This is a genomic window from Chloroflexus sp. (assembly GCF_034432675.1).
In the GTDB taxonomy this organism is placed as follows: domain Bacteria; phylum Chloroflexota; class Chloroflexia; order Chloroflexales; family Chloroflexaceae; genus Chloroflexus.
The window spans coordinates 1-57671 of the sequence record NZ_DAOUBI010000206.1 but is presented as its reverse complement, the minus strand read 5'-3'; the positions used below and the strand labels follow the sequence as shown (position 1 = coordinate 57671).

Sequence of the window (57671 nt, the reverse complement as noted above, 5' to 3'; positions counted from 1 at the left end):
GATGTGCATGCGCCTCACTTCCGTGCGCTCTTCCGCGAATTGAGTGCCGCCGGCTGGGAGATCGGTCTGCACGCCAGCTACCTGGCCTACACCGACCGCCGTATCTTCGCTGCCGAACGCGAACGGCTGGCGGTCGCCAGTGACCAACCAATTGAAGGGAATCGCCATCACTACTGGCACCTCCATCCGCAACAGCCCGAACAAACGCTGCTCATCCACGAGCAGGTTGGGTTTCACTACGATGCATCCCTGACCCACAACCGATATCTGGGCTGGCGTCGGAGTAGCACCTGGCCCTTCTTCCCCTGGCACCGCAGACTGCGCCGGGCAATTCGCACCTTGCAACTGCCAACCGGCTGGATGGACGATCACCTGTTTGGGCAGAAGCAGTTTAACCCCGGTGAACGTGATACCCTGCTTGGCGATCTGCGTGAGACCGTCTCTCGCCAGGGTGGTTTACTACTGGTCGATGTGCATGATTATGTCTATGACGACACGCTCTTTCCGGGATGGGCAGCGACCTACCGTTCCCTGTGGGAAGACCTGGCAGCATGTGGCCGGGTCTGGTTCGCAACCCCGGCAGCCATCGCCAGATACTGGTCGGCGCGGGCCAGCCACATCGCGGAAACCAGCCATGGCCTCGGCGAAGATGAACAGATGTGAAGAAATCCGGTAATACCTGGGCAGCGAACATGAATCTCTTCCGTACCGCCATCTTTATCCTGCTCTTCATCGTGCCACCAGCCTGCAAACCGGCTATCTTACGCATCTGTTGCGGTGCTCAGATTGGCCGAGGCGTCTCAATTGGCTGGTTCAGTACCGTAATGGGGCGCCACATCAGCATCGGCGATCACAGCGCAATCCGTGCCTTGACCATCATCAACTGCGGCGGTGACCTCAGCATTGGTCGTTACAGCATCATCAGCAGCTTCATCCTGGTGTACGGTGCTGCCGGTTTGCGGATCGGTCATCACAGCTACATCGGCCCGCAATCGCTCATCAACACCGAGGAAGAGGTGCGGATCGGCGACTGGAGTGCACTCGGTGCCCGTTGCATGGTATACACCCACGGTTCATTTCTGCCCTACACCGAGGGCTATTGGGTACGCTTCGCACCGGTGGTGATCGGCAATCGGGTCTGGTGTGCTGCCGGCGTCTTTCTCCACCCCGGCACAACTATCGGCGATAACAGTTTTGTGAACTCGCGCTCGGTGGTTAGTGGTGACATTCCGGCGAATGCAATCGTCGAAGGTCATCCGGCCCAGGTAGTCAACACGATGAACCGTATGCAGCGCACGATCACCCCGCGACGGCTTGATGCAATCGCCGGCCAGATGCTACATCATTTTCTGGCGATTGCCACGAATTACGGCGAACTAAGGTTACTGAGCGATACGCCCCACCCACTGGTTCAGGTTGGGCGGCACACCTATCGGATAGTGCTGGTACCGGCCCACGGCGAAACACCGGCCGTTGCCCCTGACCGACCGACAGTCTGGCTTATCTGTCGGCCCGACTGGCAACCAGCACCGACGCAGCTCTGGCTCAACCTGATCACCTATCGGCGCAGCCCTGCGCACGCAGTCATTCTTGACACGCTGTGCACATTTTTACAGCGCTACTACGGTATTCAACTCGAATATGAAGAGAGGTAACTTATGGCGCGCGTCCTCACCGTCCTCGGCACCCGACCAGAGATTATTAAACTCTCACCGGTGATCCCACTGCTCGAAGAACGCTTTGATCATATCCTGGTGCATTCTGGTCAGCACTATTCGTATGAGGTTGACGCTATCTTTTTTGAGGAACTGAGTCTGCCATCGCCCCGCTACACCCTCGGCGTCGGTTCGGCGCAACACGGCGAGCAGACGGCACGCATTCTGGCCCGGCTTGAGCCAATCTTGCTGCAAGAGCGCCCCGATCTCGTGCTGGTGCAGGGTGACACCAACACCACAATGGCCGGTGCGCTCTGCGCTGCCAAACTCGGCTTTCCGGTAGTGCATCTGGAAGCGGGTGGGCGGTCGTTCAACCGCGCTATGCCCGAAGAACTCAACCGCATTATTGTCGATCATATTGCCGAAATACTGCTTGCCGCCGATGAGATTGCTGCAGCCAACCTGCGCGCAGAGGGGCTACCAGATGAACGGATTCACGTGATCGGTTCTACCGCCATCGACGCTGCCTTGCGCCATCGCGAGCGTGCCGCCACCAGTACCATCCTGCAACAACTGGAACTGACACCGGGGAGCTATCTGGCGTTGACGCTACACCGCGCCGAGAACACGGAACCGACGACCCTACCAGGCATTGTGCGGGCGCTGAACGAACTGGCCGAGAGCTACCGCATCGTCTTCCCGGTACATCCACGCACTGCGGCTGCGCTTGAGCGCCAGGGATTACAACTTTCGCCACACATCCTGGCGATCCGCCCGCTCGGCTACCTCGACACCCTCTGCCTGGTGCAGTCGGCCCAGGCTCTGCTCACCGACTCTGGTGGCCTGCAAGAAGAGGCCGCCGTGTTGGGCACGCCCATTTTGCTGGTACGTAATGAAACCGAATGGCGCTACCTGGTCGATGCCGGTGTTGCGGTATTGATCGGGAACTCTTACGAAGACATTCTCGCCGGTACCGCAACGTGGATCAATCCAACCGGTTTAAGCCGTCTCCGCGCCGCTCGCTCTCCTATCGTCAGTGGTGCCGCCGCACATGCGGTAGCAATTATGGAAGCCGCTGTCAACACATAATTATTATTTTGTCACATATACATCTGTCAATAGTTAGTCAATATTCAGACCTGGTAACTATCCTACAAGTGTCCAGCAGCAGCGTTCAGGGAGCATATGACGAATCGATTGCGACTCTATCTGAGCCGACAGGCAAGCTCATTACCACGATACTTGACCGAACAGGTACTGCAAAGCCTATGTGGATGGGTACCTGGTCTGATTGGGATCGGTTTGCGTGCGCTGGCCTATCGGGCATTGATGCAAATAGAGGGCATTGTCGCCATCGAAGACGGTGTACGTATCCGCTTTGCCGACAATGTGCGATTGGGGCGTGGCGTCTACCTCGATCACGGTGTCTACCTGCATGCCTGTCCGGGTGGCATTAGCATCGGCGCCGAAAGTATGGTGATGAAGAACGCAATCCTTCACGTTTACAATTTTCGCAATCTCCCCCACAGCCATATCACTATCGGGCAACGCTCACTCATTGGCGAGAGCTGCATCTTGCGCGGACAAGGCGGTATCACGATTGGCGACGATGTCTATCTAGGCACGCTAGTGCAAGTGTTAGCCGTCAATCACGTCTTTCACGACACAACCCGCCCGATCAGTGCGCAAGGTATCACGGCGCAGGGCATCACCATCGGTGATGGTTCCTGGATTGGCAGTGGCGCGATTATTCTCGACGGCGTGCGGATCGGGCGCAACGTCGTCGTGGGTGCCGGTGCTGTGGTGACGAAAGATATTCCCGATTACTGCGTCGCTGTCGGAAATCCAGCTCGTGTTGTACGCGATCTCCGTGCCGATCCGTTACCACACGAACGCCTGACTGTAGCGGTCTACTGACACGAACGCAACACTTTATCTGGCACGTCAGCAACCATGGGGAGGGGAACGAATGACGACACTTTCAGTTGTGATTCCGGCGTACAACGAAGAGGATGGCATTGCGGCCATCGTTGAGCGCGTGCTGGCGATTCGACCGGCGCTCAAAGAGGTGGGCGTAGATGATCTGGAGTGCATCGTTGTTGATGATGGCTCGAAAGATCGTACCGCGGCTATCGTACAGGGATTTGGTGATCAGGTTCGCCTGATCCGGCAGCAGAATCGTGGCTATGGCGGCGCGTTGAAGACCGGTTTTATTCAGGCTCGTGGCGAACTGATCGGCTTCCTTGATGCCGACAGCACCTATCCGCCGGAATACTTTCCGGCGATGTGCCGAGAGGTGCTGGCCGGCGCCGATATTGTGATCGGGAGTCGTATGGCCGGTGCCCATAGCGAGATGCCGCTGGTACGCCGGATCGGTAACACCATCTTCGCCACGATGCTCTCCCTAGTCGCCGGTGTACGCATTAGCGATAGCGCAAGTGGCCAGCGCGTCTTGCGACGTTCGATTCTGCCGGTCATTTACCCATTACCGAACACCCTCGATTTTACGCCGGCAATGAGCACCCGTGCCCTTCACGAAGGGCTGCGCATGGTAGAGATTCCCATTCCCTACAAAGAGCGCTCTGGGCGCAGCAAGCTCCACGTGATCCGCGATGGCCTCCGCTTCACTAAATCGATTGTCTGGACGGCCTTGACCTATAATCCGGTACGTATCTTTGGCGGATTAGGCCTCCTCTTGCTCCTCCTGGCCGGTCTGCTCATTCTGGGGCAGAGCATTGGCATCGCGCTCGGCCTGCTGATTGGCTGGTCGTTCCCACAACTCTTCGGTGCGTTGGTGCTGGCCGTCGCCGGTGTAACTCTCTACACCACCGGCACTTCGTTCAGTTATCTGGTTGCACTGTTCCACAAACGCGCCATCCGCCAGGGTCTGTTTGGTCGTCGCGGAAACGGACGACGGATTGAACGCCATTACTGGTGGCTAGGATTGCTGGCGATGATCGGGGGTGTCATGACCTATGTCGCGGCTGTTGCCTTCGATCTGACCAATCCCGCACTGCCTCATTCGTGGTTTGCTCCGGTCGTGAGTGCAATGCTTGTCCTGATAGGGGTACAGTTGGTCAGTGCGTGGGGTCTGGCGCGGGTGCTCGCCGAGCTAAGTCGCCGCGAGAGCGATCAGGAAGCCGACCTGAACTGGACATACGTTCCACTCACCACACCTGTTGAGACTGCACCACAAACCGCATGAAGTGAGGACACTGGTGGAAGTATTTTACCAGTGGAGCGAACAGCATCTCGGACAAAGCCACTACATTATCGGCTACATAATCGTTTTAATCGGTCACAACTGGCCGATCATCGTGAGCCTGGGAGCCGCTCTGGTGATGAGTATTCGGCTCTACCGGCAACTAAACCGGGCTAATGCCGTCTGGCTGTTTAGCGCATTGCTCTTCGGGTTAGGGTACGAATACGAAAAGCACGTTGCTGGCGAATTACATCACGCGATTGACATGTTGTTTGGCCTAGAGCTGACCGGCTGGAATCGACCGCTGCACATGCTGGTCGGGCCTGTTTTCAATACTGTTTTCGTTGTACTGACGCTGACCATGGTACTGCATGGTCTGCAATTATCATTCGGATCAACAGTTATCAAGCTATTCCGCCGCCTCGATCCTGCCCGCATCGAGTATCACAGAGGCGGCATTACAGCATCATGTGATGCATCATTAGAAGGGGAAGATCATGAGCGAGCAGGAAACGACTCCGGTTCAGCGTAAGCAAGCCCCCGGTGATAAACCAACCGGCATCAAGCTGGTTGCGCCCGCCCGCCCCAACGAGCGGGCCGGCGAAATTCGCTTTGTGGAAATGCCACGCGAGAAGACACCTCGCCTCGATGTGCTGGTACTCAATCCGCCATCGCCCGACGGTGATCTCTTCTTACGCGACATTGCTCGCGTTGGACGGCGAACGCGCGACGGGATTATCTGGCCGCAAACCGCATTGGCCCAAATTGCCGCCGTGGTCAAAGAGGCCGGTTATAGCGTTGAAGTGATCGATGCAATTGGCCTGATGATGGACTGGAAGTCGTTCGAGAAGTATATGTGGGAAAAGAAGCCGCGCTACATGATCATCCACGCCACGGCGCCAACCCTGACGAACGACATGCGCACGACCTTCATTGGCAAGGCGGTGGGCACAATCACTATGGCCATCGGCACACACGTTACGCCGATGACCCGCGAAACGCTCGAATCCTACCCAACGCTCGATATTGTGGTGCGCGGTGAACCGGAACTTACTATTGTTGATGTCATTCGCACGATTGACCGGGTAGTCGAAGAAGAACGTGCGGCTGATACGGTCCCCGTCGGCAACCCCGACCTGACACCGCCCTGGCGCAAGCTACCGTTTCCCGATGCGTCATATCTGACAACCCGTGGCCGCTTCTTAGGCGTGCATCCCAAAATTATCGCTAAAGCTCTGCGCGAAACCCTCGGTGTCGGCTACCGCGACGAGCACGGCGAAGTCCGCATCAACACTGACCGCCCGTTCATTGAAGACCTCGACACGCTACCCATTCCCCTCCACGATCAGTTGCCCTGGCAACGCTACAAAGTGCCAATCGTGGGTGGACCCTACACCTTCGTCCTGACCAGTCGCGGCTGCCCGGCTGGCTGCCGCTACTGTATCAAGCACGTCACCTACCAGTCGAGTGTTCGCCATCGTAGCCCCCACCACGTTCTGCAAGAGATGGTGATGCTGAAAGAAATGGGCATGCATCACATCCACTTCGAGGCCGACCTGTTTACGGTCAAGAAGGAATTTGTCTACGATCTCTGCCACACGATCATCAAAGAGGGCTTAAAACTGCGGTGGAGCTGCAACAGTCGCGTCGATTTTGTGGACGAAGATGAACTGCGCCTGATGCGTAAGGCCGGCTGCTTCATGATCGCCTGGGGGCTGGAGAGCGGGAGCGAAGAGGTATTGAAGCGCGCCCGCAAGGGTACCACCGTCAAACGGATCGAAGAGACCATTGCCGCCAGCCATCGCGCCGGGATCATGAACTGGGGCTATTTCATCATCGGTCTACCGGGCGAAACGGTCGAAACCATCCAACAGACCATTGCACTCTCGAAACGGCTACCCCTCGATATTGCCCTGTTCCATATTGCCACCCCCTACCCTGGCACACCCTTCTACTACGAAGCCGTCGCCAATGGCTGGATTCGCATGAACCAGTGGGAAGACTACGACATGTATTCGCACACGGTGCTCAACTACCCACACCTCAGCTCGGCTGATCTGGAGTACTGGGCCAAACGTGCAGCTCGCGAGTGGTCTCTACGGCCACGACCGATCATGACCTTCCTCAAGGGTGCGGCTAACCCTGAAACCTGGGGTCAGCTCTGGCAAATCGGCGTGAACCATCTCAAGTGGATCGGCGGCAGCTTACGGAATGAAGGACTGCGCCGGCTGAGCGGTAGCAGTATGTAGACATCACGATCCGTACTGTATGCCTGACCTGACAGTGGCCGGCGGGAATGCCCGCCGCGCCACCGGGTCGTTGTTGGCATCGAGGGAACCATGCACAAACAGCTCACGACCGATCTTCTACGACCAACATCAGACCTGGTGCGTTTCGGTGAACGAGCAGCAACACTGCTCCTCGTCGTCATCATCGGGCTGCTCGCCCTGGTGAATCTGCCCTATGCACCACGCACCTGGTTCGACGAGGGATCACATCTGCACGTCCCGGAAACGCTTATCCGCTACGGTGTCTACGCCGACATCAGCAGCGAGGGCTTCCGCTATTTCGGCCCAACTATCGGTGTCGGGCCGACGGTGATGCTGCCGGTAGCGCTTGTCTTTCACCTGGTTGGGGTCGATCTGCTGGCAGCACGCCTCGTCATCGTAGCCTATCTCTTCGCCACCCTCTGGCTCTTCTACCTGCTGGCACGACACCTGCACGGACGCTATCTGGCCCTGTTGACAGTCCTGCTGCTCATCGCGTCACGCACCCGTGGCTTTGAAGGGATGATCGAATATGGCCGCCAGGTATTGGGTGAGGTGCCTGGATTGGCCTGGCTTGGGATGGGATTGTTGTTTTATGTCAAATCAACACTACAGCCGTCACACCGCCGGCGCAGTGCCATCCTCGCCGGGATTGGCTTTGGGATGGCGTTGATTACCAAGAATCAGTTTGCCCTAATTGTTGCGCCCTCCCTCCTCATCCTGGCCCTTCTCGATTGGCGCTTCATGCGTGTAGGCGACTGGTGGTTGCGACTTGCCCCACCACTCATTGCCGGGAGTATGTTTGCCGGCTGGCTGCTGATCATGCTGGCATTTCTCGGCCCGGCTGATTTCAGTGCCAATCTGGCGAAAACCCGCCAGGCAGCCGGTGGCGCGATCTTCGTCTTCGACGGCGAAGCCAGTCTGCGCACTATCCGTTATCTGGTACAGGTGTACGGTGGCTTGCTCATTCCGGCCCTGCTGTACAGCCTCTGGCGTTGCCGTCAGCGCAGTGCCATGGCCTTTGCCGAACTGGCCCTCACCGTGCCGTTAATACTCTGGATCGGCTGGTATCTGGTATCGCTCGGCTGGCCGCGCTACGCCTTCCCTGCCGTTGCCCTCGGCGCACCGGCAGTTGCCCGAATGATCGGTGACCTGCTTGCCTGGCTCTGGCAGCGTCGTCAACCGGTTCTGGCCGGTGCAGTTGGTGCCGGCCTGGCTCTAATCACCGGCTTCTCACTTAGCATGACGGTCGGCGTGGTGCTTCGCCCTGATGACTCTGCACAACGCATGGCTGCATTTCTCAATCAGGCTATCCCAACCGACGCCATCATCGAGACGTGGGAACCAGAGCTGGCTATTTTCACCGATCACACCTATCACTACGTTCCGACCGAACTCCTTGATGGCGCTGTTCGCCACGCCTGGCTCGGCGGATCACCGGTTGCTTACGATGGTTTGGACGCCAACCCGCCATACGTGCTCACCGGCCCATTCAGTGCGTATACCGGCATCTACGACCACGAACGTTTACAACACGATTACGTACCGGTTTACAGTGCCGGCCCGTACACGATATGGCAGCGGCATGCACCCTAAGCAGAAAAGGTAGCCTTATGCGGCGCTTCTGGCTCATCGTGTTCCTGCTCTTCTGTAGTTATGCCTACATCCTGCCACGCTGGTCGGATTGGAACCAGAACTCGCGGTTGAATCTGGTGCTGGCCCTGGTTGATGACGGCACGCCACGTATCGACCGCTATGTCGAGAACACCGGCGACTATGCCATCTTTGAGGGTCATGCGTATACCGACAAGCCACCGGGATTATCATTTTTAGGTGTACCAGTCTACGCGGCGCTCCGACCGCTCCTCAACACCCCACTCGTCCAGGCTCAATTCGAGCGGCTGAGTGGTCGTTTCGCCGCGACCCTAAATCCAGATGGCAGCGGCTTACGACCGGACAAGATTCGGTTTGCGCTGGTGCAGTATCTCCTGACGCTGGTTGTCGTTGCCTTGCCGGCAGCCCTGTTCGGTGGCCTCTTCTTCCTCATTCTGCAACGAATCGGCGTGCCCCCAGTCCCGGCCAGTATCGGCACCCTAGCTTATGGTCTGGCGACCAGCGCCGCGCCCTACGCCGGCAACTTCTACTCCCACCAACTGGTTGCCGTGTTGCTCTTCACCGCCTTTGCCCTGACCTGGGCACCACCATTAACCTGGCCGCCTGCCATCAGCGCTGCTATTGTCGGTCTGGCATTAGGCTGGGTGGTGATCAGTGAATACCCGGCAGCACCGGCTGCGGCCATTATCGGCCTGTACACGCTGTATCGGCGTGGATGGAGATGGTTGCCGACATTGCTGGTAGGTGGAGCAGTCCCGCTGACATTGCTGGTGATCTACGATCTAGCGGCCTTTGGCACTCCCCTGCCAATTGGCTATGCCCATTCGGCACTCTGGCAAGAGCAGCACCACACCGGTTTTATGAGCCTGGTCGGCCCGCAGTGGGATGCCATTTGGGGACTAACGTTCGGTGATTTTCGTGGTCTTTTCTTCCGGACACCATGGTTACTGCTGGCTATCCCCGCTTACTGGATTGGCTGGCGCCAACGACAGCACCGGGCTGAATGGTGGGTCGTGTTGCTGGTGCCCCTGAGTTTCCTGCTCTTCTACGGTTCCTCGATTATGTGGTGGGGAGGCTTTGCCGCCGGGCCACGATACCTCGTGCCGATGATCCCGTTCCTGGCATTGCCGGCCATCCTGCTCTGCGCTGCTGTGTGGTCTCACCCGATCTGGCGCACCACTATCCTCGCATTAATCACCATCTCGTTCGGTCTGGTCTGGACGGAAGCCACGGCAACCCAGCTCTTTCCCAGCGATGCTATTCGCGCCACCTGGACAGAGTATGTCATTCCGGCCTGGGCACGCGGTGACATTGCCCGCAACCTTGGCATGGTCTTGCAACTGGACGGGCCGATCAGCCTGCTACCACTGCTCATTGTCATCATCGCCGGTCTGGTACTCCTCTTACGCCCGTTAGAACCGGCTGAACGTTCGCCGGCGATCACCAAACCGGATATGCGTTCGGTTATGCCCATCGCGCCGCCCCCACAGAGGTGATTCCATGCGCATTTTGATGCTCACACTCATTGCTCCCTATCCGCCTGATAGCGGGCCAAAGATCAAAACCTATAACGTGCTGCAATACCTCTGTGAGAAGCACGAGGTCACGCTGGTATCGCTGGTACGCACCCCCCAGGAAAAGGCGCACGCCGAGTCGTTACGACGTATCTGTCGCGAGGTCTACACCGTTCCTTTTCAGCGCTCCCGCTGGAAAGATGCCCGTTTCCTGCTCAAAAGTGCGCTGACCGGAACGTCCTTCATTCTGAGTCGCGATGCCTCTCCAGAACTACAGCGCCTGCTCTCCGATCTGACCGCACGGGAGCACTTTGATATTATCCACGCCGATCAACTCAATATGGCACCCTTTGCCGTCGATCTGCCGGCTGGGGCACGGATCATCGACCAGCACAATGCCGTCTGGACAATCGTAGCCCGCATGGCGGCTCGCTCGCACCTGATGCAGCGGATCGGTTTGCAGATCGAAACCCGCCGCTTACGACGCATTGAAGCGCAATTGTGCGCCCGTTTCGACGGTATGCTGGCGGTGAGCGAACCAGATTACACATTTCTTAAGCTGGCTGCCAGCGAAGCCGGCGTGACTCTCCCACCAACCGCGATCATTCCCATCGCCATCGACACGCAGCGCGAAGCGATTGTCCATCGCCAGCCTCACCCTGACACGATCCTGAGCATGGCCACCATGTTCTGGCCGCCGAACGTTGACGGCGTCCTCTGGTTTGCCCACGAGGTATGGCCGCGCGTCAAACAAGCGGTTCCTCACGCCAGAGTAGCCCTGGTCGGCGCCCGCCCACCGGCCACCGTTCGCCGCCTAACGGTCGACCCGGCCATTGAGGTGCCGGGATACGTTGCCAATCCGCGTCCGTACCTCGAACGCACAGCGGCCCTCATCGTACCGGTGCATGCCGGAGGTGGGATGCGGGTCAAAATCCTCGAAGCCCTGGCCCGTGGCCTGCCCATTGTCTCGACCACGATTGGCTATGAAGGGATCGACGTCACACCCGGTGAACACCTGCTGGTTGGCGATGATCCGGCTTCATTTGCCGAAGCCTTGATCCGACTGCTAAACGATCCCGCATTGGGCAGGCGACTGGCTGTGCAGGGGCGACGGCTGGCCGAAGAGCGCTACGACTGGCGCGTCGTTTGTCCGGCGATTGATCGCCTGTATGAGACAGCTTTACAAAAGGTTCACCCACTTGCAGAAGGGAAACGCGGATGAACATTCTGTTTGTAGCGCCATACACGCCCTCGCCGATCCGGGTGCGACCGTATCAGTTTATCCGTCATCTGGCCCGACGCGGTCATACCATCACCCTGGTTTGTGTCGCCGACAATGAGGCGGCCTTGGCCGAACTGCGCACCATCTGCCGACGGGTGGTTGCCGTACCAACACAAACCAGTGCTCATGTGTTGGCCTATATCCGTGCCCTTCCTACTCGGTTACCGCTCCAGGCTGCCCACTGCCTGACTCCTGCGATGATTACGGCAGTAATGCGAGAGATCCAAAGCGGCGATCATGACGTGATCCATATCGAGCATTTACGTGCTGCGGAAATTGGGTTAGCAGCGCTACACCAGAGTGGTAGCGGACTGCCAATCGTTCTCGACGCGGTCGATAGCATCAGTCTCCTGTTTGAGCGCACGTTTCGGCGGAGCAGTAGCCTGAGCGGGCGCTTGCGTGCGCTGATCGATCTGGCCCGCACTCGCCACTACGAAGCTGCCTACCCCCATCGCTTTGCTGCCGTTGTGGTCACGTCTCCCGAAGACCGCTGGGCATTAATGACCCTCAATCAAACCCTGAGCCACCCCAGCCACAATCCGCTGGTTGTTGCTCCCAACGGCGTTGACCTGGAATACTTTCAACCACACACCGGCCCGCGACACCCTGCCAGCCTGGTCTTCACCGGCAAAATGAGCTACCACGCCAACGAGGCCGCGGCTCGCTACCTGGTCGAGGCAATTATGCCACGGGTATGGGCAGTGCGCCCTGACGTAACCATCACCCTGGCCGGTGCCGAACCAAGTGCCCATATTCGGGCATACGCCCACGATCCACGTATTACCGTTACCGGTGCAGTACCTGATCTGCGCCCCTACCTGACCCAAGCCACCATCGCGGTCGCCCCGATTCGCTACGGTGTTGGCGTGCAAAACAAAGTGCTGGAAGCGATGGCAACTGCGACCCCGGTGATCACAGCCCGTCAGGCAACCGTTGCCCTGAGTGTGCAGCCCGGTCACGATCTGATCGTAGCCGATGACGCCGCTGAGTTTGCGCAGGCAATCTTGAACTTACTGGCCAATCCTGAACGCCGGGTCAGGCTTGGGCAGGCCGGGCGTATGTATGTTGAACGCTACCATCACTGGCAACAGAGTGTAACTTGCCTGGAATCGGTCTACCGTGCGGTTACGACACCGGTGTATACGCATTGATGAATAAATCCTCATTTACTAACCGCAAATATTTAGAGGAACGTTAGATCGAGGTTAGATAATTTATCCAGTATTTCAGCCAGCTTCTGAGCAATCATGCTATCAATCCTCAACCTGATCGCTCTTTTTGCAGGAGTAGACCGTGGCGTACTACGATTTTTCAATTGTGATTCCCTGTTATAACGAAGCTGAAGGTTTGTCGGCAATGCATGACCGGCTTACCCAGGCCCTGGATATGCTACGCGAACGCGGACGAACCCAGCTCGTGCTGGTTAATGATGGCAGTCGCGACGGAACGGGTGATCTCCTCGAACAGACATTTGGTGCCTGGACTGATACCGTCATCGTCCACCATCCGACAAACCGTGGCCTGGGGGCAGCGTTGCGTACCGGCTTTGCCAACGCCACCGGTGAGATCATCATCACCTGTGATAGTGATGGCACCTATCCATTCAGCGAAATACCGGCCTTGCTCGACCGGCTCACCCCCGACGTTGATCTGGTGACCGCTTCACCCTATCACGCTGGCGGTGGGATTGAAAACGTACCGGCCTACCGGGTCTTCATTAGCAAATCGGCTTCACTCTGCTACCGCATACTGGTCGATACACGGATTCACACCTATACCGCGCTCTTTCGTGCCTGCCGGCGTCACGTGATCGAAAACATTACCACCCACGCCGATGGCTTTCTGATGGTGACGGAGTGGCTGGTTGAAGCACTGCTGAGTGGTTACCGCATCGCCGAGTATCCAACCACGCTGCGCGTGCGTCAGTATGGGCAATCAAAGGCGCGGGTCTGGCAAATCACGAAAACCCACATTCGCTACATGAGCAGCATTCTCCAGCGCCGCTTCTTCGCCCGGCCGCAGACCAAAGCAATCTCGCGCAGTCGATAGCCCGACTGCCAGTCTATGGGGGGATCAATGCAACAGATTGACGAACAAGTTATCAGGCAGACACCGCCGGCTGTCTCCACCGAGATCGAGCAGCCAATGCCACGAAAGGGTTCACTGGCGATGAGCACCATTATGCTGATTTTGATTGCTACGACGCTGGGCGTGATTGGTCAGATGATGTTGAAGCAAGGGATGGGTGCCATGGGGCCACTCGCGCTGACCCTGGAGACGGCACCGGGGATTGTCTGGCGCATTGTTACTTCACCGATGGTGATTGGCGGTCTGCTAGTGTACGGTTTCGGCACTTTTTTCTGGCTGGTCACTCTGTCACGGATTGATCTTAGTGTAGCCTATCCCTTCGTTAGCCTGAACCATATCATCATCTTCCTGCTGGCATGGCTGGTCTTGCACGAACAGGTCAATCCGCTGCGTGCAGCCGGTGTGATGGTGATTTGTGCCGGCATGTTGATGGTTGCCCGCTCGTAAACACATTGAAACTATTGGGAGGGGGGGTCATGAACAATCTGACATCGTATGTTGTCCAGACATACCAAATGCTTGGGCAACTGCCACTTTGGGAACTACAACGAGTAGCTGATGCCATCTGGGAAGCCTACCAGCGCGATGCAACCATCTTTGTCTGTGGCAATGGGGGTAGTGCGGCAACCGCCTCGCACTTCGCCTGCGATCTCTCGAAATGGACGATCAATCCCCAGGCTCGCCGGGTGCGCGCTATTGCGCTCACCGACAACGTTCCCCTGATTACTGCCTGGTCAAACGATCAAGAGTATGCCGATGTGTTTGTCGAACAGTTGCAGGCGCTCTACCGCGATGGCGACATCATCATTGCGATTTCCGGCAGTGGCAACTCAGCCAATGTAGTACGGGCCATCGAATGGGGCAATCGCGTCGGTGCCGTCACCATCGGCATTACCGGACGTGATGGTGGCCGCCTGTATCGGATTGCCAAAATTGGCCTGCACGTCAAAAACAACTTTATGCCTTTGATTGAAGACATCCATAGCATTGTCTGCCACGCCCTGGCGGTCAATCTGGGTCGCCAAATCGAAGCCTCGCTCCAACCGGTGATGTTGCAGGCAAAGGCGGTAGGAGGTCAGCAATGATCCCGATCTCCCGACCACTGATCGGCCCCGAAGAGGAAGAGGCTGTGCTGGCTGTGTTACGTTCGGGCATGATTGCGCAGGGGCCAGAGGTTGAACGCTTTGAAGCGGAATTTGCCGCTCTGTGCGGAACACACCACGCCGTGGCCGTAATGAATGGCACCATCGCGCTCTACCTTGCCTTGCTGGCCCATAACATCGGCCCTGGGGACGAGGTAATTACCACGCCCTTCAGCTTCATCGCCACGGCCAATAGCATCTTAATGACTGGGGCGACGCCGGTGTTTGTTGATATCGATCCACGAACGTACAACCTGAATCCCGATCTGATCCCCGCCGCCATTACCTCACGAACACGGGCGATTATGCCGGTTCATCTCTACGGTCAACCGGCAGATATGGCACCGATTATCGAGATTGCCCGCCGGTATAACCTGGCAATCATCGAAGATGCTGCTCAGGCAGTAGGGGCGACCTACCGCGACCAACCGGTGGGCAGTTTCGGCGTCGGCTGCTTTTCACTCTACGCCACCAAAAACGTGACCAGTGGTGAGGGCGGGATGATCACCACCAACGATCCGGCTATCGCTGACCGTTTACGCCTGTTGCGTAACCACGGCAGCCGGGTGCGCTATTATCACGAAATCCTCGGCTACAACTTCCGGATGACCGATCTGCAAGCTGCGATTGGTCGGACCCAACTGGCCAAGTGTGAGTGTTTCACGACGCAGCGGATCGCAAATGCCGCATTTCTGAGCGAATACATTCGCCATCCGGCAGTCATCACGCCATATATACGCTCGGATGTACGTCATGTCTTTCATCAGTACACGATCCGCGTGATCGGGAACCGCGATGCGGCTATCAAACAGTTGAACGCCGCCGGTGTCGGTACGGCCATCTTCTACCCACTGCCAATCCCGCAACAACCGCTTTATCGCAAGCTGGGTATCGAGGCCGAAACGCCGGTTGCTGACCGGATTGCCCGTGAGATCATCGCCTTACCGGTACATCCGGCGCTCAGCCTTGAGGAGTTGCAGCAGATCGCTGCTGCGGTCAATGCCCTAACCGTACACGAGCCGGTATTAGTCGCCTGACAACGTGGAGGGTCAACGTAACAGGGGGTGACAATGATAGATATTATCGGCGGAGGCATTCTCGGCCTCAGCCTGGCTTACGAATTGCTTAAACGGCACATCCCGGTACGAGTGTGGGAGCGATCAGCCTCACTCGGTGGCCTGATGGGACGCACACGCTTTCCCGAACTCGATGGAATGGAGTGTGATCGCTATTACCATGCTATCCTCAGCAGCGATCACACACTCATGAGCCTGTTTGACGAACTGGGGCTGCGTAGCCGCCTGCGCTACACCACCACAAAGATGGGCTTCTACCACGATGGCCGCATCTACCCTATGTCAACCCCACTCGAATTTCTCCGCTTTCCGCCACTGCGCCTGATTGATCGCCTCCGCCTCGCCTACACCATTCTCGCCTGTCGTCGGATCAAAGACTGGCGGAGCCTCGAACAGATACCGGTGGCCGAGTGGCTCACTCGCCTCAGCGGCGAGCGCACTGTACGCCACGTCTGGGCGCCACTCCTGCGCGCCAAATTCGATGGCGATTTCAGTCACGTCCCTGCCACCTACATCTGGTCGCGCCTGGTACGCACCACCGACACCCGTACCAAAGGCGGTAGCCGTGAGGTCATGTGCTACCTGCCCAACGGCTACCAGGAGCTGATCGATGCCCTGGCCGCAGCAATCCGGCAACGTGGTAGTCAGATTGAGGTGAATGCCACCATCGAAACGTTGCAGGTTACTGACGGACGGGTGAGTGGTCTGGTGGTCAACGGTCACGAACTCCCCGCGGACAATGTGGTGATTACCGCCCAAACCCCGATTGCGCGACGGCTGTTGCCTCCCGCAGCAACCTCGGTAGCAGCCCGCTGGGGGCAGCTCGATGGGTTTCTGGGTATTGTGTGTATGCTGGTGGTGATGCGTCGACGGCTGACGCCTTACTACACGCTGAACATCACCGATGAACGCATTCCGTTTACTGGCGTGATCGAAACCACGAACCTGATCGATCCGCAGTATGTTGGCGGATACCACCTGGTCTATTTACCCAAATACGTCTCGGCAGATAGCCCCTTTGCCCGGATGCCCGATGACGAATTGCGCAAGGTCTTTCTCAGCTACTTGCGGCAGATGTTTCCCGACCTCAAGCAAGAGGATATTGCCGCCATTCGCATTGGACGTGAACGGTACGTCGAGCCAATCCATCCTGTTGGCGCAACCGACCTGATTCCACCCGTCACCACCGACATTGACGGTCTCTTTTTAGCCAACACCGGTCAGATTTATCCACAGCTTACAAATGGCGAATCGGTCTGTGCCTTTGCCCGCTCAGTGGCAACTCAGATTCAGCCACTTGTAACCCGTCCATCGTCAGCAGCATTATCACTTATCTGAGGTTCCTATGAGCATATCCAGCGTTGAATTGACGACGACAGCCTATGGCCGGTCTGATCACCGGGCAATCGATTATCAGAAAATAGCTATCATCGGTGCCCTGATCCTCGGTGATGCGCTGGTTGTCACGGCCAGCTTTGTGCTCGCGTACATCGTGCGCTTCTTTACCAACCTGCCGGTCTTTGTCGAAGGTGCGATGCAGCCAGAGTTTTACAGCATCTTGATCGCGATGCTGGTGCCGTGCTGGATTGGCATCTTCGCTATGCACGGTCTCTACCAGCGCACAGCATTGTTCAATGGCACCCACGAGTACAATCAAGTCTTCAACGCCACCAGCAAAGGGATGCTCTTCGTCGTCATCCTAACCTTTCTGATCCCCGACATTGTCATTGCCCGTGGCTGGCTGGTGATGAGCTGGATTCTTACCGTGACACTGACAATTGCGTGGCGCTTCAGCTTCCGCCGGGTTGTCTACCACTTACGGGCAAAAGGCCATCTAACCGAACGCATACTGATCATCGGCGCCACTGATGAGGGAAGGGCAATTGCCGAACAGTTATCCGCCGAGCACCGGGCCGGCGCCAATATTGTCGGTTTTATCGACGACCGTCTACCGGTTGGCAGTGAGGTCGGCACAGACCGCGTGCTGGGAACTACCGGCGATTTCATCCGGTTAGTGAATGAGCTTGACATCGAGACGATTATTATCGCTGATACCAATCTCATTCGCGAACGACTGATCGTGCTCGACGGCGCAATGGATTTGTTGAATCGTCTCGAAGTCCGCCTGGCACCCGGTTTATTCGATCTGTTGACAATCGGTGTACAGGTGCTTGAGCAGGGCGCAGTTCCCTTGCTAAGCCTCAATAAAACCCGTATTACCGGCATCCACGCTATCAGTAAATTGCTGATTGACCGCATTGGCGCCTTGATCGGCCTTATCCTGCTCGCACCACTCTTCCTGATCGTCGCAATCGCGATTCGGCTCGATAGTCCGGGCAACATCTTTCACCGTCGTCGCGTGATGGGTGTCGGCTATCGCCAGTTCGATGCGTTTAAGTTCCGCACAATGTACGAAGATGGTGACCGGCGCCTGACCCCTGCTCAACGTGAAGAACTGGCACAGAAGGGTAAGCTCAAGGACGATCCCCGCATTACCCGCGTCGGTAAATTTCTGCGCCGCACCAGCATCGACGAGTTACCTCAATTGATTAATGTTCTGCTCGGCCAGATGAGTCTGGTTGGGCCACGCATGATCACCGCTGCCGAGATGCACCATTTTGGGCGCTGGCAACACAACCTGCTGATGGTACGTCCTGGCCTCACCGGCTTGTGGCAGATTAGCGGACGTAGCAACCTGGGTTACGCTGATCGGGTGCGTCTTGACATGCATTACATCCGCAATTACTCGATCTGGCTCGACCTGCTGATCATCTATCGTACAATTCCGGCCCTGTTGAAGGGCGAAGGCGCATACTGAGATTACCTCGTTCATCAGGGGGGAGGGCACCATGAAACAACACACACTGCGCGCTGCTGTTATCGGTGTCGGAAGCATGGGACGCAACCACGCCCGCGTCTACGCCACCATGCCAGATGTCGAGCTGGTTGCCGTCTGTGATACCAACTATGCAGCCGCCAGCAGCCTGGCAAACATCTACCGCTGCCGGATCTATACTGATTATCATGCCATGCTCGCCAACGAGGAGCTTGATTTGGTTTCGGTCGTTGTACCGACAAAACACCACTTTGCCGTTGCCAACGCTGCGATTGCCCGTGGTGTGCACGTTCTGGTCGAAAAACCAATTGCCGCAACGGTTGAGCAGGGCTGGTTGTTGATCGAAGCTGCCCGTCGCCACGGTGTCATTCTTACGGTCGGACACATCGAACGCTTCAACCCGGCCATCATTGCCCTGAAAGAACAACTCGACAACCACGAATTGGGCAACCTGTTTCAGATCACATCACGGCGCGTGGGACCATTTCCGGGCCGCATCGCCGATGTCGGCGTGGTCATCGATCTGGCCACCCACGAGATTGACATTCTCAATTATCTGATCGGCTCGCCGATTATGCGTATGCACGTCGAACTCCATCGTCACATTCACCAGAGCCACGAAGACATGCTCTCGGCGTTACTCCGGTTTGAAAATGGCATGATCGGTATTCTCGACATCAACTGGCTGACGCCAACCAAGATCCGCGAGCTGAGCATTATCGGTGAGCGTGGGATGTTCGTCGCGAACTACCTGACCCAAGACCTGACCTTTTACGAAAACGACTCGTGTCAGGGCAAAGCCTGGCCGGAACTGGCACTACTTGGTGTGAGCGAGGGGCGCAGCATCCGGATGAAAGTGCCACGACGAGAACCTCTCTACGAAGAACTACGCAGCTTTTGCGAAGCCGTACGCTACGAGACTGCACCACCGGTCAGCGGTGAAGCAGGTATTGCTGCCATCGAAATTGCCAATCAGATCGTCAATGCCGGGTTGCGCGAACAACCCGCAGCCCACCTGATCGAACGGGCACTGGCGATTGGCGGTTAGGAGAGGTGATACCGGCTCTAGCTCGAAGCAATATTGTATCAAATCTGGTTTTATATGGCCCACTATCTACCGTCACCCTCAATCTGCGCTCTTGAGCGTGAACGCTCCGTCGTGGTGGACAAACCAATGGCATCCTCTGGGAACGCGAGCCTCCGGCTCGCTCCCTACCCGTAACAGCACACAGAACCCGCATCCCGCAGGATACCACACCCCTGAACCGTCACGCGACAGCGGGAGCCATCTGGCATCCCTAGCAACCGTCCCCGCTGGGGACGGGTGAGGGTGGGGGCGGGTCGCAACGCACTGCTGCCACGGCGCCACCATCGGTGAAATACGATGCCCTGGACACCCCAACGACGATAGCTATCCTCGACAATCATGCACAGTATCGATGAAGATTTGAACTCACACCGCTGCACAGCCTCCATCGCAACCCACGCTACCGCTGCACCGCAGATACCACTTCCCCCAACAAACTCTGCGCTCACGAACGTTTCACCCGATAACCGACAGCCTCGCGATCCCAGGCGTTTCCCACACCCTCGGCTTTGAGCTTATACTTCTCGACCCGCTCGGTCGCCGTCTTCGGCAAACTTTGGCGAAACTCAATATAGCGTGGTACGGCAAAGTAAGCTAACCGCTCTTCACACCAGCGTATTAGATCAACCGGATCGAGGGTCTCACCGGGACGCAACACCACAACTACCTTCACCTCTTCCTCACCGAGTTCGCTAGGCACACCGACCGCTGCGCTCTCTAACACGGCAGGATGAGCATTGACCGCCCGTTCAACCTCCCACGATGAGATGTTCTCGCCACGGCGCCGAATCGATTGCTTAAGCCGATCAATGAAAATCGCATAGCCGGCTTCATCAAGCTGCCCCAGATCGCCGGTGTGAAACCACCCACCACGCATTGCTGTCGCCGTCTGTTCTGGCTGGCGATAGTAACCCATCATCATCAGATGGTCACGCTGCGGACGAATCACTATCTCGCCGGGCACGCCCGCCGGCAGTGGCTGATCGTTGGCGTCAACAATCGCCAGCTCGAACCCCGGCATCGCCTTGCCAAAGGTACCAACCCGCACCGCATCGCGTGGATTAGCCACACAAAAACCGGTGGTCTCGGTCAGACCATACCCTTCAATAATCGTCAACCCAAACCGCTCTTCAAAGGCGCGCCACAAATCAGGCGGCGTCGCCGCACAGGCTGCAATACGCACGCGATGCGCCCGATCATCGGCGGAAGGCGCCTGCTTCATCAGTATCGGGATCATCGCTGCCAGCAAATTGCAGATAGTGGACCCAAGATCGGCGAGCTGGCGCCAGTAGCGCGAGGCACTAAACTGCTCGAGCAAGGCAATCGTCGTGCCGCGATAGATGGCCGGTAATACCGTATGCGCCTGCGCATTGATATGGAACAGCGGCAGGCTGGTACCAAACACATCATCGGCTGTCGCACCAATCATCACGTCAGCGAAGAGGGCCGCCGAGTGGAGATAGGCGTGATGACTGAGCATCACACCTTTAGGTGGGCCGGTCGTGCCAGAGGTGTAGAGAATACTGTGCAGGTCGGTCGCACTCCCCGGTGAGGGATCAACCGGTTGCGCCCCGCTGAGGGCGGTGTGCCAGTGGATAGCATCTGACGGCACCGTATCAATTCCTCGCACTACCAGATGCCGTAACGCTGGTAATTGGGCACGCAACGCCGCAATCCGCTCGTACAGATGCGCTTCAATGATCAAAACAGTTGCCCCGGCATGATCGAGAATGTAATGCAGCACTTCACCTTTCAGATGCAGGTTGATCGGTACCACGACCGCGCCAAGGCAGGCACAGCCGAACCACGCCCAGAGATAATCGGGAGTGTTCCCGATCATCAAACCAACGCGATCTCCTGGACGCACACCAAGCTCGTAGAGCACGCCGGCTGACCGACGTGCCAGAGCCACCGCCTCCGCATACCGCCATTGCTGATTGGCAAACCTGAGCAGCACGCGATCAGGGTACTGCTCTGCTTGTGTTTGAAGAAGATGCCAGATCGTGTTCATAGGCTTTATCACTACAATGAATCATGCTGTTCACCGGCGAACAGCATCCAGAGCACTATGCACTCGATTCAGCGCCGGTCGCGCTCTCCCATCATGACAAGCAACTGTTCATCACGACAACTGCTCTGGATGCTGAGGAGACTCAACCAGCCTACTCCGACCACCACCAGCACGAGTGGAATCCAGGTACTTCCCAACGTAGGCCAGAATGTACTCAGCGTCGCGATGGCACCACCACCTTGCCCGTGATACCACAGCACACCTAACCCCATCAGCCCAAGTGCACTTACTTGCAAGGGGTGCAAACGTGGCCCACGTATCCCACACGACAGGGCAGGACGTTCTCGCCAATACTGGATCAGCCCACCGCCAATGATACTGAGCGCAACGCCAATCCCGCCACCCCCAACCCCAAGTACCAGCTCCAACCCACCTGCCACCAGGAGTGCGCCGGCGATCCAGATCAACCAGTGTAACCATCGACCAGTCATAACGAACCTGCCTTACTCTAACTTCACCGGCCCCAATTCCGCTTCCAACACCTCAACCGCAGTGCGCAAAATCTTAATCCGGGCATACTTTTTATCTTCTGCCTCGACAATCGTCCACGGCGCGTAGGGCGTACTGGTGCGGAGCAGCATCTCATCGGCTGCTTCGAGATACGCCGGCCACTTTTCACGATTGCGCCAGTCTTCATCGGTCAATTTCCAGGCTTTATACGGCACGTGCTGCCGTTCTTCAAAACGGCGTAGTTGCTCTTCAGGGCTGATATGCAGCCAGAACTTGGCAATAATCGCGCCAAAATCAACCAACTGGCGTTCAAACTGATTAATTTCGGCATAGGCGCGACGCCATTCATCGGGACGAGCAAATCCTTCCACCCGTTCAACTAACACGCGACCGTACCACGAGCGGTCAAAGATCGCAAACTGACCACGTGGCGGCAACCGTCGCCAGAAACGGTACAGGTAGTGGCGAGCTTTATCATCGCCGGCCGGAGCAGCAATCGCGTGCACGGTATAGGCACGCGGATCAAGCTCCGCCGTCAGGCGCTGAATAGCACCTCCCTTACCTGCTGCATCCCAGCCTTCAAACACAAACACGACCGGTCGCTTCTGATGGTACACCTGTAAGCCGAGCAGATACATCCTGGCCTGCAATCGTTTCAATTTCCGGTGGTACGTATCATCATCAAGACGCAAACTTAAATCAACGCGCTGTAACGGGCTGGCTGCCCGTAACAGTGGGGCGACCGGCGTAACGACAACTGGTGTTGTAATTGGTTCACCCTGTTGCAGGGACGTAGTCGTAGCGGGAGAAGTATCTGCATTCACCGATGTCACAGGTGAACCGGCCAGTAGCGGTGTTCGCAAATCGACATAGTAACGCCGCAACGCCAAACCACTATCATCAAGACTGGCCTGACGGTCGGTGGCTGTAATCCCCAGCCGACTCTCGAGAGCACCGACAATGATTTGTAAGATGGTGAGCCGGGCATAACGTTTATCGGCAGTCGGAATAATGTGCCAGGGTGCAAACGCGGTATCCGTGCGCGTGAGCATCTCTTCAACGGCCAGATAGACCTGTTTATAGTGACGATGCTGCCGGCGATCCTCCTCGGTTACCCGCCAGGCATTGAGTGGATCGGCCAGCAATTTGGCAAAGCGCCGTGCCTGCTGCTTTTTCGTGATATGTAACCAAAACTTGAGAATGAGTGCACCATCATCGGCCAGTTGCCGCTCGAAAATAACCGCATCTTCGCAATGAGTACGCCATTCGTCGCGACTACCACCGGTGATATAAGCCGCCAATAACTCACGGTACCACGAGCGATCAAAGAAACTCATCTGACCGTAGCTGGGTATCTTGAGCCAGAAACGGTACAACCAGGGATACTGTTGCTCATAGGTACGCGGTGGGGTAATCGAATGCACCCGAAAGCCACGCGGATCAAGGCGCCGGGTCAGGGTTGCAATTGTGCGGGCTTTGGCGGTGCCGGCCCAGCCTTCAAATACAAAGATGGTTGGAATACGCGCTTCCAGCAGCATCTGTTCGAGATCAAAGAGCCGCGCCTGCAACCCTGGAGTCAGTTGCGTGTATTCTTCCTTGCTGAGCTTTACATCAGTAATACAGCGTTCAAGCATTGTTCGTTCCTTACCGATATCCAGCAGGCAATCGTCGTTGCCGGTGGAAAAATGTATGCTCACGTACTACTTCGCTGATGCAACGGGCACTATGCCTGTGCGGATAAAGTAGGGTGCTCAGCCACCTAACACGATAGTAACCTGAAGCACGCTTTTCTTTACGCTCTGCCGATCATGGCGATATTGTAACAAATTATCAGGCAATGCACGACATGAACGATCCATTACCAACCGGCAATGGTCTGGAAATGGTTGCAGCGTATAATGTATATAAAATGCGGCGACGGCAAAAACGTTCGTCACTTCACCGCAAAACACCTCAGGGCAACCCAATCAGAAAGGGTGCATGTATGGCTCATCTATCACCAACCCGTCGTCTTACCCAAACCTACATCTTTAGTTTTGTAACGATTGGGATGCTGATAATCAGCGGTTATTGGCTGCTGACAGCAAACACGTCGCGTCTGTCACAAAATGACACTATGCTGGAAGCGACGCATCAGCAACAAGTCCGTATTCAGCAGGCAGCCCTCTTTGCCAATGAGCTGGCTCTGTTTGCCAATGCCGCACAAGCCGCATCATTACGCGCTGAATTACGTACCCTGAGCGCCGAAATCCAGCAAACGCATCAACGGATGCTGGTCTCTACTTCCGCACCCTCAATCGCCCAAATGACGACCGACCTCGACCGCTTTCTGTTGCACGTGAACAGGTTAGTCGAAGCTCCTGCCGATCAACTCAATCGCGACAATCCCGATCTGCGTGCAATCCAGAGTATTGTTGCTGTCTTGCAGAGTGATCTCCGCACGTCAGGCGACCTGCTGCTATCCCAGAGCCAGGAGTTACGCAATCAGATTACGCTTTCGCAGGCCGGCGTCTTAGCAACGATTTTTCTGCTGGTTATTGCCAGCGGCTTGTTCGTGCTGCGCCCATATACGCGCCGCGCCCGTCGCGAAGCTGAACAACTGCGCATGCTCTCGCTGGTTGCCCGCCATACCGATAACGCGGTAATTATCACCGACCGCAACGGTCGGATCGAGTGGGTGAATGAAGGGTTTACCCGCATTTCCGGCTATACCCTCGACGAAGTACGCGGTCGGAAGCCCGGCGAGTTTTTGCAAGGGCCAGAGACCGATCCAGCAACTGTAGCCCGCATCAGGCAGGCACTCGATAATGGCGAATCGGTAAAGGCCGAAATCGTCAATTACACAAAACAAGGGCGACCATACTGGCTGGCACTCAATATTTCCCCGGTCTACGACGATCAGCATAATCTGATCCGCTTTATCGCCATTGAGTCAGACATCACGCAGCAAAAAGAGATGGAGCGCATGCTACGGGCAGCGCTCAAAGAGAGCCGGGATGTGATGAATGCCCTCGACGAATCAACTATTCTCTCAATCGCCGACCCTGAAGGGCGTATCCTGGAAGTGAATGAACGTTTCTGCGCGATCACCGGCTATCGCGCCGATGAATTGATCGGTAAAGACCATCGCATGTTCAAATCCGGCGTTCATCCACCAGAGTTTTTCGCCGACCTGTGGCAAACCATTAAAGCTGGGCATATCTGGCGGAACGAGATTTGCAATCGGGCTAAAGATGGTCGGCTTTTCTGGGTGGATACAACCATCGTACCGTTTATCGGTGAGGATGGTAAGCCCGAACGTTATCTTGCTGTCCGCTTCGATATCACAGCCCGCAAGCAGAGTGAAGAGCAGTTGCGGGCCAGCGAGACTCGTTATCGATCGGTGATTACGGCAATGAGTGAGGGGATCGTGGTGATGAATCGTGCAGGCGAGATTGAAACCTGCAACGCCAGCGCCGAACGTATTCTTGGTCTGAGTCACGATCAGTTGATCGGACGTACCAGTTTCGATCCGCACTGGCAGGTGATCCACGAAGACGGCAGCCCATTTCCGGCTGAAGAGCACCCGATCATGGTCTCGCTAACCACCGGCCTGGCACTTAATGACGTGATCATGGGCATTCGGAAACCCGCTGGCGATCTGACCTGGCTCTCGATTAACTCCCAACCACTCTACGATGAACAGGGAAACGTCTACGCCGCTGTTGCCAGTTTCCACGATATTACGGCCCGCCTGCTGACCGAACGAGAGCTGCGTTTTCAAAAAACCTTGCTCGAATGCCAGACGGAGGCCTCACCGGATGGCGTCTTAGTTGTCTCGCCTGACCGCCACTGGCTCTACGCAAACCACCGTTTTCTCGAGATGTGGGGGCTGTCCGATATGCCGGTGCACGAAACAACCTGCGCTGTCAGTATGCAAAAGATGCTGGCCCAAGTCTGCGATCCCGAACGAGTACGGAACGATATTGAAGAGTTATATGTCAATCCCAGCCTTAGTGGCAAGGCCGAGATCGAGCTGAAAGATGGTCGCACGTTCGAGCGTTATAGTGCTCCAGTAATCAGTGCCGAAGGTGAATACTACGGACGAGTCTGGTTTTTCCGCGATGTGACCGAACGGCGTGCCATCGAACGAATGAAAAACGAGTTCGTGGCCGTTGTGTCACACGAGCTGCGCACACCGCTCACCTCTATTCGTGGCTCGCTCGGTTTACTGGCCGGTGGGATAGTCGGCGAATTACCACCACGGGCAGCCTCGATGATCGACATTGCCCTGAAGAATAGTGAACGGTTGATCCGTCTCATTAACGATATTCTCGACATCGAGAAGATCGAGTCGGGCAAGATAGTCTTTAAGTTTCAGCCAGTCGTCCTCGACGAACTGGTACGCCAGACGATTGAGGCAAACCGCGGCTTTGGGCAACAGTATGATGTGGCTATTGAACTTACTGCAACCTTACCCGGCATCCAGGTATATGCCGATCCCGATCGCATAGCCCAGGTCATTACGAACCTGATCTCGAACGCAATCAAGTTCTCTCCGCCTGGTGGCAAAGTCGAAGTCGCCATCGGGTGCGAACCACGCGGACGAATACGCATCACGGTTACCGACCATGGGCCGGGTATCCCGGTTGAATTCCGTGATCGCATCTTCCAAAAATTTGCCCAGGCCGACTCGTCCAATACCCGCCGACAGGGTGGTACCGGTTTGGGCTTAAGCATCAGTCGAGCGATTGTCGAGCGGCATGGCGGTCAGATCGGCTTTGTCACTGCCAGCGGGGTAGGCACAACCTTCTACGTTGATCTGGCCGAGTATCGCCCCAATACAAACACTACCGTATCACTGCCACCCCAATCCGACAGGCCACGGATTCTGATCTGCGAAGATGATCACGACATTGCTACCTTATTCTCATTGATGCTGCAACAAGCAGGCTATGCAACCGACATCGCCTATTCCCTGGCTGAAGCGCGTGACTTGCTGGCTCAGCGTGAGTATCAAGCCATCACCTTCGATCTGCTATGGCCTCACGAAGATGGGGGCGCCTTCTTGCGCGAATTACGCACGCAACCCCACACCCGCACATTGCCGGTTGTGGTTGTATCGGCCCGTGCCGGCGAAGAGCAACTGACAAACGGTCGCGACCTGGATGTGGTAGACTGGTTGCCAAAGCCTATCGATCAGCAACGCCTGCTCGCTACCTTGCGACGGGCTACCCGCCACACTAGTGCCGGTCGACCGCTCATTCTTCACGTAGAGGACGATAGCGATGTTATAGCAGTCGTAAGCCTGCTCCTGGCTGAAATTGCCGACGTGAAAGCAGCAACAACCATCAGTGAAGCGCAGGCATTGCTGCAAGCACAAGCGTTTGATCTGGTCATTCTTGATCAACATCTGCCCGATGGTAATGGCGCTGATCTCTTGCCGCTGATCGAGCGTCTGCAACCATCGGTACCGGTTATTTTCTTCTCAGTGCATGATCTGGAGCCGGAGATTGTCAATCGCGTGGCGGTAACGATGGTTAAATCGCGCACCACCAACACCGAGTTGTTAACAACGGTCAGTCGTTTGCTCGATCAGCAGGTCTCGTCATCGGTTACCCCAAATGAAGCTCGTTAGGAAAGGAGTTAACGTTGTGACATCACTACAGAAAATCCTCTTCATCGAGGATGATCCCGATATTCAAATGGTAGCCCAATTGGCGCTTGAGGCGGTTGGCGGCTATACAGTGCAAATCTGTAGTTCAGGTGCAGAAGCACTCGCTACCGCCGAACAGTTTGCACCCGATCTGATTTTGCTCGATGTGATGATGCCGGGAATGGACGGGCCAACCACGCTGAAAGAGCTACGGAAACGTCCTGCTCTGGCTAACACACCGGTTATCTTCATGACGGCCCGCGTCCAGCGCCACGAAGTCGAGCAGTATCTGGCATTAGGGGCAGTTGATGTTATCTCCAAACCCTTTGATCCAATGACCTTATCAGAACAAGTTGCAGCAATCTGGTTGAAAGCTAATGAAATCCGATCCCGCTGAACAGTTCGAAGCACTGCGCAAACAGTACGCTGCGCAGATTACTCAACGTGTGGCGGCTATTCATGCAGCTTGGAACCAGCTTGTGCAGAGCGACTGGGATAAGACGGCTGGCGTAGATCTACGCCAGCTTGCGCATAAACTAGCCGGTTCGGCAGCGATGTTCGGATTCGCTAACCTCGGTGCGGTAGCGCGTGACATCGATCTCAGGCTGAAAGAGTGGCTTGAACACAACCAGCCCCTGGACACTCTCACCCATCAACATCTGGCCCAACAGATTGCATTGCTACAACATGCGGTAGACGAATACCGCGACTCCACAGCGGTACCGGAAACGGATCAACTCACACCATCAACAGCGCCATCAGAGCCACCACCAGTAACCACAGCAAACACGGAGCCTGAACCGCCTATCCCGCAACCGCAACCCCGAGCAACGCCACGCGAGCCAAACGGTCGTCCGCAAACCATTGTTTTGGTCGAAGATGATCGCGAGTTCGCTGCGAAACTGGTTGATCAGTTGCGCCTCTTTAATTACGATGTCCATCTGGTGAGCGATCTGGAAGGACTGCCAACCCTGATCCGTGCCATCAATCCGGCAGCCATCATTATGGACATCGCCTTCCCAGAGAGTGATCTGGCCGGTACCGAGACCATTGCCAACCTGCAACGCGAACGCACCGAACCAATACCGGTCATCTATATCTCACAACGTGACGACTTTACTGCCCGTCTGGCAGCAGTACGCAGTGGAGGGCATGCCTATTTCGCCAAACCGGTCGATGCCGGGCAGTTGATCAATGCCCTCGACCGGCTGACCGGTGTCGAAGAAAACACTCCCCTGCGCGTATTGATTGTGGATGACGATTATGAGTTTGGGCACACCTGTGTTCACAGCCTGGAAATAGCCGGCATCCATGCGCGGGCGATTACCGATCCCCGAGAGACCCTGAACCAGTTGCAGGTATTTCAACCCGATCTCATCGTTCTCGATATGTATATGCCGATTTGCAGCGGTAAAGAACTGGCTAGCATTATTCGCCAGCAAGATCGCTACGTCGGCATACACATCGTCTTTCTCTCGGTTGAGACCAACCGGTTACAGCAGCAATCGGTGCTCTCATTAGGTGCTGACGACTTTCTTGCCAAACCAATCTCACCGGCCGATCTGGTAGCAACAATCTCGGCACGAGCGATGCGTGCACGCTATCTCCAGCGCTTTCTCATCCGCGATAGTCTAACCGGATTGCTGAATCATCAGGCGGTTGAAGAGGAATTGAGGCGCGAGTTCGCCCGTGCCGAGCGCCTGCAACAACCGTTGAGTATCGCCATTATTGATATCGATCACTTCAAGCGCGTTAACGACTCGTATGGGCATCTGATCGGCGATCAGGTCTTACGCAGCTTTGCCCGCCTCCTGCAACAGCGGCTGCGTAAAAGTGACCTTATCGGTCGCCACGGTGGCGAAGAGTTTCTGGTTGCCCTCCCCAATACCTCACTGGTAGAAGCCCGTACCTTGATAGACACGATTCGCACCAGTTTTGCTGCACTCCGTCACTATGGACCTGCCGGCGAATTCACCGTTACCTTCAGCGCGGGGATTGCCGGCTATCCACACCACCGTAGCCAGCTTGGTGTGATGCAGGCTGCCGATGCAGCCCTCTACCAGGCCAAACACGCCGGTCGCAACCGCATCGTTGTTGACACAACCGCCGGTGATGCGCCGCCGCTTCTGCTACCAGGCGCAAAAGACGAAGCAACCATCCGCACCGAGGCACCCTCCTGGCGGGCTTTAATCATCAGTGCTAATGGTATTCAACGTCGCATGCTGCGCCAGGCGCTGACTGCCCAGGGTTTGATGTACGATATGATCGATGATGTTGAACGTGCCTTGCAGTATGAAGCGCCAATTCCACCCAACCTCATTCTGGTCGATATGACGCAGATTGAAGGGGCACGCACTGCGAATATCATCCTGTTGCGCGAACGCTTCGCCAAGAGACGTATCGTCACCATTGCCCCGGCAACTGCCGAACCACGTGCTGCGGCTACGGTTGCCTTCGGTGTCGATGATTATCTACTCATTCCACTGGCTGCCGGTGCCTTATCAGCCTTGCTTGATCGCCTCAGTGCATCAGAGAGGAGCACGTAGATGAAACCCCATACACTGCTGATCGTTGATGATGACGATACCGTTGCCGAGATGCTCGAACTGGTGCTGCATGGCGCCGGTTACGAAGTGCGGCGTGCTGCCAGTGGTGAAGAGGCATTACAGCAGATTTTACAAGAATCTACCCGATGCCCTGATCTGTGATGTGTTGCTACCCGGTATCGATGGCTACACCCTGTGTAAGCGTGTGCGACAGCATCCGCTGACCAAAACAGTCCCGATTCTGATGCTTACCGCCCAAGGCGATATTAGTGCCAAGATTGCCGGCTTTGAAGCCGGTGCCAATGACTACCTGGCTAAACCATTTGAACCGCAAGAGCTGGTCTACCGGGTTAAGAACCTTCTGGCACGCACGACAATTGAAACCCCGGCTGCACCAGTACAACGCGGAAAGGTGATTACCGTCTTCGGAGCAAAGAGCGGTGTTGGCAAAACAACAATTGCGGTATCGGTGGCGCTGGCGCTACGCCTGCGTTCGCGCCGACGGGTCGTGATTGTTGACGCCGATCTCACCTTTGGTGATGTTGCCGTCCATCTCAACATTGCACCCACGCGCAGTATCATTGACATCGTTCGCAGCGGCGACGAGATCGAGCAGGAGATGGTAAAACAGGTTCTGCTTTCCCATCCATCAGGACTGCAAGCCTTACTCGCTCCCCCACGACCCGAAGAGGCAGAGCTGGTAAGCGCTGAACATATGACTCGCATTCTGGATTTACTGGCTATGAATGCTGATTACGTGGTGGTTGATTGCCAGACCAGCTACGATGATTGCACATTATCCGTCTTTGATCGCACCGATCACGTCTTGCTAGTCATTACACCGGAAATTGGCCCACTGAAGAATACAAGTTTATTCCTGGGTCTGGCTAACCAGTTAGGCATCGATCTACGGGCGATCAGTATTGTTCTGAACCGATCTAACTCAGGCGTCGGCATTGGTGTGAGTGAAATCGAGCGCGTATTACGCCGTAAGATCAACTTTCACGTGATGAGTGGCGGTCAACCGGTCGTCACGGCGGTTAATCGTGGCACACCACTGATTCTCAAACAACCAAAACATCCCTTCGTTCAACAGATTCTCTATCTGGCCGATCAGATGATGAAACAGCTCGACACACATCAAAGTGTACAGGCAGATAAAGTAACCCGATGATACGACACCGAAACCAATAGCAGATCTCACTCCCACCTCAGCAACATCAGAACCGGTAGGGGCAGGTATAAGGCTAACCCCTACCGGTTTTGGCATGAACAGGTTACAGGCACAAGACCGGCCTCTATCGGTGTTCGTCTGTTCACTCCTACGGTGTGACTGTGCGTTGCGGTTCGGGCGTCGATGACGCCTCGATCACAACTTCAGGAGAGGGTATCTCAGTCGGCACCTCCGGTGGTGCCTCGGTGGGTGCCGGCGGTGTGTCAGTGGGCGCAGGCGGCGACTCGGTCGGTGTCTCCGGCGGTGTATCAGTGGGCGCAGGCAGCGCCTCGGTCGGTGTCTCCGGCGGTGTATCAGTGGGCGCAGGCAGCGCCTCGGTCGGCGTCTCCGGCGGCACCTCAGTTGGTAGCTCACCCGGCACCTCTGGCAACGGTGTTTCCGTCGGAGTTGGCGGCGGTGGTGGTGGCGGCGGCGGAATAAAGATCGGCACCGTCGGCGTATTGGTCACCGGTATCAATTCATAGGGAGTTGCTGTCGGCGATGGAGTCAGCGTTGGTGAAGCAGTCAGCGTTGGCGATGGGGTAGCAGTGCTATCGCCGCTGGCTGCAATTGTCGGTGAGATTAGCGGCGCTGTCGGTGTTGCCGATGCGGGCACGACCTCTGATGGTGATGCTGCAGGAGTGAAGAGAGTGCTAACGAACGCTACCCCACCCAGGGCATACCCGATCAGTGCTATCACCAGTACTGAAAGCAAAACGGTATAGATCAGCCGATCACGCGGGGTCAGGTCAGAGAGCCATGCCCGCAGACCGGGAGATGGCGATGGCGGTGAACTGACCATGATCGAAGGTACCCCTGCCGGTACAACTTCTGGGGCTGACGTTGTAGGTAACGGCATCCCCATGTATAATGGGCAGCGTACATGATCGGTCGATAGACAATAGCGAACCTGATAATCTGGCTCAACGCGAGGAATCTCTTGTGCCTGACCGGAAGCATAACAGCGATGCTCTGGCGTTGGTGACGCAAAGCGGATCGCCTGATTCTGTTTCAAACCGAGGTATGGGCAGTGTCCTGAAGGTTCAAGCATAGCGGCGACGCTCCTCAAAACCGGGTCGCTGCCAATTATACGATCTGGCTGCGAGCATCGTCAAAATATTGTGTAATATGCGAATCGTTATTCTTTCTGATATACACTCGAACATTGTTGCCCTTGAGACTGTCCTGGCCGATGCCGGCTCCTTCGATGCACTGTGGTGTCTGGGTGATACGATAGGGTATGGCCCGGCCCCTAATGAATGCGTCGAGCTGATCCGGCACCACGCTGCGATAACACTCACCGGCAACCACGATCTGGCCTGTCTGGGCAAGATTAGTCTTAACGATTTTAACCCCGATGCCCGGCGCGCAAACCTCTGGAATGGCTCCCAACTCACCGCGGCTAATCGCGAATGGCTGCTTCCACTGCCGCCGGCCCGTAGCGCCAATGACCACTACTACCTGGCCCACGGCAGCCCGCGCGAACCAATTTGGGAATACCTGTTGATGCCATCGCAAGCCATCGCGAATCTCGAATGGTTTAGCGAACCGGTCTGCTTTATCGGTCATTCCCACGTCCAGTTTGCCTTCCGCTGTCCACGTAACGATAGCCATTGTGAACGGATTATGCCAGCAGCAGATAGTCAACTGGCGCTCACCGCTGATGCACGCTACTTCATCAATCCAGGTAGTGTCGGGCAACCGCGTGACCACGATCCACGAGCAGCCTACCTCATCCTCGATACTGACCGGCAAATCGTTACGTTCAAACGTGTTGCCTACGATATTAAACAAGTTCAACAACAGATGCGCAATTACGGCTTACCACCCGCCCTTATCTATCGCCTGAGTGTAGGAATGTGATATGACGCTCGAAGCGCAATATCGTCGGCGATTTGCCGGTTCGGTGAAGCTCGCCGAGAAGGCACGTGTCCGCTTCCCCGGTGGTGCAACCCACGACGGTCGCTACGCCGATCCCTTCCCTCTCTTCATGGAACGAGCCAGTGGGCCGTATAAGTGGGATGTTGATGACAATCGGATGATCGATTACTGGTGCGGACACGGAGCCTTGCTGCTTGGTCACGGCCATCCAACCATTGTTAACGCCATTCAGCAGCAAGCCCCCATCGCCACCCACCTTGGTGCCAATCATCGCCTTGAACTGGAATGGGCCGATCTGATCGCCAACCTCATTCCGGCGGCTGAACGCATTCGCTTTACCGCGTCGGGAAGTGAAGCAACAACTCTCGCTCTGCGCATTGCCCGCGCCGCTACCGGCAAGACGACGATCATCCGCTTCGCGGGCCATTTTCACGGCTGGCACGACGCGCTTGCACCCGGTGCCGATCCCGATGATCCCCACCGCGGAGTATTGCCGGCAACCCTCTCAAGTTTGCTCATTTTGCCGACCGATCTTGATCAGGTGGCTGCGACGCTGGCGACGCATACCGACATTGCTGCGGTCATTCTCGAACCCACAGGTGCTTCCTACGGTTCGATCCCGCTCCCGGATACGTTTCTGATCGGCTTACGTGAGCTTACTCAGCAATACGGTGTGCTCCTTATTGCCGACGAAGTCGTTACCGGCTTTCGGGTTGCGCCCGGTGGTGCCTGCACACGTGCCGGAGTACGCCCTGATTTAGTCTGTCTGGCCAAAATTGTCGCCGGTGGATTGCCCGGCGGGGCGCTGGTCGGACGGGCTGATCTCCTCGACCTGCTGGCCCATGACGAGGATGGCCCCCGTGGACGCATCCGCCAGCAGGGAACGTTTAACGCCAATCCTCTCTCTGCTGCTGCCGGCATTGCTATGCTACGTGCCGTCGCTACCGGCGAACCCGGTGCTATCGCTGCCGCACGTGGCACAATGCTCATCCAGATGCTCAACGAACTGTTTGCTTCGTATCGTTTGCGTGGCTGGACAGCCTTCGGTGATGGATCGATCTTTCACCTGTTCGTCGATCCGGCAACCGACCTGATCCCCGGTGAGATTCCGCGCAATCTGCCACTTGCCACACTTAAACGTGGGGGTGATCCCCAAATCCTGCGCCGACTGCGGATGGCGTTGCACCTGAATGGTGTCGATTTGATGCGGGGGCGCAGTGGTTTTGTCTCGGCTGTTCATAGCGAAGAGGACATTCGGGCTACAGTGGCTGCGGTTGCCACTGCTATCGAACTGGTGATGGCCGAACCCGCTTGAAATCCAGAAATAACAGGTGATACGCCTCTCGTCAATGTCACCTACTGCAACATGTAAGGAGTTTGTACCTGCAATGCAAGTTCAATCGATCACGCTGCCTCGTTCAGGGCTATTTATCAGCTTTAGTGTCTTGTTGGCCTTCGCTCTGCTGGTGACCGTGCCGGCTAATCCTGACTGGTGGCAAATTGTTGTGTTGGGGATTGTTCAGGGTATTACCGAATGGCTACCAATCTCATCAACTGCCCATTTGCTACTGATCAGCGAATTGCTCAACTACCAGGGCAGCATTGGTGGTACATTTGAAATCGCCATCCAGTTCGGTACAGTCTGCTCGGTCTTGATCTTCTACTGGCGTGATCTGCTTACGCAGGCTAACGCTGTGATCGGGCGCGGTGATACGCCGACCGTTACCACGGCTCGTACACTCTGGCTGGGAATCATCATTGCGTTTGTGCCGGCAGCCGCGGTTGGATTGTTAGCCCGCGACTTCATCAAAGCCGTGTTGTTCGAGTCGCCACTGCTGATGGCAACGACCCTGATCATTGGCGGCTTTATCTTCCTCTGGATTGAATGGAACGGTACGCGGCAAACCCAAACGACTGCCACCGTCGATTTTAGCAACGTCTCCTACCGCCGCGCCCTGATTGTTGGTATCGCCCAAACCTTCGCCCTGATTCCGGGGGTGTCACGCTCCGGCGCCTCAATTGTCGGTGGTCTACTGGCCGGTTTTGATCGAGCGACTGCCACCGCTTTTTCGTTTTACCTGGCCATTCCAACCCTCGGCCTGGCGACACTGGTCGATTTGATCGGCAGTCTCGATCAGATTCAAAGTGGCGATTGGGGCCGGCTGCTACTCGGCACAACGGTGGCGATGATCGTCGGCTATGGCTGCATTGGCTGGCTCTTACGTTATATCGCAACGCACAACTTCACTCTCTTCGGCTACTATCGCATCATTGCCGGTGTGCTGATTATCGGCGCAGTAGCGCTGGGCATCCTGTAGACGACTGCAATGAGGAATAGACCGATGGATGAGGAGCAGGCGACGTTCAACCTCAGCGAGCAACCACTGACCCCGACCACGCCAATCCGTGTGGCCGGAGCGATCTGGCTGGCACGGCTGGCCAGTGCCGGCCTCGATGACGACGATGACGACGAACTCGACGAGCGCACTCGTGAACGTCAACGCCACCACGCCCGGCCAACGATTGCCAGTTACGAAACTGCGCTGCGCATCTTTGTGCGCTGGGCCGAACGGAACGGACGCGAGTGTCTGGGCGATTTGCAGGTAGCCGATCTGGTCGCCTACGCTCGTGCTCTGCGCAAACGAAGCTACGACCTCTCACAGCGGGCTGCGGCTCAGGCTGATAGCCGGCGCGAACGACTCTCTGAGCGAACTGTTCACGCCTACGTGCGCCCGCTGTTCGGCTTTCTGGCCCTTGCCGACTCGCAGGGTGCCATCTCATTTCGGGTTGCCGCCGCCCGCCCCGAAGTCAGTCGGGTACTGCCCCGGCTGCCCGATCCGGTCGCACCAACCCCACCTGATCTGCGCCGACTGGTACGCTTTTACGATAAACCGCAGGGCGAAGAGCGTGAACGCCAAATGCTGTCCCGCTTACGCAACGCGGCTCTCTTGCACCTGCTCTTTTCGAGTGGTGCCCGTATCTCGGAAGTACTCGGTCTCGATGTTGGGGATGTTGCCCGCGACCGGCGTATCTTGCCGCGGGTGATCGTCCGCGGCAAGGGTCGCCGCGAGGGAACCCTCTTCATCCGGCGCCACGCCGAACAGGCGCTGCAACGCTACCTGGTCGCTCGTAACTGGCCAGCGGCCCGCGAACCGCTCTTCATCGCCTTCGACCCCCGCACGGGTGGTGGACGCCTGTCGCGTATCAGCGGCTGGCGAATCGTCACCGGGGCAGCCAACACTCTTGCCGACCGCCTGGTCTGGGAAGGGAAGGCTGACGAAGCTGAGTTATTACGTCAAGTCACACCACACACCTTTCGCCACTTTGTCGGGTATCACCTGCTGAATGAAGGCGTTTCGCTGGCCGAAGTCTCGCAAATCCTGCGTCACCGCAGCGTCGAAGTCACCCGCAGCTTCTACGCCAGCTACGCCGACGTGCAATTGCAAGAGGTACACGATCAGTTCAGCGCCGATCCGTGGCCTGATGAAGAGTAGAACCTGTTTCAAAAACATTTACGAGAAGTTCTCTCATTCATTCCTGATAGACCCCATGATCGTGACGAGTACACAAAACATCCCCGTGACCAGGGTGGTCAACGGCGTGCCACGCGCCGGATCGTGAGCACGGCTGCCGCACTCAAACTTCGCGACACGCGCATAACGAGCGGGTAAGGCAATCCATCTAGCACGTCGTGGCACGACCGGCCCCCTCCCCGCCGGCAGACCAGCCCCGCAGGGGCTTCCACGGATTGAGGCAGGGTTTCAACCTGCCAGGCCTTTAACTTGCCGATCCGTGCTAACCCGCCCCCTTCTCATTCGCCGCCCCGCACCCCCTCCCCGCCGTCAGGCAGCCCCGCAGGGGCTTTAATGAATTGAGGCAGGGTTTTAACCCGCCGATCCACGCTAACTCGCCCCCTTCTCGCCGGCAGGCCAGCCTCGCAGGGGCTTCCACGGATTGAGGCAGGGTTTTAACCCGCTGGCGCACCAACCCGCCACTATCTTTATCCTGCATGACTTATTACGCAAGAATTTTGTTGTATAATACCAACTGTCCGTTTCCCCGTATCATCATCCTGGAACCCAGCAAAGTGGCTGTGTCCAGGCAGAGGAGTTAGTATGGCCGAGATCATTTCCCTGACGCCGGCGGGTGCCGATCCAGCGACAGAACCGTTTCGTGGTGGCGCCTGCAAACTCCATCCCCAAACGATGTGCCCGGCCTTCGGAGCCTTACGGATACTGACCAGGATCGAGGGCGCACAACCGGCAATGGTTACCGATACCGGCTGTTTGTACGGTCTGACGTTCGTCACCCATTTCTACGCCGCCCGCAAGAGCATCGTTGCTCCTGCTCTCGGTACGGCTGAATTATCGAGCGGCAAGGTTCAGGAAGCAGCCAATGCCGCAATTGCCGAGGCTGCCTCAGCGGCTAATACCACGTTTATCCCGGTTATTTCACTCTGTGTCGCCGAAACAGCCGGCCTGGCCGAAGAGTTGTTGCCGAAAGAGATTGACGGCAAGCCGGTTATTCTGGTGCGGGTACCCGCGTATGCCATCCATTCCCATCCTGAAGCCAAAGATGTTGCCCTGGCAGCGGTGATGCGGCGCTTTATCGACACCGGCGGTGATCACGAGCCGGGCACCCTGGCCCTGATCGGTGAGGTCTTTCCTGCCGATCCGTTGTTGATAGACGGGGTTGTACGCCGGATGGGTGGGAGAGTCGTCACGACGCTCCCCGGTCGGTATGTTGATGAGATTCGGCAGGCGGGGCGGGCAGCCGCAGTCGCGGCCCTTCACCCCTTCTACCGCGAGACGATTGGTGTGTTGCGTGAGCGCGGTGTTGCGGTGATCAGCGGTGCTCCCATCGGTGCCGACGGTAGTGCAGCCTGGCTCCGTGCGATTGGGGCAGCCCTTGAACTCGACGAAGATGCGGTCGAACGGGTTGCTGCCGAGGAAGAAGCTGCTGCGCGCGGTTTTCTGGCCAGTAAGCCATTGCAGGGCGCGACCATCCTGGTTTCGGGCTATGAAGGGAATGAGATGCTCTACGCCCGCCTGTTGATCGAAGGCGGTGCCCATGTGCCGTATGTGAGCACGAGTATCGGGCCGAGTGCGCTCACTGCCGCCGACGAAGCCTGGCTGAAAGCGCACGGCACGCAGGCCGTTATCTATCGCAAAACCCTGGAAGATGATAAGGCGGCAATGGAACACTGGTCGTTTGATCTCATTATCGGCACCACGACACTGGCTGCCTACGCTAAAGAGAAGGGTATTCCCGCCGTCTACTACACCAACATCCTCAGCGTGCGCCCCCTCTTCCTGGCCGGGGGTATGATCGCTTCGCTCACCTTTGTCCGTGATCTGCTCAATCGCAAGCCCATCTACGACCGCATGCTGGCCTTCTTCGAGGGTGATGATCGCCGGGAGGGACATCGATGAGTATCACGCTGATCCGCGATATTTCTGACACAAGTAGCTACTGGGGGGCGTCGTGGGTGTTTGGCTGCTTCCCCGATGTACATATCGTCTGCGATGCACCAATCGGTTGTTACAACCTGCTCGGCATGGCGGTCACCGATTATACCGACGCCTTGCCACATATGGCTAACCTAACCCCAACCTCGATCCGCGAAGAGGATGTCATCAACGGTACCGCCAAAGCTCTCATTCGCACCATCGACGATCTGCGCACAATGGGTATGCTGGAAGGCAAACGCTTACTGGTCATCTCCACGGCTGAGAGTGAGATGATCAGCGCCGATCACGCCCAACTGGTTGCCCAGATTGATCCCGACGCCCGCTTCTTCTGGAGCCAATCTCTGGAACAGGACGAATGGATAGGGCGTGAACGCGCTCTGCGCTTTGCCTGGGAACAGTACGGCAAGCCCTTTGTTAAAGCGGATGTCCAGCCTCGTCCGCGCACAGTCAACATTATCGGGCCGTCCCTTGGTTGCTTCAACGCGCCCAGCGACCTCTACGAACTGAAGCGGTTGATCACCGGGATTGGCGCTGAGATCAATCTCGTTTACCCCTACGAAGGCAGCATTGCCACGACACCCAAACTGGCTGAAGCGGCAGTTAATGTGGTGATGTACCGCGAATTCGGGCAGGGGTTGGCTGAAGATTTGGGACGACCGTACCTCTTTGCGCCGTTTGGCGTGTTTGGGACAACGGCCTTTTTGCACGAATTGGGGCAGTTGCTGGGCATTGATCCGGCCCAAGTCGACGCCTTCATTGAGCGCGAGAAGCGCACCACCCTGCAGCCGGTGTGGGATTTGTGGCGTGGGCCGCAGAGCGACTGGTTTGCCACCGTGGATTGCGCTATTGTCGCTGCCCGCAGCTATGCCGATGGCCTGCGCAGCTTTCTCGGCGACGAGCTGGGGATGAAGATTGCCTGGGTATCGGGCCGCCCGCGCCGGGAAGATGAACCCGACAATATCGAGATTCGCAAACGGTTGCATGCCAAAGTGCCGGCCTTCGTCTTCGGTAGTATCAACGAGAAGATCTATCTGGCCGAAGCTAACGCTCGCGGTACCCATTTCATTTCCGCAACCTTCCCCGGCCCGGTTGTCCGTCGCACCACCGGCACCCCGTTTATGGGCTATGCCGGCGCCGCCAATATCATGCAAGAACTGGTGAATCGGTTCTACGAAACGGTGATCAGCTTCCTACCGGTCGAGACCATCAATCCCGGCCCTGCCGGCCCACCCAAACCGACCTCTGCAGAAACGATGCCCTGGACAAAAGAGGCAACCGAGCGGCTGAACGCAGCCCTTGAGGCCGTCCCCTACCTTGCCCGCATCAGTTTCAGCCGCAGCTTGCGTGCCGCCGCCGAGCAACTTGCAAAAGCACGTGGCCTGAACGAGGTTGGCATCGAGATTGTCGAAGCAGCAATTGCTCAGAGTGGCGCGACGTGATATGCTGAACAGAGAACGTCGTCTCTTGACGGCGTTCTCTGCCGATGATCAGATCACGTTGCGGAGTAATGCTGCATGCATATCTTAGTGACCAATGATGACGGAATCGATAGCCCCGGCCTGTGGGCATTGGCCAAAGCAATGCGCACGGCGGGTGCCAGGGTGAGTGTCGTCGCTCCAGCCGAAGAACAGAGTGCCATGAGTATGGCGCTGCCACCGCAAACTAACCGCGAATTACGCGCAATTATTCCCCCTGCCGAACTTGATGGTATGCTGGCCTTTGCCCACAATGGCTCACCGGTGGGCTGCGTGACGGTGGCGATGTTGAGTGGGGTGCTGCCTCCAATCGACGCAATCGTTGCCGGGATTAACCGTGGCCTGAACGGTGGCAGTAATGTGATGCTGAGCGGTACGGTCGGAGCGGCGATGATTGGGGCGCTGTGGGGACTGCCGGCTATGGCCGTCTCCCTGCAATATATCGGCCCTGAGCCAATGCCGTGGGCGACGGCAGCTTACGTTGCCGAGCGCTTGTTTCCGTTGCTCGAACAAATTCGCGGTCAGGCACCGCTGGTGCTGAACGTCAATGTCCCCCACGTTGCCTCACCAGACGATCTGCGCGGATTTCGCCAAACCCGTCTTTCAGAGTTTTTCTTCGGTCACTACCTCGATATTGAACTCAACCCGACCGGCCCGGTGGAACGTTCACAAATCATCTTTCGCTTCGCTCGCGAACGGGTTCCCGATTTCGATGTCGATACCGACGATGGTGCGGTGCGTGCCGGTTACGTCTCGATCACACCATTGCGACCGCTTATGGACAGCAGTCCGTTGACGCTCAATTTACCCGATCTACACGCCTGATCACGCTCTGTCACTCATCCCGGTTTACGTAAGCCACGCTTCCGCGCTAACCGCACTGCTGGTTGGGCAGCGGAAGCGGTACGTTCACAATATCCTCACGCAGCGCTCCGCTTATTCGTGCTATACTGTGCAGCAGTCAACAACCTCACGTTGTTCGACCAAAGGATTCGGGCCTGGTTTCCCGGAGGAAGTATGTCAACACTGATTGAAGCAATCGTTGCCCGTGAGGTGCTTGATTCACGAGGCAATCCAACCATCGAAGTCGATGTGCGGCTGGAAGGTGGTGATGTCGGACGTGCCATCGTACCCAGTGGTGCATCAACCGGCGCCCATGAAGCGCTTGAGTTGCGCGATGGCGACAAATCACGGTACAACGGCAAGGGGGTGCTGAAAGCCGTACAGGCGGTCAACGAAGACATTGCCGAAGCGTTGATCGGCTTCGACGCTGCTGACCAGATTGCCCTTGACCAGGAACTGATCGCGCTCGACGGCACGCCCAACAAGAGCAAGCTCGGTGCCAACGCCATTCTGGGTGTCTCGCTGGCGTCGGCGAAGGCGGCTGCGGCTGCGTTTGGCCTGCCCCTCTACCGCTACCTGGGTGGTGTGTATGCCCACGTACTGCCGGTGCCGATGATGAACATCATGAACGGCGGTCAGCACGCCACGAACAGCACCGACTTTCAAGAGTTTATGATTATGCCGGTCGGTGCCGAGAGCTTCCGCGAGGGTCTGCGCTGGGGTGCCGAGATTTATCACATGTTGAAGAAGGTCATTCACGACCGCGGCTTCAGCACGACGGTTGGCGACGAAGGTGGGTTTGCCCCTAGCCTGCCTACCAACGACGCCCCGCTGCAACTGATCATGGAAGCTATCGAGAAGGCCGGCTATCGCCCTGGCGAGCAGATCGTTATCGCCCTCGACCCGGCGACAACCGAGATTTTTGAGGATGGCAAGTATCATCTCAAGCGCGAAGGCCGTTCGCTTTCCAGCGCCGAGATGGTTGACTACTGGGTTGATTTGGTCAATCGCTATCCGATCATCTCTATCGAAGATGGTCTGGCCGAAGACGACTGGGAAGGTTGGGCACTGTTGCGAGCAAAGCTGGGCGACCGCGTTCAACTGGTCGGCGATGACTTCTTGGTCACGAATGTGCAACGGCTTCAGCGAGCAATCGAGGCCAAAGCAGCCAACTCCATTCTGATCAAGCTCAACCAGATCGGTTCGCTCACCGAGACGCTGAGTGCAATCCAACTGGCCCAGCGCAGCGGATGGACGGCAGTGGTATCGCACCGTTCCGGCGAGAGCGAAGACGTTACGATTGCCGACCTGGTGGTAGCAACAAATGCCGGTCAGATCAAGACAGGTGCTCCGGCGCGTACCGACCGAATTGCCAAGTACAATCAACTGCTGCGGATCGAGGAGGAACTGGGAAGCGCTGCCCGATACGCTGGTCGTAGTGCGTTTAAGGTGTAGGCTCGCATAATACTTTCTACACTATACTACCGCGAACATAACTCGCAGGGCAACCGTTTAGTCGCCCTGCGAGCTATATCTGTCAGTAAGGGTACTCTTAACCTTCAGATACGATAGCTCAATTGCTACCCACGACAGCACCCTCGGCTTCACCCATCTTCTTTATCCTCACCCAACCGGCTATCGAATCATCAGGGCGGCCTGACGACCGCCCTGATGATAACCGTTCAATTATCGTTGATCAATCGGCACATAATCCCGCCGCTGTGGGCCAACATAGACCTGTCGCGGTCGGGTAATCTTCTGTTCCGGGTCTCCGAGCATCTCGATCCACTGGGCCAGCCAACCTGAAGCGCGTGGAATTGCGAACAGGAAGGGGAAGTACTCGATTGGGAAACGCAGTGCCTGATAGATCAGACCGCTGTAGAAGTCCACATTCGGATAGAGTTTGCGCGAAACAAAGTACTCGTCTTCCAGCGCAATCCGCTCAAGTTCCATTGCGACCTCAAGCAACGGATTGGCAGCAGTAGCGGCAAAAACCTCATGAGCAATCTTACGAATGATCTTGGCTCGCGGATCGTAATTCTTGTAAACGCGATGCCCAAAGCCCATGAGGCGCGTTTCACCCTTCTTCACCCGCTCGATAAATGCCGGCACGTTCTTTGGATGGCCGATCTGCTGCAACATGCGCAACACCGCCTCGTTGGCACCACCGTGGAGAGGACCGTAGAGGGCGGCAGCGGCAGCGGCCAGCGCATTGTACGGATCAGCGTGGCTTGAACCAACACTACGCATGACCGAGGTAGAGCAGTTCTGCTCGTGATCGGCATGTAAGATGAAGAGCACATCCAGCGCTTTGGCCAGCACCGGATTCACTTCATACTCGCGCTGGTTCATATAGTCCATCATGTACAGTAGATTAGCGGTGTAGCTAAGCGAGCTATCGGGCAAATTGAATGGACGACCGATGCGGTGGCGGTAGGCAAAGGCAGCAATTGTCGGGATCTGACCAATAATACGCCAGATTTGCTTTTCGCGTACAGCCGGATCATGGATGTTCTTGGCTTCGGGGTACAGTGTGGACATTGCCGCTACGGAGCTGATGAGAATACCCATTGGATGGGCGTCGTAGCGGAACGCTTGAATCAGCTCTACCAGGCTGTTGTGGATGAAGAGATGCCGGCTGATCCGGTATTCCCACCAGGCCAGGCGTTCCTTTGAGGGGAGTTCCCCGTACAGCAGCAGGTACGCAACCTCAAGATACGAACTCTGCTCGGCCAGTTGCTCAATTGGATAACCTCGATACTCTAGAATCCCCTTATCACCGTCGATGTAGGTGATGCTACTCTTACAGGATGCAGTATTGAGGTAAGCCGGATCATAGGACATCAAACCAAAATCGTCTTCCGATACTTTGATCTGGCGTAAATCGGTTGCCCGAATGGTGTTGTTCTCGATGAGAATCTCGTACGTTTTACCGGTGCGGTTGTCGGTTACGGTGAGAGTGTTCCTGGTCATAGCCATGCTCTTTCATGCTCACTGCGCCTGCATCGCCATTGATACATCAGTGCTACCGCACTGTGATCGACATCATGGAGGCCGTACTACAGTAGTTCTATTGTGGTGGTACGCTCCCTCGTATTGTACCAAAAGTTGTTACAGATTGCACGGAGTTCAGTTACAGCCCCTGTTGCTACCACCCAGGATTGTTGGGCAAGTGCTGACAGGTGTGTGCCCCAAGCCACTGCGCCGGTTTAATGACCGGCAATCATGGCCGGAGCCACCACTTCAATCGGGATGCGCTAGACGGTTGTATCAGTACCTGCGACCGGTAGCGGTTCGAGGGAGGGCCAGCGGTAGCTCCCAATCACAAGCCAGTAACGGCCCGGAGGTAGATCAGCCGGAATGGTCAAACGACGATCATCGATCACCACTTCACCCGCCTGCCAGAGGCTGGTTGGGCGTCCTCCGGCTGCCGGTGGGCCATCGACATCAGCAATGCGTTCATTGCGATCATTGCGGAGATGCAGCATAATACTCCGTTCATCGAGATTGCCACGCACTGCTTCCCACCACAGCGTGATGGCAATGCTTTCACCAGCCGTTACCCGCCCGGCACTCAGATCGTACCCGCGCAGCAGCATATCATCCCCAAAACGAATGTTAAGAGGATAGACAGGACGGTTCATTGCTGTCGTAAGGAGCGGATGTTGCGCGACCCAATCGAGTGTAACATTGCCGGCCTGATCGATAGTGAATGCAAAGAGGTCTACCGGCGTCAGCAGAGCACGCTGATCGGTACCGAGCCAGAGCCGGGCTGTGTAAGCGCCGGGTTGTCGTACACCTTGCTGAACACCGAGTGGTAATGGTTCACCAGCCCCATCAACGGCAATTGCCGTCCCATCACGCAGATCAATAGTGATCGTTTGCTGCTGGATGGTAGCATTAACCGGTACGCGCAACCCGTAGCGCCCGAAGAAATACCCCTGTCGTCGATCCCACAACTCAATAGCGGCAACCACCGGCCCACTGTCCGGGTTGAACATCGTCAGTGATGTTGTTATGCGCAAGTCGTCTGCCGTACTGGTTGCCTGTAGCACGACATTATGGGGTAATCGCCCACGAACAACCGGTGGATCGGTTGTTAGCAACGCACTCTGAAGCAGGATCGGTTCGGCTCTGTGCTGACGCACTGCTACTGCCCGCGAACTCAACAGAGGGCCAACCGTTAACCAGCTTCGCCCTGCCGGGACGCGATACGTGCGACCATCAATGCTCAGGCCACTCTCGGCCAACGTCGCAACCTGGAGGGTCAACCAGCGCTCATCTGGTTCGCTGGCAGAAGGTATTTCGTTCAGTCCCAAACGTCGATCAGAAACAGACAGCGTCATTGCCTGATCAACGCGCAGCAATTGATCGAGAGGTAAATGGGCAATCACCGATGCTGGCTTTCGATAGAGGGCGTATGTATTGCTTTGCCAGATCGGAGATTCGATAATACCCCATATTGTTGGGTCTTCGTCACGATGCAAGAGCACATAGTCACCGATACCGGAACTATTTGTCGCTACCGACGTTGCATAGCCGGTACGCACCGCACCGTACACAGCAGCATGATCGAGTAAGTAAGCTGCCAACGCACTGTTCACACCCTGCACTCGTGGATCTCCCGACAGAAATACGCTACTCCCTGCCGGTACGACCTGCCGCAAATCGCGTAATGCCGGCAGGGTATCGGCAAAGAGACCAGGGCGCTCCCAATGGTCGATAACAACACGCACAGCAGTAACTGCGATGGAAGCCCCGACACATAACGCCACACCAACAATGCTGATCAGGCACCACCGGTACATCGGCTGCATCCATCGCTCAACCAGAGCTTGCAAACCGGCAACGGCTAGTACGACAGCAAGCTACCCTACGTAGGCTGCTGCTTTGAGGTAACCGTAGTGATACCCTGAACCAAAACGCAAATAGAGCAGAAACAGGATCACGCCGAGAAGCATCCCGATCCAGCGTGCACGTTGAGGGGTTATAACAAGTGCATAACCGGCCAGTCCTATCATCATCAGCGCAGCCGCCCCGGTAAGCGGATTCAATGGTTCGGGTGCAGCACGCAAACGAAAGGGGGTTAGCCCAACAATATCACTCAGTGGCACAAAGCGAAAGAGGCCAAGAGTGGTTAAAGGTAGGCTGTAGCGGTAATTAAATCCGGCAAAATAGTCTGGTATCGTGGGCAAAGCAAGAAGGAGGATGAACAAGATGAGACTCACCGCCTGTCTGATCATTCGCCAGCGGTCTTGCGTTTGCCAGAGTGTAACAATCCCAATGCCTGCCGCCATCAGACCAACCGGGCCAAGCGCCGGATAGTAGGTAATCGGCAACGCCACCAGGCCGATGGCCGCTGCAACCAATCCCTCGCCAAACCGGGGAGCCTGAACAGCAGCAAGCCCTACTATGATTGCCAACGGTATTAGCGGCCAGGCGGCAAGCTGCATTCCGAAGTTGAAGAAACTCACCCACAGTAAGAGACCATTGAGCACGGACAGTAACGCAGCAATGGTTGCCGACCAGCGCTGCAAATCGAAGACAACCTGTAACAGCACGTATATACCGACACCACCCAATGCCCGCAACCAGGCCAGCAGCGGGGCAAAGCTGGTTAGCGGTTCACTGCCACCGAGCAGATCAACGCTTCCCTGCCAGATGCTGAACCCAAGAGTTAACCCGATCCGGGGTGGACTGGCATTCAGATCGCGTAGTGGATTAGCCGGAGCGGTGGCAATTGCGCTTACCGGCCCCCGGCTGAGGTAACGAGCGGTTGGCCAGTAATTTTCAATATCCCAACCTTCACCAATCGGTGCCGAGTAGCCATAACTCAATAACGGTGCGACACCGATAATGATCCCAACTCCTGCCACCAGAAGTGCCGGCCAGTACTGCCGCAGGGCTATGGATATACGCGGTGGGCCGTATCGCCACCATGCCAGCACATTACACAAACCACCGAGCGGCAAAAGAATGCCCAGTGCCAACCCTAATCCACCGAGAAAACGTACGACCCAATACCCAATGACTATCGTCAGTGCGTATCCCATCAGGGGCGCCAGCAACGCTCGCCATGGCTGAAGTACAGACGGGAGCAGGAGTCGTGCAATTCCCCACCCAACCCAGAACGCAAGCAGACTTGCCGTTATTAGCGGCAACAGGATATCAACAACCAGCGTATTCATACCGATCCCGGCCTCGTTGCCGAAATGGCAATCCCTCGCACAGCGGGACGGAGGGATCGCATCTTGCGACTGTCGAGGTCAACCAATATCTATGTAGCGAACCGCCGACATCATTGCCGACGGGCAACGTAGAACAACACCAGCGCCGACCCCAGGTAGAGCGCCACCGAGACACCAATCAGCGCCGGTAGTGCTCTATCATACAACAAACCAAGACAAGCGCTGCCGACAAACCAGCTCACACCAAAACCGGCGTGAAACAGGCCATACGCCGCGCCGCGTCGATCAGGTGGCACCAATTGGCCTACCGCAGCGCGCAAGATCGACTCTTGCGCTCCTAACACTGCCCCCCAAAGAACAACACCGATGATAACGGTAAGCAGACCGTCACTAAAGAGAAGTGGGGTGCTCAAAGCTCCCAGAGCGGTTACCCCAACCAATGCGCCAAGGCCAATCCGGTCGTAGAGCAAGCCAAAGCCGAACGCAGCAACAGCATCAACCGTCATCGCCAGCGCGTACAACGCCGGAATAACTGCCGACTGAACGATTTGCAAGCGCTGTAGATGATAGGCAGCCAGCGCAAAATCTACACTGGCCGCCGCAAAGAGGGCAACGCCGGCCAGGTAATACCAGAACTGACGCGAAAAGCCGGTTGTGGTTATTGCCGGGGTGTGTCGCGCTAAATCAGCAGGCTGTGGAAAGCGCATCCGTGCCATCAACAAGACCATCATGCAGAGCAGGCCGGGAATAATCAATACCCCAAACGCCAGTTGAAAGCTCCCACTGAATGCCAGGATTCCAGCCAGCAGCAGCGGCGCCAGTACTGCGCCAATCTGATCCAGCACTTCGTGCAGCCCAAAGCCTTTACCGGCACCTACTCGATCAGCAGCGTATGAGATCAGGGTGTCTTTCGCCGGACTGCGTAACGCTTTGCTCAAACGCTCAACCATTAACAATCCTACCGCTAATGGCCATGCGTTGGCTAAAGCGAGCAACGGGACTGCAATAACCGTCAAACTATAGCCAAGGATGGTCAGCAACCAGTAGCGCCGGGTACGGTCGCTGAGATAACCGAAGACCAGACGCAACCCATAGCCGATCAGCTCGCCAATCCCTGCTGTCAACCCCACAACCGCACCACTGGCACCGAGCAATGCCAGATACTGACCACTCAGACTTCGGCTACCCTCGTAGACCATATCGGCCAGCAGACTCACGACACCCATGAGGGTAATGAACTGAAGGGCACGCCGATAGGCCGGGGAAGATACAACGCTCATGGCAAACCTCTCGATGTATGTCCTGATACCAATGATCCGGACAGAAAGACGTGACCGGCAGGGAAAACCGTAACAGATATTAACGTCTGCCTCCTCCACGATGAGTCGCAAAGGCTACCAGAGCGTGCCAGATCGCAACTGCCGCCAGGCGAGCAGTACGATCATCAATATCATATTGGGGATTGAGTTCACTGAATTCGATCAGGCGTGTGCGTGGCTCAGCACCAGCCAGCGTTGCCAACGCAACCAGTTCATCACCGCGCATACCGAGTGGGTTGGGGGCGCTAACTCCAGGCGCCTCGGCAACCTGTACCACATCGAGATCAAAACCCCAGCCGATGCTCCCGGCATCACTCGTAGCGAGTAGAGACCGCATTGTATCGGCAACCCCATAGTGACGGGCAGTGTTCAACTCGATAATCGTTGAGCCTCGTGTGCGCAGGTATTCGGTATACGCGGGTGCATTGGCGAATGGCTGCACCCCACATACCCAGTAGCGTTGTGGTGCAATCAGACCTGCTTCAATCAGTTGCCGATAGGGGGTACCGCTATTTGCCGGTTGATCGGCCCGCACGTCGTAATGCATATCGACATTAATTGCCAGCGGCGGTGGCGGAGCTGCCACTGCCATCGCCGCCATATCGGGAAAGCTGATGTCATTCCCTCCGCCAAGCGAAATGAGCAACTTTCCATCGGCAATGATACGCGCTACCAGAGCCTGCTGACGCGCATGAATCGTTTCGAGATCGCCGGTAGTATCGACATCACCGAGATCGCAGATCGTAAGATGTTGCAAACCGGTAATACCCAGGCGGTATAGACAACGCCGAATTGCGGTCGGCCCCTGTGCAGCACCGGGCCGACCACGATTGCGCTGCACGCCGATGTCCTGCGGACAACCGAGAATCACGACCTGAGCAGCATCATACCCGACTGTACCGGGAATAACCAATTCACCCAGGCGTTGGTCGTTCGGATCATCACGGCGATAGAAGAGATCACTCGCCGGAGGATGCAGATGTGACCATGGCGCGTTCACTGGCGGAAGAAATCGATAACCTGGCTGCGTTCTTCTTCACTCGGCATCAATTCGATGAAGGTGATGCGATGCCAGGGGAAAATCACGGCCTGTACACCGGCAGCCAGATACGGCACCGGCTTGCCATCACGTTTGCGCATATTTGTCACTTTTATGAAGAGATCGCCGGGCTGCGGCTCTTGATCAATATCGGCCAGCAGCGGATCTTCGCCGGTGAGATGAAGAATGACTGTTTTCGGCATACAGAAGCCTCCGCAAAGAATGTATCTTATCCGTTTATTTCAAATCGCACCAACAGCATACCGAACTGTATTTCGTCACCATGGTGCAGCGGCATAGGGTGATCTGGTGACACCCGCTGGCGATTCAAAAACGTTCCGTTGGAACTGCCCAGGTCTTCGAGAACATAGCTGCCGTCGCGACAGACAATACGGGCATGGCGGCGCGAAACACCGGCATCGTAGCCCCCATCAAGACTCAAATCAACATCGGGAAAGAAGTTGCGTTGTTGATCTTTGCGCCCAATCACCAGCTCAGGCGTAACCGGCAAAACAATACGCCGTCCTGAACTCAAGACCACCAGTGCAATTGAGGCGCTTTTGGTCTCCATGGCCGGCACCGGCACAATGGTAGCCTCACCACTATCCAGGTGGAGAGCTTCAGCAGCCGCACGATTCAGAGAGGCCGTTGTCTGGCGTACAGGTTTTGCGTGAAGCAAACTGGCCCCACAAACCGAACAAAAGATGGTTCCATCGAGTTGTTGTGCCTGACAGTGGCTGCAAATCACCATTGGTCTCTACTCCAGACTACGATTGCCCTTCGCGCCCAATCAGGCCACGTGTCCCGTATTTAATCCGCTTGCGACCTTCTGCACTTGCCTGCCCGGAACGCAGCAGACGGGTTGCTTCTTCCTGAACAGTACGGGCCAGATCAACTTCACCTGCTTCAAACAACCGCGTACCGGCCATTTGCAACCGCCGGGTTGCTTCTTCGAGCTTACCCTCTTCGACCGCCTGCCAAGCACTGGCCTGAAGCCGATAGGCTACCAGTCGTTCTAGCCAGTGCTTGACCGTTGGATCAACCTCATCGCTGACTTCATTAGGATCGCGGGTTATCACGGTGAGGGTTTGCTCGTGGCTTGCAATTGATCCATCGCTTCCAGGTGTACGGTAGCGCAAGCCAAGACGAAGCAGCGTATGGCGACCAACCGGAAATGGGGGAACAACCAGCTCCATCAGCAACGCTTGTATATCATTTTCAGGCCAATCGCCGAGTGCTGCTGTCCAAACAAAATCGGCCTCTTCAATAACTGGCAATGGCCCAATGTATGGACGCACGCGATCAAGCGAGCGGAGTAGGGATTGGGGGGGCAATGTGGCTCGTACATGGACATCCTGAGCAAAGATGTTGTGCATCCGCTCAACTTCGGCGGTAAAGATTTTGGTAATTTCCGCCGCGGAGGTAATGTAGTGAGTACGACTATTCTCACGGGCCGCAATGGTTTCGAGCAAATCTTCGTTCCACTCGCTCCCAATGCCGAGAGCCGTAATCCCGATACCCCGTGATTGCGCACGACGGGCAATCTCTACACAGCGCCCCTCATCGCCATAAGTGCGGCCATCGGTGAGGAGTAACAGGCGATGGACGGCACGTGGCATCATCGCTCGTTGTAATTCCTGCACACCAAGCGCCAGGCCAGTTGCCATCTCGGTACCACCCGCAGCTTCGATAGTGCTGATCTGGCGTTTGATTTCGGCCCGTGCTCGCGCCAGTTGCGCTGAGACTACAACTTCAGCTCGGTCATTAAAGGTGACCAGCGCAAAACTCTCGTGATCACCCAGCAGATCGAGAATCTGCATCGCTGCCTGCTTGACCTGTTGGAGACGCTCACCGCGCATTGATGAGCTGCGGTCGATCACCAGGCACAAGTTGAGCGGCAGACGCGGCATCTTGGTTGCACCACTCTGCGCTGAAAGCTCGACAAGGGCATAAAGTACCTGTGGCTCCTGAATAGCCGGTAAAATACTCCGGCTGGGTGTAATTCGCACATCAACCCTACTCATAGTTAAGCCTCGTCGAGCGGTAAAGAAACAACCACTGCCGAGATATTGTCATCACCACCGGCCAGATTTGCTAATGCAATCAATTCACGGCAGACATCATGAGGCCAGGGACTATGACGCAGCGCTTGCTCGATAGCTTTTTCCTCAACCAGACTCCACAGACCATCACTACAGAGAATCAGATGCGAGCAGTTGGTCAACTGGTGGTAGACAAAATCCACAGCCACCTGTGATTGTTGCCCGACGGTACGGTAAAGCTGATTACGCAGGGGATGATCACGCGCCTCTTCGGGGTCGAGCTGTCCTAATGCAATCAGACGCCCCACCGTCGAGTGATCGGTTGTCAGCAGACGTAATCCACCCGGTTCGTACACATAGCACCGAGAGTCACCTACATGAGCGATGTACAGGCCGTTCCCGATCACCAGAGCGGCGGTACAGGTGGTACCCATATCGGAACCGGTCGCCTGGGCTTCCCGCCAGATCGCCGCGTTTGCCTCCTGCACAGCCTCAATCATCAACGGCTGCAACGCTTCGAGCAAACCATCTTCAATCACCGGCAACACCAGCCGCTCAAGCACGCTGGTGAGCACCGTCTGCACTGCAAGGCGGCTGGCCACCTCACCACCCTGATGGCCTCCCATACCATCAGCGACAATGAATAGGCCTACTGTAACATCACTCTCCTCACGCGGTAAGGTCATGATCGTAGCCATAGCACAGTCCTGATTTGCTTCACGTACACGACCAATGTCACGTAGTGCAGCGGCGGCAAACCCCTGCGCTGAACGGCGTAACGTGAGAGCTGGCTGATAATCCTGCCCGATTTTGCGGGTACCATCCTCTTCTGGCAATGTCAGGTGTTGCTGCCGTTGGCGTTCAGCTTCAATGTCGGCCTGACTTAACGGTTCGGTCGGCGTTTCGTCCGGTGCAGGAGATGTTTCATCCGACATAAGCTCTAATTCCCTTCACTCTATCGAACTTACGCTTTCAAAGCGTAGAGATGATGATCCATGGAACCGATGTAGACAATGCCATTGACAATCATCGGGGTTGAGACAATCGCCCCTTCGGTTGGATATTTCCAGATCAACTGCCCACTACCGGCATCAAGACAATAGACAGCCTGATCAACCGCACCAAAATAGAGCCGACCACCTTCTACCCGTGGTGAGGATGTGATCTGACTTCCAACTTCATACTTCCAGACCAGGCGGCCATTTTTGGTATCAAGCGCGTACATCACGCCATCGACACCACCCACAAAGACCCGCGTCCCAACCACAAAGGGCGATGAGTTGATGTAATGGCCGGTACGGAAGCGCCAGGCCGGCCAGCCACCTTCGGCATCGAGGGCGTACAGGTTCTGATCAAGTGAACCGACAAAGACCAGGCCATCACTGTGCGCCGGCGACGAACGTACCGGCTGTTGCGTCCGCTGTTTCCATTTCACTGAACCGGTACGGCTATCAAGACAGTAGACATTCCCGTCGTCACCGCCGATAAAGACAGAAGAGCCATTGATACAGGCTGACGAACGAATGGGGTTCCAGGTGCGGTATTTCCAGATCAACGTACCACGCAGACCGTCAATGGCATAGACATGCTGATCATCGGAGCCAACAAAGATCACCCGATCATCAATCCGGGGTGATGAGCGGATCGCCTTGCCGGTCCGAAACGTCCAACGCACACCACCACGCCGCATATCGAGGGCGTAGAGTGCACCGTCTTCTGAACCGATATACACCATATCCTGCCAGACTGCTGGCGACGAACTGATCCCACCCTCAGTCGCATATTTCCAGCGAAACTCACCGCGCGTTGCATCAAGGGCGTAAATGTTGGTATCGTAACACCCAACAAAGACTAAACCGCCACTGACAAATGGTGACGAACGCACTTCATCTTCAAACTTAAACCGCCAGACCAGTTCGGTGGTCTGCGCACCCTTAAGGACAGCCGGCACTGATACCGTTGGCTTAGCCGTACCGGCCCCGGCCAGTGAAGGCACTGTTAACAACGCCTGTCGAAGCTCTTCGGCACTCTGCCAGCGCGCTGCCATATCATATTCAAGCGCACGTGCAACGACCGCTTCCATCTCCGGTGAAACAGTTGGGTTGATCTGACGGATCGGGCGTTCTTGAAACGTAAAGGGTGTTTCGAGACGCGGATCGATATTCGTCAACAAGTGGTGCAGAGTAGCTCCCAGCGCATAAATATCACCAACCGGCTCAGCAACGCCACGGTACTGTTCAGGAGGTGAATAGCCCTCGGTGCCGATCATGGTGCCTTTGCGGTCAACCCGATTGAGATTACGTGCAATTCCAAAGTCAATCAACACAATCCGATCATCGCCGACTACCATCACATTAGACGGCTTCATATCGCGGAAGACAATCGGTTCTGGTTTATGATTATGTAAATACGAGAGCACATCACAGATTTGCAGTGCCCAGCGTGCGACCCGCGCTTCATCAAGCGGTTTACCGTGCTCCTCCAGTACCGTCTCCAGGTCTTTCCCCGGAATAAATTCCAGCACGAGGTAAACTTTCCCATTCTCCTCAAAAAAGTCATACACCTTGGGAATGGCCGGATGTTGCAGGGTCGCCAGCAAACCAGCTTCACGCTGAAAGTTCTTCAGGTTCAGCAGACGGGTCTGCGAATCGGGGGCGCTTTGCGCCATCTCTTTGATTGCACAGTAGCGAACGACATCCTTAAAGCGTAGATCGCGCCCGCGATACACCACGCTCATACCGCCAACTCCAACCGGAGCCTCAACCTGATAACGCCCCTGCAACAGGGTACCGGGGCTAAGCATTGTCGGCATAGCCGGTGCCGACTGGCTGGCCGGTCGGGACTCAATCTGGCGTGTGCCCTCATCTGCCGCCGCGGGATGAGCAGCAGGGCTGATCTGGCGCGTCCCTTCCTCAGCAGGAGCGCCGGTATCGGCAGGTTGGGCATTGACAGCTTTAGTACCGACCCGTTTGATCAAACCCATGAGCCACCTCACCCGGTAGTAGTGCATGCGATTACTGTAACGTTATTGCAATCGTTTCTCTATTATAGAAGGTGTTGGTAGCTTCAGCAACCGCTATCAAGCACGAAATTGACATGCGACGCAAGATATTTTCGGCGCTGAACGTCGCTTATACCTTCACCCATCCGCGCACCCGCTCTATGGCCTTCTGCCACCGCTCGTTGTGCACAGATCGCTCAGCAGGTGAAAGGCGCGGTACAAAACGCCGGGCGCGCTCATCAATTAGGGGCGGTAGCGATTCTTGCGACCAGACCCCGGCTCCAATCCCGGCCAGCAACGCCACGCCACGTGCCGTCGTCTCGGTATCAGCCGCTCGCACCAGGGTAACCCCGCTCAGATCGGCTTGAATCTGGCAGGCCAGATCACTGGCAGCCAGACCACCCCCTACGCGCAACTCTTCTACGGTAATCCCGGCTTCGGCCTTCATCGTCGCCAGAATATCAACCAACTGAAAGCCAATAGCTTCGTAGAATGCCCGGGCGATATGACCAACATCCACCCCTAGCGCCAACCCAAAAATAGCACCACGAGCGCTCCGGTCTTCACTGGGTACGCCTAACCCATTCAACGCCGGCACAAACACGACCCCACCACTATCCGAAACCCGGGCAGCGTGACGGTCGAGATCGGTCACCCGCCGCACCAGACCAAGCTCACGTAGCCAGTTCGCAGCCGCGCCGGTTGTGGTCATATCGGCTTCGAGGGCATAGGTTGCCACACCTGCAATCTCCCAGGCCAGGTAGGTCTTACAGATGCCCTGGAGTGGTGGTGAGGAACCAATCACCGCATTCACAAATGATGCTGTCCCGTGCGTCGCCGCGGCCTGGCCCGGTGCACGACAATCATAACCAAACAGCGCCGATTGTTGATCGGTAATCATTGCCAGCACCGGCACCATCGCTCCATCCACGGCCAGATCGCCAAAATGATGGATGGTTGGACGGGCAACCGGTAACGCTGCGCGCGGCAGATTCAAGGCGTCAATCCACTCATCCCACAGTGCACGTCGGCGCGGATCGTAGACCGTCATGGCCTGCAACAGCGAATGATCAAGCGCATGTTCGCAGGGTTGACCAAGCGCCCGCACGATCCAACCCGCGGCCAGCGACACGCGCAACACCCCACGTTCAGCAGCGCGACGAAAGGCTGCATCGTGTTGCATCCGCCAGGCCATATGCATTGCCCCGGCATACGCACCGGGAAACTGACCCAACCGCTCGCGACGCTGCGGCCCTAACGGGGTCTGATCTAACGCTGCTACCATTGGCGCCGTGCGCAGGTCTTGCCATGCAATGGCATTCCCAATCGGTCGACCACTGGTCGCGTGCCAGGCAAAGACTGTATCGCGTTGTGAGGTGATCCCACAGGCCAGCAGTTCGTTTCCCCGCACACCGGCCCGCCCTAACGCTTCCTGAATTGCTTCAGCGACACTGCGGGCAATCGCTGCCGGACGCTGCTCGACCCACCCCGGTTGTGGATACACGCGCCCCACAGGCCGATAGCCATAACCACGCACCTGGCCATCGGGATCGTAAATCACCGCCCGACTGCCACTACCACCCTGATCAATCGCGAGAAGATAGCGCTTACTCACAGACTGGCCTCATTTATCGCAAGAACACATGGTAAGCATTATAGCAAATTGATGCGCAAGAAGGGACACCCTGATCAAACCCATTGCTTTCTATCAAGAAATGCGTTACCATGAACTATATTGACGGTTAGTATTCTCTTAAGCACGAAAACCTCTGCCCGGCACCACGGCGAGGGAGAGATTCTGTCAAAGAGCACACTTCATCCACCTGGACGAATTGAATATTCTGGTGACGCCTATGAATCAGACAATTAGTCAAATCATTCAAAGACAGGCATCTCTCGGTGATATAATCACCCTCAAACTAAAAACGGGAAAGGAGTTCACAGGAGTTATTACCGAAATTGGCACTGATCATATAACGATAAATCGCGATGAAGAGATTATTACAATTGTAACTGATTCGATCAGTGGCTGACTAGTGAAACGAACAAGTTTCCAGGCAGATGAAATACGAACATTGTCTATAATTTCTAACGTGTCTACTCCACCACCAGCTCATGACCAACCATTCGCCAGAGCAATTCAAAATCTTACAGGATCGGAGAGAAACGTACACTCAATTCCTGAATTCCAGGAAATCGAACACCCCTACGCAGCGTATGCCGAAGGTTGAATTGTCAGCAACCCCGACATGTTTTTTGGTCGAGATGAATTGATTGCTAATATTGCTAAAACCCTACAAAGCTCATACCATCAAAGTAAGTGCGTGATCATTTACGGTCAGAAGCGTGCAGGAAAGTCTTCTATTTTGTATCATCTTAAAACTAGATTGCAATCGAACAAAGATATGCTCATTCTTGATGTAGGTAACATTGGCTCCATTCTGGATGAACAATCAAATACACCTTTCCTTTATCAAATCCTCTGGGCTATTTTGAAAAAGCTGGCATACGCTGTCGAAGATGAGATAGAGAGAGGCCGACCATAGATAAAACTTGATCTTCCTGGCGATCAGGCATTTTTTAACTATCCAAGCCTGCTTTGTTGCAACGATCGGATCAATCGAGACGCACGTACCGATGGATAGTATAGACCAATCCGTTGCTGATCGGCTCACGCCGCGGCAGACTGCGCTTGCGCGAACGGAGCGTGTCACCAACCGTGCGCTTCATCACC

Annotated in this window: 48 protein-coding genes (1 of these 48 running past the window's edge); 33 read left to right on the top strand and 15 right to left on the bottom strand. The window is 56.3% G+C overall.

Features of this window, described 5'->3' with window-relative positions; all coding sequences use genetic code 11:
• The 18 genes from VAE55_RS15700 to VAE55_RS15615 all read left to right on the top strand — a co-directional run.
• A protein-coding gene (locus VAE55_RS15700; RefSeq protein ID WP_322816678.1) for a polysaccharide deacetylase family protein crosses the window boundary here: on the top strand, positions 1-663 show its end. 807 nt of this gene lie to the left of the window's left edge; only the last 663 of its 1470 coding nucleotides appear in the window; its start codon lies beyond the left edge, outside the window; it ends in the stop codon at positions 661-663.
• Positions 660-1655 carry an acyltransferase gene (locus VAE55_RS15695; protein ID WP_322816677.1) on the top strand — a complete coding sequence of 332 codons (996 nt, stop codon included), beginning with the start codon at positions 660-662 and terminating at the stop codon, positions 1653-1655. The genes VAE55_RS15700 and VAE55_RS15695 overlap by 4 nt, the downstream gene beginning before the upstream one ends.
• Before the next feature lie 3 nt (positions 1656-1658).
• Positions 1659-2744 carry a non-hydrolyzing UDP-N-acetylglucosamine 2-epimerase gene (wecB, locus tag VAE55_RS15690; RefSeq protein WP_322816676.1) on the top strand — a complete coding sequence of 362 codons (1086 nt, stop codon included), beginning with the start codon at positions 1659-1661 and terminating at the stop codon, positions 2742-2744.
• A 96-nt stretch (positions 2745-2840) separates the two neighbouring features.
• Positions 2841-3572 (top strand): acyltransferase, encoded by a 732-nt coding sequence (locus tag VAE55_RS15685; protein ID WP_322816675.1) that lies wholly within the window; start codon positions 2841-2843, stop codon positions 3570-3572.
• 52 nt (positions 3573-3624) lie between these two features.
• The gene (locus VAE55_RS15680; protein WP_322816674.1) at positions 3625-4860 is read left to right on the top strand and encodes a glycosyltransferase family 2 protein; all 1236 of its coding nucleotides are present in this window, start codon (positions 3625-3627) and stop codon (positions 4858-4860) included.
• Positions 4861-4873: 13 nt separating this feature from the next.
• Entirely contained in the window at positions 4874-5389 is a 516-nt protein-coding gene (locus VAE55_RS15675) for a hypothetical protein (RefSeq protein WP_322816673.1), read from the top strand.
• Positions 5355-7106 (top strand): B12-binding domain-containing radical SAM protein, encoded by a 1752-nt coding sequence (locus VAE55_RS15670; protein WP_322816672.1) that lies wholly within the window; start codon positions 5355-5357, stop codon positions 7104-7106. Before VAE55_RS15675 ends, VAE55_RS15670 begins: the two co-directional genes overlap by 35 nt.
• A gap of 90 nt (positions 7107-7196) precedes the next feature.
• Positions 7197-8720: a glycosyltransferase family 39 protein gene (locus VAE55_RS15665; protein ID WP_322816671.1), complete on the top strand. Its 1524-nt coding sequence runs from the start codon at positions 7197-7199 to the stop codon at positions 8718-8720.
• A 17-nt stretch (positions 8721-8737) separates the two neighbouring features.
• Positions 8738-10234: a hypothetical protein gene (locus VAE55_RS15660; protein WP_322816670.1), complete on the top strand. Its 1497-nt coding sequence runs from the start codon at positions 8738-8740 to the stop codon at positions 10232-10234.
• Between the two features lie 4 nt (positions 10235-10238).
• Positions 10239-11474, top strand: a complete 1236-nt coding sequence (locus tag VAE55_RS15655; RefSeq protein ID WP_322816669.1) for a glycosyltransferase family 4 protein — start codon at positions 10239-10241, stop codon at positions 11472-11474.
• A complete protein-coding gene (locus VAE55_RS15650; RefSeq protein WP_322816668.1) occupies positions 11471-12685 on the top strand; it encodes a glycosyltransferase in 1215 nt (404 codons plus the stop codon). The genes VAE55_RS15655 and VAE55_RS15650 overlap by 4 nt, the downstream gene beginning before the upstream one ends.
• Positions 12686-12827: 142 nt before the next feature.
• Entirely contained in the window at positions 12828-13583 is a 756-nt protein-coding gene (locus VAE55_RS15645) for a glycosyltransferase family 2 protein (protein ID WP_322816667.1), read from the top strand.
• A gap of 27 nt (positions 13584-13610) precedes the next feature.
• Complete coding sequence (locus tag VAE55_RS15640) at positions 13611-14069, top strand: EamA family transporter (RefSeq protein ID WP_322816666.1); 459 nt, start codon at positions 13611-13613, stop codon at positions 14067-14069.
• A gap of 29 nt (positions 14070-14098) precedes the next feature.
• Positions 14099-14707: an SIS domain-containing protein gene (locus VAE55_RS15635; protein ID WP_322816665.1), complete on the top strand. Its 609-nt coding sequence runs from the start codon at positions 14099-14101 to the stop codon at positions 14705-14707.
• Positions 14704-15801: a DegT/DnrJ/EryC1/StrS family aminotransferase gene (locus VAE55_RS15630; protein ID WP_322816664.1), complete on the top strand. Its 1098-nt coding sequence runs from the start codon at positions 14704-14706 to the stop codon at positions 15799-15801. Before VAE55_RS15635 ends, VAE55_RS15630 begins: the two co-directional genes overlap by 4 nt.
• A gap of 33 nt (positions 15802-15834) precedes the next feature.
• A complete protein-coding gene (locus tag VAE55_RS15625) occupies positions 15835-17178 on the top strand; it encodes an NAD(P)/FAD-dependent oxidoreductase (RefSeq protein WP_322816663.1) in 1344 nt (447 codons plus the stop codon).
• A gap of 7 nt (positions 17179-17185) precedes the next feature.
• A complete protein-coding gene (locus tag VAE55_RS15620; RefSeq protein WP_322816662.1) occupies positions 17186-18658 on the top strand; it encodes a sugar transferase in 1473 nt (490 codons plus the stop codon).
• 31 nt (positions 18659-18689) lie between these two features.
• The gene (locus VAE55_RS15615; RefSeq protein ID WP_322816661.1) at positions 18690-19724 is read left to right on the top strand and encodes a Gfo/Idh/MocA family oxidoreductase; all 1035 of its coding nucleotides are present in this window, start codon (positions 18690-18692) and stop codon (positions 19722-19724) included.
• A gap of 484 nt (positions 19725-20208) precedes the next feature.
• On the opposite strand, the gene VAE55_RS15610 is transcribed toward VAE55_RS15615, so the two are convergent.
• The 3 genes from VAE55_RS15610 to VAE55_RS15600 form a co-directional block, all read right to left on the bottom strand.
• Complete coding sequence (locus tag VAE55_RS15610) at positions 20209-21774, bottom strand: ATP-dependent acyl-CoA ligase (RefSeq protein WP_322816660.1); 1566 nt, start codon at positions 21772-21774, stop codon at positions 20209-20211.
• Between the two features lie 68 nt (positions 21775-21842).
• Complete coding sequence (locus tag VAE55_RS15605; RefSeq protein ID WP_322816659.1) at positions 21843-22265, bottom strand: hypothetical protein; 423 nt, start codon at positions 22263-22265, stop codon at positions 21843-21845.
• Positions 22266-22277: 12 nt separating this feature from the next.
• Positions 22278-23918 carry a hypothetical protein gene (locus VAE55_RS15600; protein ID WP_322816658.1) on the bottom strand — a complete coding sequence of 547 codons (1641 nt, stop codon included), beginning with the start codon at positions 23916-23918 and terminating at the stop codon, positions 22278-22280.
• Positions 23919-24268: 350 nt separating this feature from the next.
• Between VAE55_RS15600 and VAE55_RS15595 the strand changes: the two genes are divergently transcribed.
• From VAE55_RS15595 to VAE55_RS15575, 5 genes are read left to right on the top strand one after another with little or no spacing between them, the layout of a single operon-like run.
• Positions 24269-27901, top strand: a complete 3633-nt coding sequence (locus VAE55_RS15595) for a PAS domain S-box protein (protein WP_322816657.1) — start codon at positions 24269-24271, stop codon at positions 27899-27901.
• Between the two features lie 16 nt (positions 27902-27917).
• Positions 27918-28316, top strand: a complete 399-nt coding sequence (locus VAE55_RS15590) for a response regulator (protein ID WP_322816656.1) — start codon at positions 27918-27920, stop codon at positions 28314-28316.
• Entirely contained in the window at positions 28297-30465 is a 2169-nt protein-coding gene (locus VAE55_RS15585) for a diguanylate cyclase (RefSeq protein WP_322816655.1), read from the top strand. The genes VAE55_RS15590 and VAE55_RS15585 overlap by 20 nt, the downstream gene beginning before the upstream one ends.
• A complete protein-coding gene (locus VAE55_RS15580; RefSeq protein ID WP_322816654.1) occupies positions 30466-30627 on the top strand; it encodes a hypothetical protein in 162 nt (53 codons plus the stop codon). It abuts the gene before it with no gap.
• Positions 30560-31639, top strand: coding sequence for a response regulator (locus VAE55_RS15575; protein ID WP_322816653.1), 1080 nt, complete (start codon positions 30560-30562; stop codon positions 31637-31639). The genes VAE55_RS15580 and VAE55_RS15575 overlap by 68 nt, the downstream gene beginning before the upstream one ends.
• Positions 31640-31787: 148 nt before the next feature.
• On the opposite strand, the gene VAE55_RS15570 is transcribed toward VAE55_RS15575, so the two are convergent.
• Complete coding sequence (locus VAE55_RS15570) at positions 31788-32729, bottom strand: hypothetical protein (RefSeq protein WP_322816652.1); 942 nt, start codon at positions 32727-32729, stop codon at positions 31788-31790.
• A 77-nt stretch (positions 32730-32806) separates the two neighbouring features.
• On the opposite strand from VAE55_RS15570, the gene VAE55_RS15565 reads away from it, so the two are divergent.
• From VAE55_RS15565 to eno, 8 genes are all read left to right on the top strand, one after another.
• Entirely contained in the window at positions 32807-33541 is a 735-nt protein-coding gene (locus VAE55_RS15565) for a metallophosphoesterase family protein (RefSeq protein ID WP_322816651.1), read from the top strand.
• A 1-nt stretch (position 33542) separates the two neighbouring features.
• Positions 33543-34874, top strand: a complete 1332-nt coding sequence (locus VAE55_RS15560) for an aspartate aminotransferase family protein (RefSeq protein WP_322816650.1) — start codon at positions 33543-33545, stop codon at positions 34872-34874.
• Positions 34875-34947: 73 nt separating this feature from the next.
• The gene (locus VAE55_RS15555; protein WP_322816649.1) at positions 34948-35877 is read left to right on the top strand and encodes an undecaprenyl-diphosphate phosphatase; all 930 of its coding nucleotides are present in this window, start codon (positions 34948-34950) and stop codon (positions 35875-35877) included.
• A gap of 24 nt (positions 35878-35901) precedes the next feature.
• The gene (locus VAE55_RS15550) at positions 35902-37053 is read left to right on the top strand and encodes a tyrosine-type recombinase/integrase (protein WP_322816648.1); all 1152 of its coding nucleotides are present in this window, start codon (positions 35902-35904) and stop codon (positions 37051-37053) included.
• Between the two features lie 621 nt (positions 37054-37674).
• On the top strand, positions 37675-38991 hold the full coding sequence (bchY, locus tag VAE55_RS15545) for a chlorophyllide a reductase subunit Y (RefSeq protein ID WP_322816647.1): 1317 nt from the start codon (positions 37675-37677) through the stop codon (positions 38989-38991).
• A complete protein-coding gene (locus VAE55_RS15540) occupies positions 38988-40469 on the top strand; it encodes a nitrogenase component 1 (protein WP_322816646.1) in 1482 nt (493 codons plus the stop codon). Before bchY ends, VAE55_RS15540 begins: the two co-directional genes overlap by 4 nt.
• Positions 40470-40544: 75 nt before the next feature.
• Positions 40545-41330, top strand: a complete 786-nt coding sequence (gene surE, locus VAE55_RS15535; RefSeq protein ID WP_322816645.1) for a 5'/3'-nucleotidase SurE — start codon at positions 40545-40547, stop codon at positions 41328-41330.
• Positions 41331-41522: 192 nt separating this feature from the next.
• The gene (eno, locus tag VAE55_RS15530; RefSeq protein WP_322816644.1) at positions 41523-42803 is read left to right on the top strand and encodes a phosphopyruvate hydratase; all 1281 of its coding nucleotides are present in this window, start codon (positions 41523-41525) and stop codon (positions 42801-42803) included.
• A 231-nt stretch (positions 42804-43034) separates the two neighbouring features.
• Here the strand turns inward: eno and VAE55_RS15525 are convergent, their stop codons facing one another.
• The 11 genes from VAE55_RS15525 to VAE55_RS15475 form a co-directional block, all read right to left on the bottom strand.
• Entirely contained in the window at positions 43035-44321 is a 1287-nt protein-coding gene (locus VAE55_RS15525; RefSeq protein WP_322816643.1) for a citrate synthase, read from the bottom strand.
• Between the two features lie 284 nt (positions 44322-44605).
• On the bottom strand, positions 44606-46156 hold the full coding sequence (locus VAE55_RS15520; RefSeq protein WP_322816642.1) for a hypothetical protein: 1551 nt from the start codon (positions 46154-46156) through the stop codon (positions 44606-44608).
• A gap of 60 nt (positions 46157-46216) precedes the next feature.
• Complete coding sequence (locus VAE55_RS15515; RefSeq protein ID WP_322816641.1) at positions 46217-47536, bottom strand: hypothetical protein; 1320 nt, start codon at positions 47534-47536, stop codon at positions 46217-46219.
• Positions 47537-47646: 110 nt separating this feature from the next.
• On the bottom strand, positions 47647-48816 hold the full coding sequence (locus VAE55_RS15510) for an MFS transporter (RefSeq protein ID WP_322816640.1): 1170 nt from the start codon (positions 48814-48816) through the stop codon (positions 47647-47649).
• 79 nt (positions 48817-48895) lie between these two features.
• On the bottom strand, positions 48896-49855 hold the full coding sequence (locus VAE55_RS15505; RefSeq protein ID WP_322816639.1) for a formimidoylglutamase: 960 nt from the start codon (positions 49853-49855) through the stop codon (positions 48896-48898).
• The gene (locus VAE55_RS15500; RefSeq protein ID WP_012259644.1) at positions 49852-50097 is read right to left on the bottom strand and encodes a hypothetical protein; all 246 of its coding nucleotides are present in this window, start codon (positions 50095-50097) and stop codon (positions 49852-49854) included. The genes VAE55_RS15505 and VAE55_RS15500 overlap by 4 nt, the downstream gene beginning before the upstream one ends.
• Before the next feature lie 26 nt (positions 50098-50123).
• A complete protein-coding gene (locus tag VAE55_RS15495; protein ID WP_416181211.1) occupies positions 50124-50645 on the bottom strand; it encodes an FHA domain-containing protein in 522 nt (173 codons plus the stop codon).
• A 16-nt stretch (positions 50646-50661) separates the two neighbouring features.
• Positions 50662-51918: a vWA domain-containing protein gene (locus VAE55_RS15490; RefSeq protein ID WP_322816637.1), complete on the bottom strand. Its 1257-nt coding sequence runs from the start codon at positions 51916-51918 to the stop codon at positions 50662-50664.
• 2 nt (positions 51919-51920) lie between these two features.
• Entirely contained in the window at positions 51921-52871 is a 951-nt protein-coding gene (locus VAE55_RS15485) for a PP2C family protein-serine/threonine phosphatase (protein WP_322816636.1), read from the bottom strand.
• A gap of 29 nt (positions 52872-52900) precedes the next feature.
• On the bottom strand, positions 52901-54919 hold the full coding sequence (locus VAE55_RS15480) for a PQQ-binding-like beta-propeller repeat protein (protein ID WP_322816635.1): 2019 nt from the start codon (positions 54917-54919) through the stop codon (positions 52901-52903).
• 148 nt (positions 54920-55067) lie between these two features.
• Positions 55068-56552, bottom strand: coding sequence for an FGGY family carbohydrate kinase (locus VAE55_RS15475; RefSeq protein ID WP_322816634.1), 1485 nt, complete (start codon positions 56550-56552; stop codon positions 55068-55070).
• 238 nt (positions 56553-56790) lie between these two features.
• Here VAE55_RS15475 and VAE55_RS15470 point away from each other — a divergent pair, with 238 nt between their 5' ends.
• Both VAE55_RS15470 and VAE55_RS15465 read left to right on the top strand, forming a co-directional pair.
• Positions 56791-56970 carry a hypothetical protein gene (locus tag VAE55_RS15470; RefSeq protein ID WP_322816633.1) on the top strand — a complete coding sequence of 60 codons (180 nt, stop codon included), beginning with the start codon at positions 56791-56793 and terminating at the stop codon, positions 56968-56970.
• A gap of 216 nt (positions 56971-57186) precedes the next feature.
• A complete protein-coding gene (locus VAE55_RS15465) occupies positions 57187-57483 on the top strand; it encodes an AAA family ATPase (RefSeq protein WP_322816632.1) in 297 nt (98 codons plus the stop codon).
• Positions 57484-57671 lie beyond the last annotated feature (188 nt).

Bases quoted from the DNA above. Each gene is read 5' to 3' on its own strand.
- wecB (WP_322816676.1), top strand. From the start codon at position 1,659: ATGGCGCGCGTCCTCACCGTCCTCGGCACCCGACCAGAGATTATTAAA.
- VAE55_RS15685 (WP_322816675.1), top strand. From the start codon at position 2,841: ATGACGAATCGATTGCGACTCTATCTGAGCCGACAGGCAAGCTCATTA.
- VAE55_RS15680 (WP_322816674.1), top strand. From the start codon at position 3,625: ATGACGACACTTTCAGTTGTGATTCCGGCGTACAACGAAGAGGATGGC.
- VAE55_RS15670 (WP_322816672.1), top strand. From the start codon at position 5,355: ATGAGCGAGCAGGAAACGACTCCGGTTCAGCGTAAGCAAGCCCCCGGT.
- VAE55_RS15665 (WP_322816671.1), top strand. From the start codon at position 7,197: ATGCACAAACAGCTCACGACCGATCTTCTACGACCAACATCAGACCTG.
- VAE55_RS15660 (WP_322816670.1), top strand. From the start codon at position 8,738: ATGCGGCGCTTCTGGCTCATCGTGTTCCTGCTCTTCTGTAGTTATGCC.
- VAE55_RS15655 (WP_322816669.1), top strand. From the start codon at position 10,239: ATGCGCATTTTGATGCTCACACTCATTGCTCCCTATCCGCCTGATAGC.
- VAE55_RS15650 (WP_322816668.1), top strand. From the start codon at position 11,471: ATGAACATTCTGTTTGTAGCGCCATACACGCCCTCGCCGATCCGGGTG.
- VAE55_RS15640 (WP_322816666.1), top strand. From the start codon at position 13,611: ATGCAACAGATTGACGAACAAGTTATCAGGCAGACACCGCCGGCTGTC.
- VAE55_RS15635 (WP_322816665.1), top strand. From the start codon at position 14,099: ATGAACAATCTGACATCGTATGTTGTCCAGACATACCAAATGCTTGGG.
- VAE55_RS15630 (WP_322816664.1), top strand. From the start codon at position 14,704: ATGATCCCGATCTCCCGACCACTGATCGGCCCCGAAGAGGAAGAGGCT.
- VAE55_RS15625 (WP_322816663.1), top strand. From the start codon at position 15,835: ATGATAGATATTATCGGCGGAGGCATTCTCGGCCTCAGCCTGGCTTAC.
- VAE55_RS15620 (WP_322816662.1), top strand. From the start codon at position 17,186: ATGAGCATATCCAGCGTTGAATTGACGACGACAGCCTATGGCCGGTCT.
- VAE55_RS15615 (WP_322816661.1), top strand. From the start codon at position 18,690: ATGAAACAACACACACTGCGCGCTGCTGTTATCGGTGTCGGAAGCATG.
- VAE55_RS15610 (WP_322816660.1), bottom strand. From the start codon at position 21,774: ATGAACACGATCTGGCATCTTCTTCAAACACAAGCAGAGCAGTACCCT.
- VAE55_RS15605 (WP_322816659.1), bottom strand. From the start codon at position 22,265: ATGACTGGTCGATGGTTACACTGGTTGATCTGGATCGCCGGCGCACTC.
- VAE55_RS15600 (WP_322816658.1), bottom strand. From the start codon at position 23,918: ATGCTTGAACGCTGTATTACTGATGTAAAGCTCAGCAAGGAAGAATAC.
- VAE55_RS15595 (WP_322816657.1), top strand. From the start codon at position 24,269: ATGGCTCATCTATCACCAACCCGTCGTCTTACCCAAACCTACATCTTT.
- VAE55_RS15585 (WP_322816655.1), top strand. From the start codon at position 28,297: ATGAAATCCGATCCCGCTGAACAGTTCGAAGCACTGCGCAAACAGTAC.
- VAE55_RS15580 (WP_322816654.1), top strand. From the start codon at position 30,466: ATGAAACCCCATACACTGCTGATCGTTGATGATGACGATACCGTTGCC.
- VAE55_RS15570 (WP_322816652.1), bottom strand. From the start codon at position 32,729: ATGCTTGAACCTTCAGGACACTGCCCATACCTCGGTTTGAAACAGAAT.
- VAE55_RS15565 (WP_322816651.1), top strand. From the start codon at position 32,807: ATGCGAATCGTTATTCTTTCTGATATACACTCGAACATTGTTGCCCTT.
- VAE55_RS15560 (WP_322816650.1), top strand. From the start codon at position 33,543: ATGACGCTCGAAGCGCAATATCGTCGGCGATTTGCCGGTTCGGTGAAG.
- VAE55_RS15555 (WP_322816649.1), top strand. From the start codon at position 34,948: ATGCAAGTTCAATCGATCACGCTGCCTCGTTCAGGGCTATTTATCAGC.
- VAE55_RS15550 (WP_322816648.1), top strand. From the start codon at position 35,902: ATGGATGAGGAGCAGGCGACGTTCAACCTCAGCGAGCAACCACTGACC.
- bchY (WP_322816647.1), top strand. From the start codon at position 37,675: ATGGCCGAGATCATTTCCCTGACGCCGGCGGGTGCCGATCCAGCGACA.
- VAE55_RS15540 (WP_322816646.1), top strand. From the start codon at position 38,988: ATGAGTATCACGCTGATCCGCGATATTTCTGACACAAGTAGCTACTGG.
- surE (WP_322816645.1), top strand. From the start codon at position 40,545: ATGCATATCTTAGTGACCAATGATGACGGAATCGATAGCCCCGGCCTG.
- eno (WP_322816644.1), top strand. From the start codon at position 41,523: ATGTCAACACTGATTGAAGCAATCGTTGCCCGTGAGGTGCTTGATTCA.
- VAE55_RS15525 (WP_322816643.1), bottom strand. From the start codon at position 44,321: ATGACCAGGAACACTCTCACCGTAACCGACAACCGCACCGGTAAAACG.
- VAE55_RS15520 (WP_322816642.1), bottom strand. From the start codon at position 46,156: ATGTACCGGTGGTGCCTGATCAGCATTGTTGGTGTGGCGTTATGTGTC.
- VAE55_RS15515 (WP_322816641.1), bottom strand. From the start codon at position 47,536: ATGAATACGCTGGTTGTTGATATCCTGTTGCCGCTAATAACGGCAAGT.
- VAE55_RS15510 (WP_322816640.1), bottom strand. From the start codon at position 48,816: ATGAGCGTTGTATCTTCCCCGGCCTATCGGCGTGCCCTTCAGTTCATT.
- VAE55_RS15500 (WP_012259644.1), bottom strand. From the start codon at position 50,097: ATGCCGAAAACAGTCATTCTTCATCTCACCGGCGAAGATCCGCTGCTG.
- VAE55_RS15495 (WP_416181211.1), bottom strand. From the start codon at position 50,645: ATGGTGATTTGCAGCCACTGTCAGGCACAACAACTCGATGGAACCATC.
- VAE55_RS15490 (WP_322816637.1), bottom strand. From the start codon at position 51,918: ATGAGTAGGGTTGATGTGCGAATTACACCCAGCCGGAGTATTTTACCG.
- VAE55_RS15485 (WP_322816636.1), bottom strand. From the start codon at position 52,871: ATGTCGGATGAAACATCTCCTGCACCGGACGAAACGCCGACCGAACCG.
- VAE55_RS15480 (WP_322816635.1), bottom strand. From the start codon at position 54,919: ATGGGTTTGATCAAACGGGTCGGTACTAAAGCTGTCAATGCCCAACCT.
- VAE55_RS15470 (WP_322816633.1), top strand. From the start codon at position 56,791: ATGAATCAGACAATTAGTCAAATCATTCAAAGACAGGCATCTCTCGGT.
- VAE55_RS15465 (WP_322816632.1), top strand. From the start codon at position 57,187: ATGTTTTTTGGTCGAGATGAATTGATTGCTAATATTGCTAAAACCCTA.